This window comes from Pantoea sp. MQR6 (assembly GCF_022761075.1).
In the GTDB taxonomy this organism is placed as follows: domain Bacteria; phylum Pseudomonadota; class Gammaproteobacteria; order Enterobacterales; family Enterobacteriaceae; genus Pantoea; species Pantoea phytostimulans.
On sequence record NZ_JAKYXB010000007.1, the window covers coordinates 56,816 to 114,486 of the forward strand.

Annotated in this window: 51 protein-coding genes (1 of these 51 cut by a window edge); 16 read left to right on the forward strand and 35 right to left on the reverse strand. The window is 52.8% G+C overall.

The features are described from left to right. Positions 1 to 229, reverse strand: partial view of a two-component system response regulator OmpR gene (gene ompR / locus MUG06_RS20435; RefSeq protein WP_001157751.1) — the 5' portion only. The gene continues 491 nt to the left of window position 1, outside the view; only the first 229 of its 720 coding nucleotides appear in the window; its start codon is at positions 227 to 229; its stop codon lies beyond the left edge, outside the window. A gap of 542 nt (positions 230 to 771) precedes the next feature. Between ompR and yjbE the strand changes: the two genes are divergently transcribed. From yjbE to MUG06_RS20455, 4 genes are all read left to right on the forward strand, one after another. Continuing rightward, a complete protein-coding gene (gene yjbE / locus MUG06_RS20440; RefSeq protein ID WP_243079861.1) occupies positions 772 to 1,017 on the forward strand; it encodes an exopolysaccharide production protein YjbE in 246 nt (81 codons plus the stop codon). A 159-nt stretch (positions 1,018 to 1,176) separates the two neighbouring features. Further along, positions 1,177 to 1,650, forward strand: a complete 474-nt coding sequence (gene greB, locus MUG06_RS20445; RefSeq protein WP_243079862.1) for a transcription elongation factor GreB — start codon at positions 1,177 to 1,179, stop codon at positions 1,648 to 1,650. Positions 1,651 to 1,754: 104 nt separating this feature from the next. Continuing rightward, positions 1,755 to 4,079 (forward strand): Tex family protein, encoded by a 2,325-nt coding sequence (locus tag MUG06_RS20450; protein ID WP_243079954.1) that lies wholly within the window; start codon positions 1,755 to 1,757, stop codon positions 4,077 to 4,079. Between the two features lie 310 nt (positions 4,080 to 4,389). Beyond that, positions 4,390 to 6,078 carry an alpha-amylase family glycosyl hydrolase gene (locus MUG06_RS20455; protein WP_243079863.1) on the forward strand — a complete coding sequence of 563 codons (1,689 nt, stop codon included), beginning with the start codon at positions 4,390 to 4,392 and terminating at the stop codon, positions 6,076 to 6,078. On the opposite strand, the gene MUG06_RS20460 is transcribed toward MUG06_RS20455, so the two are convergent. Next, on the reverse strand, positions 6,079 to 6,348 hold the full coding sequence (locus tag MUG06_RS20460) for a DUF1471 domain-containing protein (RefSeq protein ID WP_243079864.1): 270 nt from the start codon (positions 6,346 to 6,348) through the stop codon (positions 6,079 to 6,081). 297 nt (positions 6,349 to 6,645) lie between these two features. Then, positions 6,646 to 7,422, reverse strand: a complete 777-nt coding sequence (gene bioH, locus MUG06_RS20465) for a pimeloyl-ACP methyl ester esterase BioH (protein ID WP_243079865.1) — start codon at positions 7,420 to 7,422, stop codon at positions 6,646 to 6,648. A gap of 34 nt (positions 7,423 to 7,456) precedes the next feature. Here bioH and gntX point away from each other — a divergent pair, with 34 nt between their 5' ends. Continuing rightward, complete coding sequence (gntX, locus tag MUG06_RS20470; RefSeq protein WP_243079866.1) at positions 7,457 to 8,137, forward strand: DNA utilization protein GntX; 681 nt, start codon at positions 7,457 to 7,459, stop codon at positions 8,135 to 8,137. Between the two features lie 58 nt (positions 8,138 to 8,195). Next, complete coding sequence (gene nfuA / locus MUG06_RS20475; protein ID WP_215845378.1) at positions 8,196 to 8,771, forward strand: Fe-S biogenesis protein NfuA; 576 nt, start codon at positions 8,196 to 8,198, stop codon at positions 8,769 to 8,771. Between the two features lie 51 nt (positions 8,772 to 8,822). On the opposite strand, the gene malQ is transcribed toward nfuA, so the two are convergent. The 4 genes from malQ to glpE form a co-directional block, all read right to left on the reverse strand. After that, positions 8,823 to 10,892 (reverse strand): 4-alpha-glucanotransferase, encoded by a 2,070-nt coding sequence (malQ, locus tag MUG06_RS20480; protein ID WP_243079867.1) that lies wholly within the window; start codon positions 10,890 to 10,892, stop codon positions 8,823 to 8,825. A 248-nt stretch (positions 10,893 to 11,140) separates the two neighbouring features. Next, the gene (locus MUG06_RS20485) at positions 11,141 to 11,899 is read right to left on the reverse strand and encodes a DeoR/GlpR family transcriptional regulator (RefSeq protein ID WP_215845376.1); all 759 of its coding nucleotides are present in this window, start codon (positions 11,897 to 11,899) and stop codon (positions 11,141 to 11,143) included. A 41-nt stretch (positions 11,900 to 11,940) separates the two neighbouring features. Continuing rightward, entirely contained in the window at positions 11,941 to 12,771 is an 831-nt protein-coding gene (gene glpG, locus MUG06_RS20490) for a rhomboid family intramembrane serine protease GlpG (protein WP_215845375.1), read from the reverse strand. A gap of 32 nt (positions 12,772 to 12,803) precedes the next feature. Then, complete coding sequence (glpE, locus tag MUG06_RS20495; protein WP_215845374.1) at positions 12,804 to 13,130, reverse strand: thiosulfate sulfurtransferase GlpE; 327 nt, start codon at positions 13,128 to 13,130, stop codon at positions 12,804 to 12,806. A 228-nt stretch (positions 13,131 to 13,358) separates the two neighbouring features. Between glpE and glpD the strand changes: the two genes are divergently transcribed. Then, positions 13,359 to 14,858 (forward strand): glycerol-3-phosphate dehydrogenase, encoded by a 1,500-nt coding sequence (gene glpD, locus MUG06_RS20500; RefSeq protein ID WP_243079868.1) that lies wholly within the window; start codon positions 13,359 to 13,361, stop codon positions 14,856 to 14,858. A 124-nt stretch (positions 14,859 to 14,982) separates the two neighbouring features. On the opposite strand, the gene glgP is transcribed toward glpD, so the two are convergent. From glgP to asd, 6 genes are all read right to left on the reverse strand, one after another. Then, entirely contained in the window at positions 14,983 to 17,430 is a 2,448-nt protein-coding gene (gene glgP, locus MUG06_RS20505) for a glycogen phosphorylase (RefSeq protein ID WP_243079869.1), read from the reverse strand. Positions 17,431 to 17,447: 17 nt separating this feature from the next. Then, a complete protein-coding gene (glgA, locus tag MUG06_RS20510) occupies positions 17,448 to 18,881 on the reverse strand; it encodes a glycogen synthase GlgA (RefSeq protein ID WP_215845372.1) in 1,434 nt (477 codons plus the stop codon). Between the two features lie 61 nt (positions 18,882 to 18,942). Further along, positions 18,943 to 20,235, reverse strand: a complete 1,293-nt coding sequence (gene glgC, locus MUG06_RS20515; RefSeq protein ID WP_215845371.1) for a glucose-1-phosphate adenylyltransferase — start codon at positions 20,233 to 20,235, stop codon at positions 18,943 to 18,945. A gap of 10 nt (positions 20,236 to 20,245) precedes the next feature. Then, the gene (glgX, locus tag MUG06_RS20520) at positions 20,246 to 22,228 is read right to left on the reverse strand and encodes a glycogen debranching protein GlgX (RefSeq protein ID WP_243079870.1); all 1,983 of its coding nucleotides are present in this window, start codon (positions 22,226 to 22,228) and stop codon (positions 20,246 to 20,248) included. Beyond that, on the reverse strand, positions 22,225 to 24,408 hold the full coding sequence (gene glgB, locus MUG06_RS20525; RefSeq protein ID WP_215845369.1) for a 1,4-alpha-glucan branching enzyme: 2,184 nt from the start codon (positions 24,406 to 24,408) through the stop codon (positions 22,225 to 22,227). The genes glgX and glgB overlap by 4 nt, the downstream gene beginning before the upstream one ends. 359 nt (positions 24,409 to 24,767) lie before the next feature. Continuing rightward, the gene (asd, locus tag MUG06_RS20530) at positions 24,768 to 25,877 is read right to left on the reverse strand and encodes an aspartate-semialdehyde dehydrogenase (protein WP_243079871.1); all 1,110 of its coding nucleotides are present in this window, start codon (positions 25,875 to 25,877) and stop codon (positions 24,768 to 24,770) included. 344 nt (positions 25,878 to 26,221) lie between these two features. On the opposite strand from asd, the gene MUG06_RS20535 reads away from it, so the two are divergent. After that, on the forward strand, positions 26,222 to 26,815 hold the full coding sequence (locus MUG06_RS20535; protein WP_215845366.1) for a YhgN family NAAT transporter: 594 nt from the start codon (positions 26,222 to 26,224) through the stop codon (positions 26,813 to 26,815). A gap of 204 nt (positions 26,816 to 27,019) precedes the next feature. On the opposite strand, the gene gntU is transcribed toward MUG06_RS20535, so the two are convergent. The 5 genes from gntU to ggt form a co-directional block, all read right to left on the reverse strand. Continuing rightward, the gene (gene gntU / locus MUG06_RS20540) at positions 27,020 to 28,360 is read right to left on the reverse strand and encodes a gluconate transporter (RefSeq protein ID WP_243079872.1); all 1,341 of its coding nucleotides are present in this window, start codon (positions 28,358 to 28,360) and stop codon (positions 27,020 to 27,022) included. Between the two features lie 3 nt (positions 28,361 to 28,363). Further along, positions 28,364 to 28,900, reverse strand: a complete 537-nt coding sequence (gntK, locus tag MUG06_RS20545; protein WP_215845365.1) for a gluconokinase — start codon at positions 28,898 to 28,900, stop codon at positions 28,364 to 28,366. 138 nt (positions 28,901 to 29,038) lie between these two features. Then, on the reverse strand, positions 29,039 to 30,034 hold the full coding sequence (gene gntR, locus MUG06_RS20550) for a gluconate operon transcriptional repressor GntR (RefSeq protein ID WP_243079873.1): 996 nt from the start codon (positions 30,032 to 30,034) through the stop codon (positions 29,039 to 29,041). A 102-nt stretch (positions 30,035 to 30,136) separates the two neighbouring features. Then, positions 30,137 to 30,832, reverse strand: coding sequence for a pirin family protein (locus MUG06_RS20555; RefSeq protein WP_215845364.1), 696 nt, complete (start codon positions 30,830 to 30,832; stop codon positions 30,137 to 30,139). Between the two features lie 445 nt (positions 30,833 to 31,277). After that, positions 31,278 to 33,029, reverse strand: coding sequence for a gamma-glutamyltransferase (gene ggt, locus MUG06_RS20560; RefSeq protein ID WP_243079874.1), 1,752 nt, complete (start codon positions 33,027 to 33,029; stop codon positions 31,278 to 31,280). Positions 33,030 to 33,230: 201 nt separating this feature from the next. Here ggt and MUG06_RS20565 point away from each other — a divergent pair, with 201 nt between their 5' ends. Then, entirely contained in the window at positions 33,231 to 33,509 is a 279-nt protein-coding gene (locus MUG06_RS20565) for a DUF2756 domain-containing protein (protein WP_243079875.1), read from the forward strand. On the opposite strand, the gene ugpQ is transcribed toward MUG06_RS20565, so the two are convergent. The 10 genes from ugpQ to MUG06_RS20615 all read right to left on the reverse strand — a co-directional run bounded on the left by ugpQ (position 33,506) and on the right by MUG06_RS20615 (position 43,659). Further along, positions 33,506 to 34,249 (reverse strand): glycerophosphodiester phosphodiesterase, encoded by a 744-nt coding sequence (gene ugpQ, locus MUG06_RS20570; RefSeq protein ID WP_243079876.1) that lies wholly within the window; start codon positions 34,247 to 34,249, stop codon positions 33,506 to 33,508. The two genes, MUG06_RS20565 and ugpQ, sit on opposite strands and share 4 nt — an antisense overlap. Next, the gene (locus MUG06_RS20575) at positions 34,246 to 35,319 is read right to left on the reverse strand and encodes a sn-glycerol-3-phosphate import ATP-binding protein UgpC (protein ID WP_243079877.1); all 1,074 of its coding nucleotides are present in this window, start codon (positions 35,317 to 35,319) and stop codon (positions 34,246 to 34,248) included. Before MUG06_RS20575 ends, ugpQ begins: the two co-directional genes overlap by 4 nt. A gap of 3 nt (positions 35,320 to 35,322) precedes the next feature. Beyond that, a complete protein-coding gene (gene ugpE / locus MUG06_RS20580; RefSeq protein ID WP_215845361.1) occupies positions 35,323 to 36,168 on the reverse strand; it encodes a sn-glycerol-3-phosphate ABC transporter permease UgpE in 846 nt (281 codons plus the stop codon). Continuing rightward, the gene (gene ugpA / locus MUG06_RS20585; protein ID WP_215845360.1) at positions 36,165 to 37,052 is read right to left on the reverse strand and encodes a sn-glycerol-3-phosphate ABC transporter permease UgpA; all 888 of its coding nucleotides are present in this window, start codon (positions 37,050 to 37,052) and stop codon (positions 36,165 to 36,167) included. The genes ugpE and ugpA overlap by 4 nt, the downstream gene beginning before the upstream one ends. A 56-nt stretch (positions 37,053 to 37,108) precedes the next feature. Continuing rightward, on the reverse strand, positions 37,109 to 38,395 hold the full coding sequence (gene ugpB / locus MUG06_RS20590) for a sn-glycerol-3-phosphate ABC transporter substrate-binding protein UgpB (RefSeq protein ID WP_243079955.1): 1,287 nt from the start codon (positions 38,393 to 38,395) through the stop codon (positions 37,109 to 37,111). A 362-nt stretch (positions 38,396 to 38,757) separates the two neighbouring features. Next, a complete protein-coding gene (livF, locus tag MUG06_RS20595) occupies positions 38,758 to 39,471 on the reverse strand; it encodes a high-affinity branched-chain amino acid ABC transporter ATP-binding protein LivF (protein ID WP_215845359.1) in 714 nt (237 codons plus the stop codon). Position 39,472: 1 nt separating this feature from the next. Then, on the reverse strand, positions 39,473 to 40,240 hold the full coding sequence (livG, locus tag MUG06_RS20600; RefSeq protein ID WP_215845358.1) for a high-affinity branched-chain amino acid ABC transporter ATP-binding protein LivG: 768 nt from the start codon (positions 40,238 to 40,240) through the stop codon (positions 39,473 to 39,475). Next, complete coding sequence (locus tag MUG06_RS20605) at positions 40,237 to 41,508, reverse strand: high-affinity branched-chain amino acid ABC transporter permease LivM (RefSeq protein WP_215845357.1); 1,272 nt, start codon at positions 41,506 to 41,508, stop codon at positions 40,237 to 40,239. Before MUG06_RS20605 ends, livG begins: the two co-directional genes overlap by 4 nt. Next, positions 41,505 to 42,431, reverse strand: a complete 927-nt coding sequence (gene livH / locus MUG06_RS20610; RefSeq protein ID WP_215845356.1) for a high-affinity branched-chain amino acid ABC transporter permease LivH — start codon at positions 42,429 to 42,431, stop codon at positions 41,505 to 41,507. The genes MUG06_RS20605 and livH overlap by 4 nt, the downstream gene beginning before the upstream one ends. A gap of 115 nt (positions 42,432 to 42,546) precedes the next feature. Further along, positions 42,547 to 43,659, reverse strand: a complete 1,113-nt coding sequence (locus MUG06_RS20615) for a branched-chain amino acid ABC transporter substrate-binding protein (protein WP_215845355.1) — start codon at positions 43,657 to 43,659, stop codon at positions 42,547 to 42,549. Between the two features lie 402 nt (positions 43,660 to 44,061). Here MUG06_RS20615 and panM point away from each other — a divergent pair, with 402 nt between their 5' ends. Beyond that, positions 44,062 to 44,448, forward strand: a complete 387-nt coding sequence (panM, locus tag MUG06_RS20620) for an aspartate 1-decarboxylase autocleavage activator PanM (protein WP_215845354.1) — start codon at positions 44,062 to 44,064, stop codon at positions 44,446 to 44,448. 73 nt (positions 44,449 to 44,521) lie between these two features. Here panM and rpoH read toward each other — a convergent pair whose 3' ends face one another. From rpoH to ftsY, 4 genes are all read right to left on the reverse strand, one after another. Next, complete coding sequence (gene rpoH, locus MUG06_RS20625; protein ID WP_215845353.1) at positions 44,522 to 45,379, reverse strand: RNA polymerase sigma factor RpoH; 858 nt, start codon at positions 45,377 to 45,379, stop codon at positions 44,522 to 44,524. Positions 45,380 to 45,637: 258 nt separating this feature from the next. After that, positions 45,638 to 46,621, reverse strand: coding sequence for a permease-like cell division protein FtsX (ftsX, locus tag MUG06_RS20630; RefSeq protein WP_215845352.1), 984 nt, complete (start codon positions 46,619 to 46,621; stop codon positions 45,638 to 45,640). Further along, a complete protein-coding gene (gene ftsE / locus MUG06_RS20635) occupies positions 46,611 to 47,279 on the reverse strand; it encodes a cell division ATP-binding protein FtsE (protein WP_215845351.1) in 669 nt (222 codons plus the stop codon). Before ftsE ends, ftsX begins: the two co-directional genes overlap by 11 nt. A gap of 5 nt (positions 47,280 to 47,284) precedes the next feature. Continuing rightward, a complete protein-coding gene (gene ftsY / locus MUG06_RS20640; protein ID WP_243079878.1) occupies positions 47,285 to 48,778 on the reverse strand; it encodes a signal recognition particle-docking protein FtsY in 1,494 nt (497 codons plus the stop codon). A 233-nt stretch (positions 48,779 to 49,011) separates the two neighbouring features. Here ftsY and rsmD point away from each other — a divergent pair, with 233 nt between their 5' ends. Together rsmD and MUG06_RS20650 are read left to right on the forward strand one after the other, a co-directional pair. Further along, the gene (rsmD, locus tag MUG06_RS20645; RefSeq protein WP_243079879.1) at positions 49,012 to 49,611 is read left to right on the forward strand and encodes a 16S rRNA (guanine(966)-N(2))-methyltransferase; all 600 of its coding nucleotides are present in this window, start codon (positions 49,012 to 49,014) and stop codon (positions 49,609 to 49,611) included. Then, positions 49,601 to 49,873 carry a DUF1145 family protein gene (locus MUG06_RS20650; protein WP_215848207.1) on the forward strand — a complete coding sequence of 91 codons (273 nt, stop codon included), beginning with the start codon at positions 49,601 to 49,603 and terminating at the stop codon, positions 49,871 to 49,873. The genes rsmD and MUG06_RS20650 overlap by 11 nt, the downstream gene beginning before the upstream one ends. A gap of 26 nt (positions 49,874 to 49,899) precedes the next feature. On the opposite strand, the gene MUG06_RS20655 is transcribed toward MUG06_RS20650, so the two are convergent. After that, the gene (locus MUG06_RS20655; protein ID WP_243079880.1) at positions 49,900 to 50,256 is read right to left on the reverse strand and encodes a DUF2500 domain-containing protein; all 357 of its coding nucleotides are present in this window, start codon (positions 50,254 to 50,256) and stop codon (positions 49,900 to 49,902) included. Positions 50,257 to 50,408: 152 nt separating this feature from the next. On the opposite strand from MUG06_RS20655, the gene MUG06_RS20660 reads away from it, so the two are divergent. After that, on the forward strand, positions 50,409 to 51,038 hold the full coding sequence (locus tag MUG06_RS20660) for a lysoplasmalogenase (protein WP_215845349.1): 630 nt from the start codon (positions 50,409 to 50,411) through the stop codon (positions 51,036 to 51,038). An 88-nt stretch (positions 51,039 to 51,126) separates the two neighbouring features. Beyond that, entirely contained in the window at positions 51,127 to 53,421 is a 2,295-nt protein-coding gene (locus MUG06_RS20665) for a zinc/cadmium/mercury/lead-transporting ATPase (protein WP_243079881.1), read from the forward strand. Between the two features lie 25 nt (positions 53,422 to 53,446). Here MUG06_RS20665 and tusA read toward each other — a convergent pair whose 3' ends face one another. After that, complete coding sequence (tusA, locus tag MUG06_RS20670; RefSeq protein ID WP_215845348.1) at positions 53,447 to 53,698, reverse strand: sulfurtransferase TusA; 252 nt, start codon at positions 53,696 to 53,698, stop codon at positions 53,447 to 53,449. 203 nt (positions 53,699 to 53,901) lie between these two features. On the opposite strand from tusA, the gene MUG06_RS20675 reads away from it, so the two are divergent. Both MUG06_RS20675 and MUG06_RS20680 read left to right on the forward strand, forming a co-directional pair. Then, positions 53,902 to 54,567, forward strand: coding sequence for a 7-cyano-7-deazaguanine/7-aminomethyl-7-deazaguanine transporter (locus MUG06_RS20675; RefSeq protein ID WP_243079882.1), 666 nt, complete (start codon positions 53,902 to 53,904; stop codon positions 54,565 to 54,567). 240 nt (positions 54,568 to 54,807) lie between these two features. Beyond that, positions 54,808 to 55,362 carry a DcrB family lipoprotein gene (locus MUG06_RS20680; protein WP_243079883.1) on the forward strand — a complete coding sequence of 185 codons (555 nt, stop codon included), beginning with the start codon at positions 54,808 to 54,810 and terminating at the stop codon, positions 55,360 to 55,362. Positions 55,363 to 55,426: 64 nt separating this feature from the next. On the opposite strand, the gene iolC is transcribed toward MUG06_RS20680, so the two are convergent. Then, complete coding sequence (gene iolC, locus MUG06_RS20685) at positions 55,427 to 57,340, reverse strand: 5-dehydro-2-deoxygluconokinase (RefSeq protein ID WP_215845346.1); 1,914 nt, start codon at positions 57,338 to 57,340, stop codon at positions 55,427 to 55,429. Positions 57,341 to 57,671: the final 331 nt, after the last annotated feature.

Consider the following 57,671-nt stretch of genomic DNA (forward strand, 5'->3'; position numbering starts at 1 on the left):
TTGGATTACTTTGGCTGCGCAAACGGCGGCAGATCGACAAACCATCTTCGCCCGGCAGCATCAAATCCAGCACCATCAGGTGAAAAGATTCGCGGGTTAACAAACGATCCATCTGTTCGGCGTTAGCGACACTGCGCACCTGAAAGCCCTGCTCGGTGAGATAGCGTTCGAGCAGCGCGCGCAAACGCATATCATCATCCACGACCAGAATTTTGTAGTTCTCTTGCATTTTTGTACTCCCAAAGGCGCTATTGCCTGAGCCGATATTGTTAAAAAAACATGCCTTATAGTGACAGTCATTAATGGTTTATATTCTAGCCGAAATTGTTACAAAGCATATTAAACAGGAGCTTATATTTAAATTTACCGCTTCGCTGGAGCGTAAAAAGCTCGTTTAACAGCGGGTTGAGATGTTTCCAACAATTCCGAAATTTCGCCAAATTTTCTTTGATTCACTGGCGCCATAATGAAGCCGATTTTTATTCGAGCATGAAATTCAGCGAGTTAGCAGATAATTTGACTTAAACGCGAGCTTTCGATCCCTGTGAACTCCATTTAAGCCACTTCTGAAGCAAAATATCAGCATAAAATCCCGCTAATTAGCGCTTATTCACATTTCCCCTCTCGGATTAATTTCAACGCCTTGCCCTTCAAGACCAATATCGGTTAAAGCCCAATAAATCAATCAGTAAAGTCATCTTTTCGCCCTGAATAATTTCACTCAGACTGCATTGGCATCACGCTTTGCGATGTCATTACGGGGATAAAACTATGAAAAAAATCGTATTACTGCTGAGTGCGCTGGCGCTGACCAGTGTTAACCCGGTTTATGCCGCTACGGCAACAGGTGAAGCCGCAGGTGCACAAGCGTCGACCACGGCACAAGGTAACTCAAACGCCATTGGCGTGGGTGCAGTCGCCGCGCTGTTTGGCGTTGCGCTCGCAACCGCGGGCGGCGGCGGTGATGGCCACGGTAATGGCACATCAACCACCACGTCGACTCAGGCCGGAAAATAATTAAACCACGTTTAGAATACCCTTTCTGTGTTAGCCAGTTTCGCCACCGGGGAAGTCAACGTGGGTTTTTAACCTTTAAAAACCCTTTCCCCGACTCTTTTTTGCCAACCTGCATTTGTTTTACACTGCGCTTCTTTAAACACTTTTGGCTGCTGCTGTATGAAAACCCGACTTATTACCCGCGAAGGCTTTAACCAGCTGAAAGCCGAACTCGATTATCTCTGGCGCGAAGAGCGACCCGAAGTTACTAAGAAAGTGACCTGGGCCGCCAGCCTGGGCGATCGCAGCGAAAACGCTGATTATCAATACAACAAAAAACGCCTGCGTGAAATTGATCGTCGAGTCCGTTATCTCACCAAAAGCATTGAGCAGTTACGCATCGTAGATTATTCACCGCAGCAGGATGGCAAAGTCTTTTTTGGCGCGTGGGTAGAAGTTGAGAATGATGCCGGTGAGACGAAACGCTTTCGTATCGTCGGTTACGACGAGATTTTTGGCCGCAAAGATTACATCTCTATCGACTCACCCATGGCGCGCGCGTTGCTGAAAAAAGAGGTCGGCGATGCCGCAACGGTAGAGACGCCAATCGGCCCCGCGCTGTGGTACGTCAACGAAATTAATTATCTGGAATAGCGATTCAGAATATCGCCTAAAGGCGCCCGCATCGCTGGCAATTTCAACCATCAATCCGTATAACTGTCCGCTATTTCTTAACCCTGTAAGCAAGACAGTTGATGATGATGAAAGATACGCTGAGCCACATAATTGCAAGTGAGCTGCAGGCGCGAGCAGAGCAAGTTGATGCCGCCGTTCGCCTGTTGGACGAAGGGAATACCGTGCCGTTTATTGCACGTTATCGTAAAGAGGTGACCGGCGGATTGGATGATACCCAACTGCGCCAGCTGGAAACCCGCCTCAGCTATCTGCGTGAACTGGAAGAGCGCCGCCAGTCGATTCTTAAATCGATTGATGAGCAGGGTAAACTCACCGACGACCTCGCTAAATCCATCAATACCACGCTCAGCAAAACCGAACTCGAAGACCTTTACCTGCCTTATAAACCCAAGCGCCGTACGCGTGGGCAGATAGCGATTGAAGCCGGGCTGACACCGCTGGCTGAGACTTTATGGCAAGATCCTTCTCACGATCCTGAGCAGTTAGCCGCAGGTTACGTTGATGCCGACAAAGGCGTCGCAGATGTTCGTGCTGCGCTGGATGGCGCACGCTACATTTTGATGGAACGCTTCGCTGAAGACGCCACGCTGTTGGCTAAAGTGCGTAATTACCTGTGGAAAAATGCGCATCTGGTCTCACGCGTGGTCGAAGGTAAAGAAGAAGCGGGTGCAAAATTCCGTGACTATTTCGATCATCATGAAGCGCTAAACAGCGTACCTTCACACCGGGCACTGGCGATGCTGCGTGGACGTAATGAAGGCGTATTACAGCTGTCGCTGAATGCCGATCCACAGTTTGACGAAGCCCCACGTGAAAGCCACGGCGAAACGCTAATTGCTGATCACCTAAACCTGCGATTGAATAACGCGCCAGCCGATACCTGGCGCAAAGCGGTGGTGAGCTGGACGTGGCGCATCAAAGTGATGCTGCACCTTGAAACAGAATTGATGGGCACGGTGCGCGAGCGCGCAGAAGACGAAGCCATCAATGTGTTTGCCCGCAACATGCATGACCTGTTGATGGCTGCGCCCGCAGGTATGCGTTCCACCATGGGCCTTGATCCAGGCCTGCGTACGGGTGTGAAAGTGGCGGTTGTTGATGCCACCGGCAAGTTGGTCGCGACTGATACGATTTATCCCCATACTGGCCAGACCGCGAAAGCTGCTGCCGCTGTTGCCGCGCTTTGTGCGAAACATCAGGTTGAACTGGTGGCGATTGGTAATGGTACCGCTTCACGCGAGACCGAACGCTTCTTCCTGGACGTACAAAAACAGTTTCCACACATCACCGCACAGAAAGTGATCGTCAGCGAAGCGGGTGCATCCGTCTATTCCGCATCAGAACTGGCGGCGTTGGAGTTCCCTGATTTAGATGTCTCCATTCGTGGTGCGGTTTCCATCGCTCGCCGTTTGCAAGATCCGCTGGCTGAGTTGGTGAAGATTGATCCGAAATCGATTGGTGTCGGTCAGTATCAACATGACGTCAGCCAAAGCCAGTTAGCGAAAAAGCTGGACGCCGTAGTAGAAGATTGCGTGAACGCCGTAGGCGTTGACCTGAATACGGCTTCGGTGCCGCTGCTCACTCGCGTAGCGGGTTTGACACGCATGATGGCGCAAAACATTGTCAGCTGGCGTGATGAAAATGGCCGTTTCCAAAACCGTCAACAGCTGTTGAAAGTCAGCCGCTTAGGGCCGAAAGCCTTTGAGCAATGTGCCGGATTCTTGCGCATTAACCATGGCGACAATCCGCTTGATGCCTCAACGGTTCATCCGGAAGCCTATCCCGTGGTGGAGCGCATTCTGGCCGCCACTGAGCAAGCGCTGAACGACCTGATGGGAAATCCATCTGGCCTGCGCGACATCAAAGCCGTGGATTTTACCGATGCGCGGTTTGGTCTGCCGACCGTCACTGACATCATTAAAGAGTTGGAAAAACCGGGCCGCGATCCCCGTCCAGAGTTTAAAACAGCGCAGTTTGCTGAGGGCGTTGAAACCCTGAACGATTTGATGCCAGGTATGGTGCTGGAAGGCGCAGTAACCAACGTGACCAACTTTGGCGCTTTCGTTGATATTGGCGTCCATCAGGATGGTTTAGTGCATATCTCTTCGCTTTCCGACAAGTTCGTGGACGATCCTCACAAGGTGGTCAAAGCCGGTGATATCGTTAAAGTGAAAGTGATGGAAGTGGATTTGCAGCGCAAACGTATCGCGCTGACCATGCGTCTTGATGAGCAGCCAGGTGAAAGCAATGCGCGCAGCAGTAACCGCAGCGCACCGCGTGAAAACGCTCGCCCAGCGGCGGCAAAAGGACGCTCACGTCCTGCCAACTCGCCGGCGGGTAATAGCGCAATGGGCGATGCATTAGCGGCGGCTTTCGGTAAGAAGTAGTCGCATCGGAAGCCTTGTTAGATTGACGCCGTTTGTCCCCCATCTCCGCCTTCCCCCGCTTTGCGGGGGAAGGCGACGCTGCTACATGTTGACACCGAATTCGCATGTTGCAGCGTCTTCCTCCCCCATGTATGGGGGAGGACCGAGGTGGGGGACAAACGACCCCGCACAATAAAGGACCGAGGTGGGGACAATTCCACCACCCAATCCAACCCAAATCTCATTGCCGAAGTGGAAAATCCTCGCTAGCACACTACGCTAAAAACACGCCTGTCATAAAAACAACACCTGCTGTGGCACCCAATTTGCGATGGAAACGATCACTGCTTTAATCGATAAGATTTATGCTGACACCTTTCCACAGGCCTCGCGTGAGCGCCTGCTTGCCAATATTGCCGAGGCGCGCGACGCAGTAAAGTTGCCGCGAAAAGCGCATTGGGATGAACAGGATGTGGTGTTAATTACCTACGCCGATCAGTTTCGCGAGCCGGATAAACCTACGCTCAGCAGTTTCTCACACTTTTATCAGCAGCATCTGCAATCCACCTTTCCGCTGGTGCATCTGCTGCCATTTTTTCCTTACTCTTCCGATGATGGTTTTTCAGTGATTGATTATCACCAGGTTAACCCGCTGTGTGGCGAATGGTCGGATGTCGCCACGCTGCATCAGGAAACCCGGTTGATGTTTGATTTCGTCTGCAACCATATGTCGGCGCACAGTGCGTGGTTTAAACACTTCCTGGCGCAGGATCCCGGTTGGGACAACTTCTTTATCAGCATGCCGCCCGCCACCGATCTCAGCGCCGTAACGCGGCCGCGAACGTCACCATTGCTCACACCGTTTGAGATGGCGGATGGCGAAACACGCTACATATGGACCACTTTCAGCGCCGACCAAATCGATCTCAATTTCGCCAATCCCGAAGTATTGATCCGTATGGTGAATGTCCTGCTCGATTATTTGGCGCGCGGTGCCGATTACGTGCGGCTGGACGCGGTGGGCTATATGTGGAAAACACCTGGCACCAACTGCATCCATCTGGAAAAAACGCATCAGCTGGTTAAGCTGTTCCGTGCAATTTCCAATGTGGTCGCGCCAGGCACGGTGATCATCACTGAAACTAACGTGCCGCATAAAGATAACATCAGCTATCTCGGTAACGGCCAAGATGAAGCGCAGATGGTGTATCAATTTTCACTCCCGCCACTGGTGCTGCATGCGATCCATTCTGGCTCAGGTCGTGCGCTGCGTCAGTGGGCTGGCACGCTCGATTTAAGTCATCGCGGTACAACTTTTTTTAACTTTCTGGCTTCGCATGATGGGATTGGTTTGAACCCAGCTCGTGGCATTTTGACGGAGATAGAGATCGTAGCGCTGGTGCGCGATCTGGCACTGGAAGGCGCCTTGGTCTCGTATAAAAACAATGCTGATGGCACCACCAGCCCCTATGAAATCAATGTTACCTATCTCGATGCGTTGAATCGTCAGGAAGATAACGACGAAACTCGCCTCAAGCGCTTCCTGCTGGCACACGCTATTTTACTGGCATTTCCTGGCGTGCCGGCGATTTACATTCAAAGCATGTTGGGGTCGCGAAATGATTATGACGGCGTGCGGGCAGCAGGTCATAACCGCGCCATCAACCGTCAAAAGTATGATTTGCACGAGATCGAATCGGCGCTGGTGGGTGGCGACTGGTTGCGGCAGCAGGTTTATACCCAACTCAGCCAGCTGATTCAGTTGCGCCGACGCCAACCCGCCTTTCATCCCGATAACGCCATGACGCTGTTCGACAGTGAAAATGCTTTACTGGTGCTGAAACGCCATCTGCCTGATAGCGAAGCGGGTTTACTGTGCGTGTTCAATCTCAGCAGTCGAAAAGTAGAAACGCGTTTGCCAGAGGCGCGCACATTGCAGGACGTAATCAGCGGGGAAAAAATAGAAGGCACCCAGCCTTTAACGCTGGATGCCTGGCAGTTTATGTGGCTACGAGGTTAATTATTTATAGACGTCAGCAACGGCGCTGAATTTGCCATGTTCACGACCCGCAATCACCAGATAATAGCGACCACCCTTTTCGTCAGCCATTTTAGAGAGTTCTTTTTTTGCATCCATCGGCGAAGTGGTTTCTGCCGTAGTGGTTACCGTAGCAATTTTCTCAAGATTCATTTTCTGCACATCTTCTTTGGTTACTTCTTTAGCCGCCAGAGCAGAAAACGAAACGGCACTCATCATCACTGAAGCCAAAACCCATTTCATAACCTTCATTTGTTTACCCTCATTCATTATCCATTGTTGAGATGTAAGCAGCCGCAAAATGCGATAAGGCAATATGGAACGGCATAGTCCAATCCATGACTATTCACATATAAATACTCTTCATATTTCGAACCGCAGGCGTGTTGGCTGTTCTCGCTCATCCGAATCACTGACTTTAGTCAGCGCATCGCGATTCACTCTTTTGCCGCCTTCCTGCAATTCGAATTATTTAGGGTATAAGTGCAGCGGCTGTGCTCACGAATGAAGTATTGCCGCTACCTGCGATTTTGCCAGTTTTGTAACACGTTATGTCGGCAAATCTTTGATGAAACACAGGATATGTTGAACGAAAGTGTCGGGATGGGAAATAAAAGGAGCATGGGACGCCTTCTCCATCACGATAGAAGGTGACGCGGGCAGCGCGTCGTCTAGCGGCTGCGCAATACGGCGCGGCACCAGGCCATCCAGCGATCCGTAAAGGCGCAGGAACGGCAAATTAATCTCAGGTAATGCGCTGCGCAGATCCACGTGATGCAGAATCTCCAGTCCACCTTCAAGCACCTCTACCGCAGGCATCGGTTGCGACAATACGATCTCTTTGAGCTGACGTGCGTCGGCGCGTGCGCTTTCACTTCCCAGCGTCTGCAGCGCTAAAAATCGTTCAACAGTGCGTTGAAAATTATGACTCAACTGCTGTTGAAAGCTCTGAAGCGTTTCTGGTTTGATGCCTGGCCATTCATCGTTGGCGGTAAAACAAGGTGAGGAGGCAACGGTAATCAACGCACGTAGCCGCTCCGGCGCAGTTAATGCTAGCTGCGTCGCTACTAAGCCGCCTAATGACCAACCCAGCACCACAGCGCGTGGCGGCAGCAACGGCAGCAGCTGTTGCACCATCTCATCCAACGTTAGCGCGGAAAAACCCTGACTGCGGCCATATCCCGGCAGATCCACCAGATGCAGGCGAAATTGTGCACTGAGCCGCGGAACAATGCTTTGCCACACTTCCGCATTCAGTCCCCAGCCGTGCAGCAGCACAAGATCTGCATCCCCTTCTCCGCAGGTGTGCCAGTAAAGCGACGTCATCAGTTACTATCCCAAAATTGATAAGGAGGTCGCTATGCTACCAATGCCCGCCCTTTGTTGGCTATGCGCATTACCGCTGCGTTTTGCCCATCACGGTATTTGCAGTTGCTGCTTACGCGGTTTACCGAAGCTGCCCATGCTTTGCCCACGATGTGGATTACCCGCTTCTTCCCTGCGTTCACCGTGTGGCCGATGCCTGCGTGAGCCGCCCGCGTGGCAAGCCTTGATATGCGTTACCGGCTATCACGCGCCGCTGAGTCACTGGATACATCAGCTAAAATTTTCTCGCGTTACCGCACTCAAGGTGATGCTGGCGCGGCTGCTTTTGCTAAGCTGGTTGTATGCATACCGCACACGGTTACTCACGCGGCCCGATTTACTGCTGTGCGTGCCGCTGCATCACCGACGTGGCTGGCAGCGTGGTTACAATCAAACTGCCCTGTTAGCTCAACCGCTGGCGCGCTGGCTGGGATGTGAATTTAGCCAAGGCTTGCGGCGTCATTATCAAGGCGCATTGCAGCATCAACTCAGCGCAAAGCAGCGCCGCACCAATTTGCGAGGTGCATTCGGTCTTGAAATTGCGGTACGCGGACGCCATATCGCCCTTATCGACGATGTGATCACCACAGGCAGCACGGTAGAAGAAATTAGCCGTTTTTTACTGGCGCAGGGCGCGGCCAGTGTGCAGGTTTGGTGCCTGTGCCGTACCTTGTAGAGCATCCGTGATGGGCGTATTATAACCAACTAAATTAGTCAACTATTGAGCAATCGACATGATCCGAATTACTGATTCTGCCCAAGAGCACTTTTCAAAACTGCTGTCCAAACAAGAAGACGGCACCCAGATTCGCGTATTCGTGATTAACCCGGGTACGCCAACAGCGGAGTGCGGTGTTTCCTACTGCCCGCCAGATGCCGTTGAATCTACTGATACCGAACTCAAGTTCGAAAAACTTTCTGCCTATGTAGACGAGCTGAGCAAACCTTATTTAGAAGATGCCGAAATTGACTTCGTTACCGATAACCTCGGTTCGCAGTTAACGCTGAAAGCGCCAAACGCCAAAATGCGTAAAGTCTCTGACGATGCGCCGATGATTGAGCGCGTTGAATACCTGCTACAGGCGCAGATCAACCCGCAGCTCGCCGGTCACGGTGGCCAGGTTTCATTGATGGAAATTACTGAAGATGGTTATGCGATTCTGCAATTTGGCGGCGGCTGTAACGGCTGTTCAATGATCGACGTGACGCTGAAAGATGGCATTGAGAAAGAGCTGCTGGCGGCTTTTCCAGAGTTAAAAGGCGTGCGTGATCTGACCGAACACCAGCGTGGCGAACACTCTTATTACTGATCAGATTTAACGATCATTAAGCGCGACAGTTTAGCTGTCGCGCTTTCATTTTCAGTTCGCTTTACGTCGCTGACTCACCGTTTTCAGCAATTTCTGCACCTCTTTATCCGCAAAGATTTCCTCTAACGGCTGCGTCAATTTGCGTCGCCAGTTGGGATATTGCTCAACCGTGCCCGGCACATTGACTGGCGTGGTCATTCCCAACCAATCTTCCGGCTGCAATCCCAGTAATGCACTTTGGGTATCGGCCAAAAATCGATGAATCGCCTGATTAAGCTGCGGCGACATCGCTAATTTATCTGCCTGTTTTGCACTGCGTGCCGGCAGTGATCCGGCTTTATGCAGCGCATTCAGCAGCGCCTGTTTCTGCGCCGTTCGCTGTTCAAGCAGCGGCTGCACCGCGTCAGCGGGATACAAACCTATCTTTTCGCCCAACTGCAAATCACCGGCATCCCAAAAACCGCTTAACGTCGGCAGATCGTGGGTGCTGGCGCTGGAGATCGACTGCCGTGGATATTCCTCGGGTGAGCGATACTCCCCGTCGCGCTGTTGTTCAAACCACAGTACCTTCCAGGAGAAAATACCGCTGTTGCGCAGCAGGCTGATAATCTCTTTCGGCACGGTGCCAAGATCTTCTCCAATCACCATGCAGCGCAAGCGCTGGCTTTCCAGCGCTAAAATGCCCAGCAAATCGTCTACCGGATAGGCGACGTAAGCGCCTTTATCCGCGGTTTCTCCAGCGGGCACCCACCAGAGCCGCAGTAGCGACATGACGTGATCAATACGCAGCGCCCCACAATCGCGCATATTAGCGCGCAGCATATCGATAAACGGCTGATAACCCCGCGCTTTCATCACATGCGGATCCATCGGCGGTAATCCCCAATATTGACCCAGCGGCCCCAGCCGATCGGGAGGCGCGCCGATGGAAGCTTTCAGGCGATAGAGCTCCGGGTCGTGCCAGGTTTCCGCGCTGCCTTCCGCCACGCCAACGGCTAAATCCCGGTACAGCCCAACGCTCATGCCCAATGTTTGACTGACTTGCCAGCATTGGGAAAACTGTTGCTGCGCCAAAAATTGCAGCCATTGCCAGAAAGCGATTTCATCTTCGTTCTGTTCACACCAATGTTGCACGTCAGGAAGCTGGCTGTTGCGCCACCCTTCTGGCCAGGCCGGCCAGCCCCAATGCTGTGCATTGCCTGCACGACGCTCTGCCTGCACACCTTCGTATACCGCCTGATAACGTAGGCTATCTCCGCCTTCACGCACGAAAGCCGCAAAGGCGCGCTTCTCTTCATTTTCTTCATCACGTGGCTGAAATTCTGTCCACGCATGGCGCAGCGCCGTCAGTTTCAGCGCCATCACCGCCTCGTAATCAACCAAATCATTTTCACGAGCTTCAGCCAGCGCACGCTGTGTTTTGGCGCTTTTCCACCACTTTTGTGCCGCCGCGCTCTGCTGGAAATCCACCACTTGCGACACGTCTATATAGATGATGTTCAGCCAGCGTCGTGAAGAAGGACTGTAAGGGCTGGCGAATTCGGGACTGGCGGGATAGAGCGCATGCAGTGGATTCAACCCTACAAAGTCGCCGCCGTTTGCAGCAAGCTGTTGCACCAACTGCTGTAAATCACCGAAATCGCCGATACCCCAGTTTTTAGCTGAGCGCACGGTATATAACTGCACCAGCGCGCCCCAACGCTTTTCACCGTCACGCAGTGCTGGCGGCAGATAACAACGGCGCGGCGTAACGATAATACGCGTTTGCCATTGCTGCTTGCCCTTGCTGAGTGTCAGCTGGTGATAACCCTGTCCGAGCGGCGAAGGCAGGGTAAAAAGTTCACCGCCAACAAGTATTCCCTCAAACTGCTTCCCTGCTTCACTGCGCAGCTGCCAGTGATACTCGCCCCGCCCTTGCGGTGTCAGCTGACGTTTGCGACTACCACTGAATACCGCAACCGGTGGTAAGGGCGTTTTTTTGCCTTTATCGGGGTTATCCATCACCGCCAGCAAAGCGCGTTTGGTTTCATCGCTGATCGCTTCGGGTTGACCTTTGGCATTGATATATTCCAGCGAAATTCCAGCAGCACGCGCTGCCTTATCAAGTGCATTTTCTTTCATCGCCGCTCCTTAGCATTTAGCGTGCTTTGAGTGTTGCCATTGATGGATTAGAGCGGCTTCAAAATGTGCTTTTTCGAGATTTTGCAGCGACATATCACTCCCTTCTGAATCCGTTGGAGGTTACGCGAAACCGGCATGCGCACGAGCTGACCACAACGAGCCAGCGAAGAGTTAAGTAAAGACGCGAGTGCAAAAAAAAGCGACAGTAATCAAAGAAAAACGCCAGCATTATGCTGGCGCTGAGGGGATTAGCAGAGTTCGAGGTGAACTTCGTGTTGTTCAATCACTTTTAATACGCTGGCAGGTGGCGCTTGGTCAGTGTAGAGATAATCGAGCAGGCTCATATTGCCCAAATTAACCATCGCGTTGCGACCGAATTTAGAGTGATCCACCACCAGCATGACGCAGCGTGAGTTCTCAATGATGGCACGCTTGGTACGAACTTCATGATAATCAAACTCCAGCAGCGAGCCATCCATATCAATGCCGCTGATACCGAGAATGCCGTAATCGAGGCGGAACTGCGAAATGAAGTCCAGCGTGGCTTCACCCATGACCGCACCGTCGCGGGTGCGCACTTCGCCACCCGCAATAATCACCCGGAAATCAGGTTTGCCCATTAACAGCATCGCTACGTTAAGGTTGTTGGTCACAACCCGCAAATCGTTATGGTTGAGTAGCGCATGCGCTACCGCTTCCGGCGTGGTACCGATGTCGATAAACAGCGTAGCGCCGTCCGGGATCTGGCTAGCAACACGCTGAGCAATACGCGCTTTTTCTTCCGACAACATCATTTTACGATCTTGCCAGGCGGTATTTTCAGAGCTGGAGGGCAGCGCCGCGCCACCATGATGGCGTTGAATTTTGTTTTGATCGGCAAGGTCGTTCAAATCGCGACGAATGGTTTGCGGGCTCACTTCGAAGTGATCTACCAGCTCTTCGGTACTGACATAACCCTGGCGCCGAACCAGATCGATAATGGCGTCATGACGTTGCGTCTGCTTCACATTGCTCTCCTGTTTTCGGCCGGTGGCCGCTGTTCTTTTTATTACGCCTGACGGCGCTTCGTTTTGCGCGTATCAACAAAAGCCATGGCTAATCCCACCACTAAACCGGCAACGTGCGCCGCGTTGGCAATGGCCAGACCCAATGCGCCAAACCAGCCAATCACTAGCCAGACAAGGGCGAATCCAATCAAACCTCGTTCGAGGTAAATACCGCTGTCGGGATCGCGTTCGCCGCGTAGCCAGCAATATCCCATCAAGGCGTAAACCACACCCGACAAACCACCAAACCAGATACCGCTGAATTTAGCCTGCATCCAGCCACTAAGCAGGGCGGAAATCAGCAGGATGACAAACAGCTTACCGCTGCCTAGCCGTTTTTCGACGGCGCCGCCGAGATACCACCACCACATCAGGTTGAACAAAATGTGCAGCAGCGAAAAATGCAAAAAGGCGTGGCTGAACCAGCGCCACACTTCCAGATATTGATCCGGGCCATCTGGCCAGGCGAGCCAGTACATTACGGTACGGTCGCCAACGATCTGCATCAGAATAAACACCGCAATACAGACCACCATTCCAGTAAGCGTTAGCGGCCCCGCTCGCTCGCGGATATTCGCCCAGAAGTTAGTGCGCTCATAGCGCAAACCGCTGTCGGTTTTGCCGCTGTGCCAGCTGGCTGCTCGATACCGTGGATGATTCGGATCGTGCACAAACTGTTGAAGTTCGTTTTCGACCATCGACAGTTTGCTTTCATCATCCAACATGATGACGTAATGGCTTTCGTGCTCAATACGCAGCGTAACGCCGCGCGTTGCCATGTAATCGACGAACGCCTGCGCCATGCGCGGCTGATTGAATTGGGTAATGCGCATGATACGTAACTCTCCATGTGACGATGTGCTGTTTAAACGCTGCCGTTAGCGACCTGCATCGGGAAAGCAGCACGCCAGGCATCAAAACCGCCATCAATGCTATAAGCCGCCGCAAATCCCTGACTCAACAAATATTGTGCTGCGCTTTTGCTGCTGTTGCCGTGATAACACATCACCAACACCGGTAATGTTTGATCGGCATCCGCAATAAAGGCGTTGAGGTTGCTGTTTGACAGGTGCAAGGCTCCCGCAGCGTGGCCAAGCGCGAAACTTTGTGGATCGCGTATATCCACCAGCAGCGCGCCCTGCTCCAGCTGCGCCTGTGCCTGCTGAACATCAATACATTCGAAGGTTTCCATGGTGTCTCTCATTACTGCGTCACAATTAGCGCCTAGTGTAACCCGAGAATTAGCGCCAATAACCTGACAAACACTGCGGACTTGTATTTTTTTCACGTTCAGAATGTTAGCTATATCACGCAAAAATGTTTTTACCGGGTTAAAAGCTGGCATCAATGTTGGTTTACGATTATTATTATGCTCGAAAACGAACATTAATGAACTATTCCGAACATCGGAGGAGATGACGTGGAAACCAAAGACCTGATCGTGATCGGCGGCGGCATCAACGGTGCCGGCATTGCAGCGGATGCTGCAGGACGCGGACTGTCGGTGCTGATGCTGGAGGCGCGGGATCTGGCTTGCGCGACCTCTTCTGCCAGTTCAAAACTGATTCACGGTGGCCTGCGCTACCTTGAGCACTACGAGTTTCGCTTAGTGAGCGAAGCGCTGGCTGAGCGTGAAGTGCTGTTAAAAATGGCGCCACACATTGCGTTTCCAATGCGCTTTCGTCTGCCGCATCGCCCGCACCTGCGTCCAGCATGGATGATTCGTACCGGCCTGTTTATGTACGATCACCTCGGTAAGCGCACCAGCTTACCCAGCAGCAAAAGCCTGCGTTTTGGCGCGGATTCCGCCCTGAAGCCTGAGATCACGCGCGGATTCGAATATTCCGACTGCTGGGTTGATGATGCGCGCATGGTTGTCCTGAATGCGCAGGAAGTGGTGAAGCACGGCGGTGAAGTTAAAACGCGTACTCGTGTGACGCGTGCCTGGCGTGAAGGCGGTTTGTGGATGGTAGAAGCTGAAGATGTCGACAGCGGAAAAACCTTCACCTGGCGCGCTAAAGGATTAGTGAACGCGGCGGGTCCGTGGGTGAAACAGTTCTTTGACGACGGCCTGAAGCTAAAATCGCCTTACGGCATTCGCTTAATCAAAGGCAGCCACATTGTGGTGCCGCGCGTTCATACTGAGAAACAGGCTTATATCCTGCAGAACGAAGATAACCGCATTGTGTTTGTCATTCCGTGGATGGATGAGTTCTCGATTGTCGGCACTACCGACGTCGAATACAAAGGCGATCCGAAAAGCGTCAAGATCGATGATAACGAGATCGATTATCTGTTGAAGGTGTACAACGGTCACTTCAAAAAACAGCTGGTTGCTGACGATATCGTTTGGACTTATTCCGGTGTGCGTCCGTTATGTGATGATGAATCTGATTCACCGCAGGCCATCACCCGCGACTATACGCTGGACGTGCGTGATGAAAATGGCCAGGCGCCGTTGCTGTCAGTGTTTGGTGGCAAGCTGACCACCTATCGCAAACTGGCGGAGCATGCGCTGGAAAAACTGACCAAGTATTTCCCGAATGCGGGTCCAGCCTGGACCAAAACCTGCGTATTGCCAGGCGGTAACATCGCGGGAACGCGTGAAGATTATGCAGCTAGCCTGCGTCGTCGTTATCCGTTTATCAGTGAAAACATGGCGCGTCATTATTCACGTACCTATGGCAGCAATACTGAAGTTTTGTTAGAAGGCGCGAAAAGCCGGGAAGATTTAGGTGAGAACTTTGGTCATGAGTTCTATGAAGCAGAGCTGCGTTATTTAGTGCAGAACGAATGGGTTCGCGAACTGGATGATGCAATCTGGCGCCGCACCAAGCAAGGCATGTGGCTGACCAAAGAGCAGCAGGCGCGTGTGGCTGAGTGGCTGGCGGCTAAACCGGCGTTGTCGCTGGCTTCATGATAATGTGAGTCGTCCACTCTTCGGTTAGCCGAAGAGTATTCAGACGATAAAAAAACGCAGAGGACGCTTTTTGTTCTCTGCGTTTTGCATTTTACGCTTCTGGATTCTCATCCACGCGGCAAGATTACAACCTTACCGGCGCAATGTGCCAAATCTCATCCGCATATTCCTGAATCGTTCTGTCCGACGAGAAGTAACCCATCCCAGCAATATTTAACGCGGCGCGACGTTGCCATTCATCCGGCTGACGATACAGCGCATCCACTTTGTCCTGCGTATCCACATAGCTACGATAATCGGCCAGGAGTTGATAGTGGTCGCCGAAATTCACCAACGAGTCGAACAGATTACGATAGCGACCCGGATCGGAAGGGCTAAATACGCCCGAGGCAATTTGGGTCAGCACCTGATGCAGCTCCGCATCCTCTTCATAATATTTACGCGGGTTATAACCTCCCCGGCGCAACGCTTCGACCTGCGGTGTAGTGTTACCGAAAATAAAGATATTCTCTTCACCAACATGGTCGAGCATTTCAACATTGGCGCCATCCAGCGTCCCAATGGTCAGCGCGCCGTTGAGTGCGAACTTCATGTTACTGGTGCCCGAGGCTTCTGTTCCTGCGGTAGAGATCTGCTCAGAGAGATCGGCGGCGGGAATAATGATCTGCGCCAGACTCACGCTGTAGTTGGGAATAAACACCACTTTCAGCTTGTTCTTTACCTGCGGATCGTTGTTGATCACTTTCGCGACATCGTTGATCAAATGGATAATGTGCTTCGCGACGTAATAGGCCGACGCGGCTTTACCGGCGAAGATATTGACGCGCGGCACCCAATCTCCATCCGGCTCAGCTTTAATTCGGTTGTAACGGGTAATCACGTGCAACACGTTGAGCAACTGACGTTTGTATTCGTGAATACGCTTGATCTGCACATCAAACAGCGCATTAGGATCGAGCACCACATCAAGATTTTTGGCAACCCAATCCGCTAAGCGACGCTTGTTCTGGTATTTGGCATCAGCCACTTTTTTGATAAAGGCCGGGTAATCAATCTGCGCTTTCAACTCATTTAACTGGCTCAGTTCGGTACGCCAGTTACGACCAATCTCGTCATCTAACACGTCAGACAGCGCTGGGTTAGCCAACGCCAGCCAGCGACGCGGCGTTACACCATTGGTTTTATTGCAGAAACGCCCAGGGAATAGACGCGAGAAATCAGCAAACAGCGACTGCACCATCAGATTAGAGTGCAATTCCGAGACGCCGTTAACTTTATGGCTCACCACCACCGCCAGCCACGCCATACGAATTCGTCGGCCATCTTTTTCATCGATAATGGAGATGCGCGACAGCAATTCCCAGTCATCTGGGTAATAGTCCTGAATGGTTTTCAGGAAGTAATCGTTGATCTCAAAGATGATGCCAAGATGGCGCGGCAGAATTTTGCCGATCATGTCCACTGGCCAGGTTTCCAGCGCTTCCGTCATCAACGTATGGTTGGTGTAGGAGAAGACCTGACAAATCACTTCAAACGCGTTGTCCCACGTGAACTTGTGCTCATCAATTAACAGGCGCATCAGTTCAGGAATCGCTAACACGGGATGCGTGTCATTGAGGTGAATGGCGATTTTATCCGCGAGATTGTCCCACGTTTGATGCATGCGCCAGTGACGATTAAGAATATCCTGCACCGTTGCCGACACCAGGAAATACTCCTGACGTAAACGCAGCTCACGCCCAGAATAGGTTGAATCATCGGGATAGAGCACGCGCGAGACGTTTTCTGAATGGTTCTTATCTTCAACTGCCGCAAAGTAATCACCCTGATTGAACTTGCCCAGGTTGATTTCATTGCTGGCCTGCGCTCCCCACAATCGCAGCGTGTTGGTCGCGTCGGTGTCAAAACCAGGAATGATTTGATCGTAAGCCATCGCCAGGATCTCTTCCGTTTCCAGCCAGCGCACCTTGGTGCCCTCATGCTGAATACGTCCACCGAAACGCACTTTGTATCGGGTGTTGAAACGTTGAAATTCCCACGGATTACCATATTCCAGCCAGTAATCGGGCGACTCTTTCTGCTCGCCATCCACAATGTTCTGTTTGAACATGCCGTAATCGTAGCGAATGCCATAACCGCGGCCTGGCATGCCCAAAGTGGCGAGAGAATCGAGGAAGCAAGCAGCCAAACGGCCTAACCCGCCATTACCTAAGCCCGGATCGTTCTCCTCTTCCATGAGTTCAGCCAGATCGAGACCCATTTCGTCTAATGCCTGGCTAAGATCGTCATAAATGCCCATCGACAACAGCGCATTCCCCAACGTGCGGCCCATCAGAAACTCCATCGACAGGTAATAAACCTGGCGCACATCCTGCGATAGCTGAGCACGGCTGGAACGCAGCCAGCGTTCAACCATGCGATCGCGTACCGCCAGCAGCGCGGCGTTGAGCCACTCATGCTTATTGGCAATGGAAGGATCTTTACCAATGGTGAACATCAGCTTATAGGCAATCGAGTGCTTTAAAGCATCAACCGTCAACGTCGGTGAGGCGTAAGTGAAAGGTGCATTCATATCCAGTATCCCATCCGTTACAACAAACGTTGGTAAAGGTCGCGGTAGGCTTGCGCTGCCACCTGCCAGCTAAAATCCATTCCCATCGCCTGACGCTGGACATAACGCCAGAGCGAGGGACGGGACCACAGTACAAAAGCGCGTCTAATCGCCCGTAACAGTGACCAGGCGTTACTGTCTTCAAAACTAAAACCGCTGGCGATGCCGTCTGCCAGGTTTTCCAGAGAACTGTCGTTAACCGTATCCGCCAAACCACCGGTTCTTCTTACCAGCGGCAAGGTGCCATATTTCAATCCATAAAGTTGCGTGAGTCCGCAGGGTTCGAAACGGCTTGGCACCATGATGACGTCTGCACCGCCAACAATGCGGTGGGAGAAGGCTTCGTGATAACCAATTTGTACCCCTACGCTGCCAGGATGCTCCGCTGCCGCCGCTAAAAAGCCCTGCTGCAATTCCGCATCGCCCTGGCCAAGCAGCACCAGCTGTCCACCCTGCGCCAGCAGGCCGGGCAACGCTTCGAGCACTAAATCTAGCCCTTTCTGCCGCGTCAGGCGGCTGATGACGGCAAACACCGGGGCTTTTTCATCCACTTTCAACCCCATCGCGACCTGCAACTGGCGCTTGTTTTCTGCTTTGGCTTCCAGCGTGTCGCGGTTGTAGCGGGCACTGAGCAGTAGATCGTGCGCCGGATCCCAAATGGAGGGATCCACGCCATTTAAGATGCCACTCAACCGCCCTTCGAGCATGCGCTGCGCCAGCAAGGTTTCCATGCCGTAACCAAACTCTGCCGAGGTAATCTCATGCGCATAAGTTGGACTCACTGCCGTAATATGATCGGCATAAAACAGCCCAGCTTTAAGAAAAGAAATTTGGCCAAAAAATTCAAGGCCGTGCATGTTGAAAAACGACTGCGGCAGCTGAATCTCAGCCATGTGATGCGCAGAGAACAAGCCTTGATACGCCAGGTTGTGCACCGTAAACACCGATTTTGCCGGACGCCCGCGCGCTTCCATGTAGGCGCAGGTGAGTCCCGCATGCCAGTCGTGCGCATGCACAATGTCAGGACGCCAGTAAGGATCAAGCCCACACGCCAGCTCGCACCCCATCCAACCCAGTAGCGCAAAACGCATATAGTTATCGACATAGGCGAACTGCGATTCGTCGTGATACGGACTTCCCGGTCGGTTATAAAGTCCGGGCGCATCGATTAAATAAATACCCACACCATCGAACTGTCCAAAAAGTAAGCTTACAGGACCCGCAAAGGTCTGTAGCTCGGCAACGACTTGTGTATCAGGAATGCCTTTACGCAATGCAGGAAACGCGGGAAGCAGCACCCGCGTATCCGTTCCACCTGCAATTTGTGCTTGAGGTAATGCCCCGACTACATCAGCCAACCCGCCAGTTTTTAGCAGCGGAAAAAGTTCTGAACAGACATGTAAAACCTGCATCCTCGACCTCATTAAGTTATCAGACACGATCCGCGTGCCGATTGCGTGTGCCGCTTATCGCTTACTGCCCCGCAGTAGCCAATTTGGCCAACATGGCGCGGGTAACCAGTACGATGCCCTCTTCCGAACGGTGAAACCGGCGACTGTCTTCATCTGGATTTTCACCAATCACCATCCCTTCTGGCAGCACGCAGGCGCGGTCAATCACACAGCGGCGCAGACGACAGGATCGGCTCACTACCACATCAGGCAGCAGCACGGTGGAATCGATATTGCAAAAAGAATTAACGCGCACGCGTGGGAAAAGCACGGAGTTCACCACCACTGAGCCGGAGATAATGCAGCCGCCGGAGACCAACGAATTCATGGTCATGCCGTGGCTACCGGATCGATCCTGCACAAACTTGGCAGGCGGCAGCGGTTCCATATGCGTGCGTATTGGCCAGGTAGAGTCATACATATCCAACTCAGGTGTTACCGAAGCCAGGTCGAGGTTGGCACGCCAGTAAGCTTCCAGCGTCCCCACATCGCGCCAATAAGGCGGCGCGTTGTCATCGTTTTGCACACAGGAGAGCACAAACGAATGGGCATAACCTTCGCCGCTCGCCACGATTTTTGGCAAAATATCCTTACCAAAATCGTGATTCGAATTAGGTTCCTGTAAGTCTTCTTCTAGCAGTTGATAAAGATAATCTGCGTTAAAAACGTAGACGCCCATGCTGGCCAATGCCTTGGTGTCATCACCCGGCATGGTCGGCGGTTTTGGCGGTTTCTCAACAAAATCCACCACCATATTCTCTTCATCTACCGCCATCACGCCGAATGCCGTCGCTTCATGCACCGGCACCGGTAAACAGGCGATGGTGCATTTCGCCTCTTTGCCCACGTGATCCAACAGCATGCGCGAGTAATCCATTTTATAAATGTGGTCCCCGGCAAGAATCACGATGTATTGCGCCTGATAGCGACGAATGACGTCAAGATTTTGGGTCACAGCATCGGCGGTGCCGCGATACCATTGGTCGGTGGCTAAACGCTGCTGCGCTGGCAGCAAATCCACAAACTCATTCATCTCTTCGTTGAAGATCGACCAGCCACGCTGAATATGCTGGGTTAGCGTATGCGACTGGTATTGAGTGATAACGCCAATGCGGCGGATGCCGGAGTTGACGCAGTTGGAAAGCGCAAAGTCGATGATGCGAAACTTGCCACCGAAATGCACTGCGGGTTTGGCACGTTTTGCCGTCAGATCGACCAGGCGCGTACCGCGTCCTCCCGCGAGGATCAGGGCCACCGTTTGTGAAGGGAGTTGGCGGGCCAACATCAGGTGTTCTGTTCTATCTAATTTAACCATGTCTGACTCCTTATGATTGCTTTTGGAACACGCACACACCGTGTGCGGGACCATGCCAGACAGTTAACAAAATGGGGTTATCGTCCCCGGCGAAAGGAGGAAGGGCACGCCATTCTCCGTCTGGTAAGGCGATATCACTCACCGATTCCGTGGCGTTTATTGTTATTAACCAGCGGCCGGAGAGCAGGATCTGCAATCTATGCGCCCCCTGCGTCCATTCTTCGTGCTGCAGTGGTTTGCCGCTGGCATTGAGCCACTGCACATTGTCGTCACCCGGCTGCCACCAGCGATCCTTGGTCAGCGCGGGAATGCGCTGGCGCAGATGGATCAATGCAGCGGTGAAATCGACCAAGCCGTTATCGCCTTCCTGCCAGTCAAGCCAACTAAGCGCGTTGTCCTGACAATAAGCGTTGTTGTTTCCGTGTTGGCTGTTGCCACGCTCATCGCCAGCCAACAGCATAGGTGTGCCTTGCGACAGCAGCAGCGTGGTGAGTAAGCCATGCACGCTGAGGCGTCGGCGCTCAATGACATCGAAGCTAACGCTAAGCCCTTCTTTGCCGTGATTGTGGCTAAAGTTACTGCCATGACCGTCGCGGTTGTCTTCGCCGTTGGCTTCGTTATGTTTATTGTTGAAGCTCACCAGATCGCACAGCGTAAAACCGTCATGGGCGGTAATGAGATTAATCGTGGCATGAGGTTGCCTTGCCTCACGCTGATAAAGATCGCTGGAAGCCGCAAAGCGCCGGACAAAATCACTGTTGCTCATTTCGCCGCGTAGCCAATAGCGGCGCGCAGTATCACGAAACTGATCGTTCCATTCAGCAAAGGGCTGCGGATAGTTACCCACCTGATAACCGTGGGGACCGATATCCCAAGGCTCGGCAATCAATTTGCACGTCGACAGCAGCGGGCAAGCGCGTATCGCCTCGAATAGCGGCGCATCGCGCTGGTAATCGGGTGTGCGGCCCATTACCGTAGCGAGGTCAAAACGGAAACCATCAACGTGGCAAACGCGTACCCAATAGCGCAGCGCTTCCAGCGTCCATTCCATTACCCGCGGATGATTAAGGTTGACTGTGTTGCCACAGCCGGTCCAGTTTTCGTAATCGCCCTGCTCGTTGAGCCAGTAATAGCTGGCATTGTCGATACCACGCATCGAGATCGTTGGGCCCGCCTCGTGCAGTTCTGCGGTGTGGTTAAACACCACGTCCAGCAGCACTTCAATACCTGCGGCGTGCAGATTTTTCACCGCCTGTTGGAACTCCTGCAAAGGCGTTGCACCATCCTGCCCAGCGGCGTAACGTGGGTCGACAGCCCAAAGTGCAAACGGGTTGTAGCCCCAATAATTGCTTAATCCAAGCCGCAGCAAACGCGGCTCGCTGGCAAAGTGGGCAATCGGCAGCAGTTCGATGGCGGTGATGCCAAGGTGGCTGAGATAATCCACCATAACAGGATGGCCTAGCGCCGCGTAAGTCCCGCGCAGCGTTTCCGGAATATCCGGGTGCTGGAGGGTTAACCCACGCACGTGAGCTTCATAAATAACCGTTTTTCCCCACGGCGTGCGCGGTGCAATATCATCTTCCCAGTCGAAATCTTCCGCCACCACCAGCGACTTAGGCGCTATCGCCGCGTTATCCAAGGGATCGGGTTCAACTTCACCACTTTGAAAACGCGGATCACCCGGTACATCGCCCACCACCTCGCGGGCACAAGGATCCACCAACAGCTTGGCCGGATTAAAGCGATGCCCTTTTTGCGGTGCCCAAGGGCCATGAACGCGATAGCCATAGCGCTGGCCTGGTTTAAGCGCAGGAAAATAGCCGTGCCAGATATCTTCAGTGCGGCCCGGCAAGTCAAAACGGTGTTCAACGCCATGATCATCAAACAGACAAAGTTCGACGCGTTCGGCATGCTGTGAAAACAGGGTAAAGTTAACCCCTTTACCATCGTAAACAGCACCTAACGGTTCAGGCTGACCGGGTTTTAATGTCATTCGGCCTCCCGCACCAACCACACAGTGGCAAGCGGTGGCAGACTCAGACTCAGCGATTGTGGTCGTCCATGGCTTTCAATCTGATCGGTATGCACTAAATGGTTACGTACATCGCTGCCATGATATTCGTGCTGGTCGGTGTTAAGCACCTCGCGCCAGTTGCCCGCTTGATTCACACCAAAACGGTAACCGGGACGCGTAACTGGCGTGAAGTTACTCGCAACAATCATCTCGTTACCTTCACGATCGCGGCGGATAAACACAAATACCGAATTTTCAGCGTCATCAACCACTAGCCACTCAAAGCCTGCCGGATCGTAGTCAAGCTGATAGAGCTGCGTGTAGTGGCGATAAGTGAAGTTAAGGTCGCGCACCAGGCGATGTACGCCGTGGTGCCAGTTGTCTTCGCCTTCCAGCAGATGCCAGTCGAGGCTGGTATCGTGATTCCACTCTCTGCCTTGGGCAAATTCATTGCCCATGAACTGCAGCTTTTTACCGGGAAACGCCCACATCCAGCCGTAATAAGCCCGCAGATTGGCAAATTTTTGCCATGCATCGCCCGGCATGCGATCCAGAATAGAGCGCTTGCCATGCACCACTTCATCGTGCGACAGCGGCAACACAAAGTTTTCGGTGTAGTTGTACATCATGCCGAAACTCATCAGATTGTGATGAAAACGACGATGCACCGGATCGAGTTTCATGTAGTCCAGCGTGTCGTGCATCCAACCGAGATTCCATTTGAACCAGAAGCCCAATCCGCCACTTTCCGGTGGGCGTGAAACGCCAGGGAAATCGGTGGACTCTTCCGCCATGGTGATCGTGCCTTCTGCCGCATGGCCCAAAGTACGGTTGGTGTAACGTAAGAAGGTAATGGCTTCGAGGTTTTCACGGCCACCGAAATGATTGGGAACCCATTCACCTTCAGCTCGGCTGTAATCGCGGTAAATCATTGATGCCACCGCATCTACGCGCAATCCATCAATGCCAAACCGCTCCAGCCAGTACAGCGCGTTGCCGGAGAGGTAATTACTGACTTCACGGCGACCGAAGTTATAAATCAGCGTGTTCCAGTCCTGATGATAGCCTTCACGCGGATCGCTGTGCTCATAGAGTTCGGTGCCGTCAAATTTCGCTAAACCAAAATCATCGCTAGGGAAATGGCCCGGCACCCAATCCAGCAGCACGTTCAGGCCCGCCTCATGAGCGCTGGCGATGAAGTCACGGAATTCATCGCGCGCACCAAAGCGACGCGTTGGTGCGTACATACCCAGCGGCTGATACCCCCAACTTCCATCAAACGGATGTTCGTTAATCGGCAGCAATTCAAGGTGGGTAAAACCCATCTCTTTGACGTAGGGAATCAGCTGCTCAGAGAGCTCTTTATAACTCAGCCAGAAATTGTTGTCGGTGTGACGACGCCAGGAGCCCAGATGCACTTCATAGATTGAGATAGGCTGGTCGAAAGCATTGGCGGCTTTGCGCTCGGCACTCATCTCCACTTTGTTGGGCAGGCCACAAATCATTGACGCGGTTTCTGGACGCATCTGCGCTTCAAAGGCAAAGGGATCAGCTTTGATGCGCAACTTGTCGTTGGCATCGATGATTTCAAATTTGTAGAGCTGACCGTTAAACGCGCCGGGAACAAACAGTTCCCAGATGCCCATCTCCTGACGCAGGCGCATCGGGTGACGACGTCCATCCCAGAAGTTGAAATCGCCTACCACCGAAACGCGGCGTGCATTCGGCGCCCAGACGCAAAAGCGCGTACCGTTAACGCCATCTATCACCGCGCCGTGTGCGCCTAAGGTTTCATAAGGACGTAAATGCGTCCCTTCCGCCAGCAACCACGCATCCATCTCTTCCAGCAGCGGGCCAAAGCGATAAGCATCATCCAGTAAATTTTGCTGGCCGTGCCAGTTTACCGCCAGCTGATAGCGAAACGGCTTTTTACGACGCGGAATCACGCCGCTAAAAAAGCCACGCGAATCGACACATTTCAGTTGGGCCAGTTTACGCCCGGTGTTGGTTTCAATAACCCAGACTTCCGAGGCTTCGGGTAGCAAGGCTCGCACTTCAAGTCCTTGCTCAGTCTGGTGCATCCCTAATAACGAAAAGGGATCGGCGTAATTACCCGCAAACAGGGCATTGATCGCCTGGCGATCGGGAAGCTCTGACATGACTTTCTTCCTGTGATATTTGGCAGGCGAAATGGATGCGACTTGTCTCGCGCAACAGATGCACTGCTCTTCATTGAGCCATGAGTACGACGGCAAGGGAGATAAGCCAGTCCGTGGGAAAGAGTCTTTGCCGTGTACAACAACCATTCAGTTCAAAAATCAAAACAGTTTACTAGCGGCACATCATTGTTAAATCATAGCTTGGCGAGAGAAGTTGCCAGGGAAGAAACCAAAAAAATTATTAACTAACAGACAAAAAGGGGAAGCGGATCACTTCCGGGAGGCAAGCTAATTGACTTATTACAGGATAAAAAGAGAAAAGGCCGAAGTTTTTCGGCCTTTGAAAGAGGTTTTCAGAATTAGTCGACCAGCAGGCGCAGCATACGACGCAGCGGCTCAGCAGCGCCCCACAACAGTTGATCGCCAACCGTAAAGGCGGAAAGGTATTCCGGCCCCATATTGAGCTTGCGCAAGCGACCCACTGGCGTAGTCAGCGTGCCGGTGACAGCGGCAGGCGTGAGTTCACGCATCGTTAATTCACGATCGTTTGGCACGACTTTTACCCATTCATTGTGCGAAGCCAGCAGTTGTTCAATGTCGGCCAGCGGCAGGTCTTTTTTCAGCTTCAGGGTAAATGCCTGACTGTGGCAGCGCAGCGCGCCGACGCGCACGCACAAGCCATCGACTGGAATAGTGTGCTGCGTGCCCAGAATCTTGTTGGTTTCGGCCTGGCCTTTCCACTCTTCGCGGCTCTGGCCATTGTCCAACTGCTTGTCGATCCATGGAATCAGGCTGCCCGCCAGCGGCACGCCGAAGTTATCGGTTGGCAGCGTGCCGGAGCGAGTGAAGTCAGTCACGCTACGTTCGATATCAAGAATCGCTGAGGCGGGATTCTGCAGCGATTTCGCTACGTGATCGTGCAACATGCCCATTTGAGTCAGCAGTTCGCGCATGTGACGCGCACCGCCACCTGATGCAGCTTGATATGTCGCCACCGAGGCCCACTCAACCAGATTTTGCGCAAACAGACCGCCGAGCGACATTAGCATCAGGCTTACGGTACAGTTCCCGCCGACAAAGGTATTGAGACCACTGTCAATGCCCTGACGAATAACCTGTTGGTTTACCGGATCGAGGATGATGATGGCATCCTCTTTCATACGCAGCGTGGACGCCGCATCAATCCAGTAACCTTTCCAGCCGCTGGCGCGCAGCTTAGGATAAACTTCACTGGTATAGTCGCCGCCCTGGCAAGTAATAATGATATCCAGCGCCTTTAGTGCATCGATATCAAACGCATCCTGCAGCGTGCCATGGTGTTTACCGCCAAACTCTGGCGCCGCCTGGCCATGCTGCGAGGTGGAGAAGAAGACCGGATTGATGACATCAAAATCGCGTTCTTCGATCATGCGGGACATCAGCACAGAGCCGACCATACCGCGCCAACCAACTAAACCTACATTCTTCATGTTGTGTCCGTCTCAGGCGGTGTTAACGACCTGACTTTTATCGATGGGAAGAGCGGAATGCCACTTTCACTCCACTCTGCGTAATAATGAGAATTACCGTTACCCTACAGACTTCGCGTTGCAGGAAGGCGGCAAGCTGATTCAGCCCCAAGCGCTTACTCTGGTAAGTGACTGGGGTGAAGTCGTGTAGCCAACGCACCGGCGGCGTGAAGTCTGTAGGGTATATGACGACCAACTCTACAAAATGCAGCACATCTGGCAAGTGAATTAATTCGATGGCGCTAACTTTTTCAGCAGCGCACCTAATAACAGTAATTTATCGACAATAAGATGATGTAAAACGAATGACTGAAATGATCTCTGCGACAATATTATTGTTGCTAATTATGGATCCGCTGGGCAATTTACCGATTTTTATGTCGGTTTTGAAGCATCTGGAACCCAAGCGGCGGCGTATTGTGTTGATCCGCGAAATGCTGATCGCCCTGGCAATTATGTTGCTGTTTCTGTTTGCGGGTGAACGCATCCTGGCGTTTTTGAATCTGCGTACGGAAACCGTTTCAATTTCGGGTGGCGTGATCCTGTTCCTGATCGCAATAAAAATGATTTTCCCTTCTCCTGAAAGCAGCAGTACCGGTTTGTCTGCGGGAGAAGAACCTTTTCTGGTACCGCTGGCGATTCCGCTGGTTGCAGGCCCTTCACTGCTGGCAACCTTGATGCTGTTATCGCATCAATATCCCCATCAAATGTCGTATCTGGTAGGCGCGCTGCTGATCGCCTGGGGCGCTACGGTGGTAATCCTGCTGCTGTCAGGCCTGTTTCTGCGGTTACTGGGTGATAAAGGTGTGAATGCGCTGGAACGTCTGATGGGGTTAATTCTGATCATGCTGGCCACGCAGATGTTTTTGGATGGGATTCGGGTTTATTTAAAGTTGTAGTTTGGGTAGATCCTGCTTACTGCGCGTTATTGGCCTCTGCGCGCTGTCCCCCACCTCAGTCCTCCCCCATAAATGGGGGAGGAAGATGCTGCTTTATGTTAGTGATGAGACGGCATGTGGCAGCGTCTCCTTCCCCCGCGATGGGGGGGAAGGCCGGGATGGGGGACAAACGACCTCGCACTTGAGAGGACAAACGATGCCTCATTACGACAACAACGTAAACGCGATCATACCGACAATGGCACCGACCGTGCCGAGGATGGTTTCCATCAACGTCCACGTTTTCAATGTTTCCGCTTCGCTGGCACCGGTAAAGCGCCCGAACAGCCAGAAACCCGCATCATTCACGTGACTGATAATGATCGACCCGCCGCCAATACAAATCGACAACGCAGCCAGCTGCGCGCCACTGTAATGCAGCGGCTCAATCACCGGCATGATCAACCCCACCGTGGTTAAGCACGCGACGGTCGCCGAACCTTGAATCACACGTACCGCGCCAGAGAGAATAAAACAGGCCAGCGCGATCGGCAGACCAGCTCCGGTCAGCGCATTGCCCAACACCGGGCCCACGCCAGAATCGACCAGTACCTGCTTAAATACACCGCCCGCACCAATCACCAGCAGAATAATCCCCGCCGGTTGCAGCGCACTGCCGCATACCTGCATCACCTTCTCTTTGTCCATGCCCTGACGATAAGCCAGACCATAAATCGCCACCAGGCAAGCCAGTAAAATCGCAATAAACGGATGGCCAATAAACTCCAGCCATTGATACAGCGAAGTGCCTTCGGTGGTAAAGCGCGCGCCAATGGTTTTCAGGCCAACCAACACCAGCGGAAACAAAATCAGCGACAGGCTAAAACCAAAGGATGGTAGCTTGTTTTCATCAACATCAGGTTGATGATCTTCCGGCGGCGAACTGAAGGTCACGTGATTACCGATGAAGTTGCCGAACAGCGGACCAGCAATCAACATGCCCGGAATGGCGGCGCACAGGCCCAGCAAAATCATCCAGCCGAAATCGGCGTGCATCTGTGAAGCCAGCAACATTGGCGCAGGTCCCGGCAGTAGAAAAGCCGCCGCCGCCGCAACGCCCGCAAACAGCGGGATCACCAGTTTCACCAGATTACCTTGAGTGCGACGTGCCACCGCGAAAGCGATGCTGATCAGCAACACCACTGCGACTTCAAAAAACAGCGGCAGCGCACAGATCAATCCTGCGATACCCATCGCGTAGTGCGCACGGCTTTCGCCAAATGCTTTCAACATGCGAATGGCGATTTGGTCAACTGCGCCAGTTTCATGCAAAATTTTGCCGAACATTGCGCCCAACGCCACGACAATAGCCAAAAAACCGAGCGTACCGCCCATCCCTTTCTGCATGGTTTCAGCGATTTGATCCAGCGGCATGCCGGAAAACAAACCCGCCCCCACAGAGACAATCATCAAAGCAACAAAAGCATGCATGCGGGCTTTCATCACCAAAAACAGCAGCAGCAGGACTGAGCCTGCTGCCGTCAAAACGAGTGTTGCGGTATTCATTGCCTAGCCTTGATTGATTGCTTCCTTGATGGTCGCAACCGTAGCCGCTACAACCTCGTCGAGTGAATGATCAATATTCACTGATAGTACGTCCGGCTCGTCACTGCCCGGCTCTTCCAGCGTGGCGAACTGCGTCACCAGCATTTGCGGCTTGAAGAAGTGGCCTTTGCGCGCTTTCAGGCGTGACTCGATGGTGTCGAAATCCCCTTTCAGGTAGACAAAACTCAGGTTGGCATTGCCCTGACGCAGGATGTCACGGTAACGCTTTTTCAGCGCGGAGCAGACAATAATGGAGATCTCTTGGGTGCGCTGCATCGCAAACGCTGCATCATTAAGGGCTTGTAGCCACGGCTGGCGATCGTTGTCATCCAGCGGATGACCCTCTGCCATTTTCATGATGTTGGCACGCGGATGGAGAAAATCACCGTCGAGAAAGGCGGTATTCAGTTGATGCGAAACCTGGTTGGCGACGGCAGATTTGCCGCTGCCTGAAACGCCCATCAGGATAAAGACGTGATGCGACGGGGAGTGCGTTGTCATTTTTCTTCTCCGGCAGGTGGAATTGCCAATGTTACCGATAACAATGTCATTTCTCATTGTCTTGACCGCTTAACAGCCTGGCAACCCTTTTACCCGGAAAAGCACAAAAGTGTGAACTGACTCAAAGATTCGACAGAATCAGATGCTGCCGCCTTCCGCTATTTCAAAACCCACATCCAGCGGCTGGCTTACACTGTGATCGCCCGCAATACGCGCCAGTAACAGCGCGGCAGCTTCACGTCCCATACGGTCGCGTGGCGTCAGCACTGTCGCTAAAGGCGGCGTCACCACTAGCGCAATATCATGTCCGTGGAATCCAGCAATCGCCATTTGTGTCGGTACGTGTAATCCCTGACGCTGGCACTCAAACATCGCACCAACCGCCAGGTCATCATTGGTACAAAACAGGCTGTCTGTTTCAGGGTAAAGACGTTGCGCTTCACATAACAACTCACCACCGGCACTGAACGAAGAGGCATCTTCCATCATCACGCTGTGCGGCGTGAGGCCTGCTTCCTGCATCGCTTTTTCGTAGCCACGCTGCTTTTGCAACGTACGTTCATCAAGGCGAGCACCTAAATAGACGGTGTGTCGATGGCCTTTATTCAGGATAGCCTGTGTCATCTGACGTGCCGCTTCGACATTGTCAAAACCCACCGCCATATCCAGGCAAGGCGTTACGCTGTCCATTACTTCTATGACCGGGATCCCCGCCACTTCAAGCATACGCAGCGTGCCCGGCGTATGGCTGCGTTCCGTCAGGATCACCCCATCAATATTCCAGCCCAACAGCGATCGTAGCTGTAACTCCTCTTTTTGCGGGTTATAGCCAAAGTGCGCCACCAGCGTCTGGTAGCCCGCTTCATCGGTAACGGCTTCGATACCACGCAGTACATCGGCAAATACCTGATTGGTCAGCGAAGGCAGCAGCACGCCGATGGCGCGACTGGTGGCGTTAGAAAGCATATCGGGGGCGCGATTGGGGATATAACCGAGCTCATCCAGCGCCACGGCGATCTTCTCGCCCAGCGCAGCGGAGACCTGCTGGGGATTGCGCAGGTAGCGGCTGACGGTCATTTTAGTAATGCCGACGCGATCGGCAACGTCCTGTAATACCGGTCTTTTTTTCTTCATCGTAAGCGCCTGGAGTCAGCTGAAAGCTAATTTACGATGAGTCTAACATTAAATTGTCATGGAATTGCCAATGGGGCGCGACGATGCGCGCCCCTTAACGTTTTAGACTGGCGGCAGATCAAACAGCAGCACTTCGGCAGCGCTGTCCGCTTCAATTGTCAGTGTATTTTCATCCCAAATAGCGAACGCATCGCTGGTTCCAGCGGGCTGACCATTGACCTTTACATCGCCCTTCACCACTTGGATCCAGACGCGGCGACCCGCTTCAATCTCCACGCTGTCGCTATCCCCGGCGGCAAACAGCCAACGCGATAGCGTCATATCCTGATAAACCTTCAACGAGCCGTCACGCGCATCCGGTGTCAGGACAAATTGGCGACCTTTTATATCCGGGAACCGGCGCTGATCGTAGCGCGGTTCAATGCCGGTGCGCTCAGGGATAATCCAGATCTGATACAGATGCAGCGCATCCGTTTTGCTGGCGTTGTATTCCGAATGACGCACACCGGTACCGGCGCTCATGATCTGGAATTCACCGGTGGGAATCTGCTCTTTATTGCCCATGCTGTCCTGGTGCTCAACGGTGCCGGACAACACATAAGTCAGAATTTCCATGTCTCTGTGCGGATGAGTGCCAAAACCCTGCCCTCCATCGATCACATCTTCGTTGATCACGCGCAGCGCCGAGAAGCCCATAAAGTTGGCATCGTAATAGTCGGCAAAGGAGAAAGTGTGCCAGCTATCCAGCCAACCGTGATTGGCATGGCCGCGTTCTTCAGCTTTACGTAAATAGATCATGTTCAAATCTCCTCAATGTTTTATGTAGTCTGTGCCTGAGGGGAAAAGATTGATAGCTGAAAAACTTCATTCCTCTGTTCAAAAAAAATGATGAAGATGGCGTCCCGTAGACGCGCATTTTGTACCATACCGTCATTGGGGCTGGCTGGTGGGAACGAAGGTAAGAAACCGCTTATACGCAGTAAAAAAAAAGCCAGCACCCGGGCTGGCTAAATAATACTGGAAGCAATGTGAGCAATGTCGTGCTTTCTAAGGACGCCGTTGGAGTCCCGAGAACGCATGGCAATAATAATCATTATCATTCGCGTCTGTAAAGTGTTTTTGAGAATAATTTTCATTTAATTAATTCAAAAAACCCTTGATGTTAAAAGGGATTATTCGAATCCAAACGAAAACCTTTCAGTTATTCCCCCTAAAAAAGGCACCTAACCAGTGCCTTAAAGACTTAATAACCCGCGCTGAGATCGTCCACGCTGCGCGGATCGGATGCGCCATATAATGTGCCATCTGGCCCAATCATAATGCTCTGGGTGCTGCCCATAGCGGGCAGAACTTTTACGTGCTGACCTTTATTCTCCAGCAGGCGCAGCGTATCCGGGCTAAAGCCTTTTTCAACGCGTAGCTGATCCGGCAACCATTGATGATGGAAGCGCGGCGCGTTAGTCGCTTCTGCCACATTCATACCAAAATCGATACTGTTCACCACCATTTGCAGCACAGTTGTGATGATTCGACTACCGCCTGGACTGCCAGTAACCAGCCAGGTTTTACCCTCTTTCGCCACAATGGTCGGAGACATCGATGAGAGCGGACGTTTCGCCGGTTGTACAGCATTCGCTTCTCCGCCAACCAATCCGTAAACGTTTGGCGTGCCGGGTTTGGCAGAGAAATCATCCATTTCGTTGTTCATCAGGATGCCGCTGTTGCCCGCCACAATGCCGCTGCCGAAATAGGTGTTGAGCGTGTACGTTACCGCGACCGCGTTGCCGTTCTTGTCCACCACCGAGAAATGGGTGGTCTGATTGCTTTCATAAGGCGCGAGTTTGCCGGGTTTGATCTCACTGGAAGGACGCGCTTTTGCCACATCAATCTGCTGCGCCAGCGATTTCGCATAGGCTTTGCTGGTCAATGCCTGCCAAGGAACTCTGACGAAATCTGGGTCGCCAAGATATTCAGAGCGGTCAGCGTAAGCGTATTTCTCCGCTTCAGCCATTACCTGCATTGCATCGGCGCTGCCAAAGCCCATCTTCGCTAAATCAAAGTTTTCCAAAATATTGAGGATTTGAACGATGTGAATGCCACCGGAAGAAGGAGGCGGCATCGAAAAGACCTCATAACCGCGATAGGTGCCGCTGACGGGCTTGCGCTCAACCGCGCGGTAGGCCGCTAAATCCGCTTTGTTGATCAGACCACCGTGCTGCGCCATTTCCCCGGCAATTTCGTCGGCAATATTGCCTTTGTAAAATGCGTCCGGTCCCTGCTGCGCAATTAACGCTAAGCTGTGCGCCAGATTCTTCTGCACCAGACGATCGCCCTTCTGCCACGGCGTACCGTCCGGCTTGTAGAAAATAGCTTTGCTGTTGGCATGGGTGATCAAGACTTCTTTGCCGTAGGTTTTCAGATCATCAGCCAGCGCATCGTTAACCACAAAGCCGTCGCGCGCCAGTTTAATGGCCGGTGCCAGCAAGGTGCTCAGTGGCAATGTGCCATATTTCTGCGCGGCTAAGGCAAAACCGGCCACGGTGCCTGGCGTGCCAGACGCGAGATGAGAAGTCAGTGAAAGCTTGCTGTCAGCGTTGCCTTGCTTGTCGAGGAACATATCGCGTGAAGCGTGGCCCGGCGCCATTTCACGAAAATCGATGGCAGTGGTGCGGCCTGATGCAGTGCGCAGCAGCATAAAACCTCCGCCACCCAGGTTGCCCGCCTGCGGATGCGTCACGGCTAAGGCGAATCCCACGGCAACGGCTGCATCAACGGCATTGCCGCCCTGACGCAGAATATCAACACCGACGTTTGTCGCCATCGCATCCACTGAGGCCACCATGCCGTGCTGCGCTTTTACCGGGTGAAAGGTGTCACTGTCGACGCCATACGAAACCGGCGGAGTCGAATTAGGGACCGCACTGGCCCCACTCACCACCACGAAACTCATTAACAACGACCAGCCGAGCTGGCGCACCTTGCCTTGAATTTTCATCCTGCCACCATCCTCTGTTATTTACATTTTTTTATCATTTCTTCAAGTGATTACAAATACAGCAAATTATTGAGGGTTAAGTCAAATTCGGCACACTCTTAAATGTGGAGTTTGTGATATCTAATAAACTAGAAGAGGCAATCTAAAGGTTGATTTCAGCCTATTGCACACAGCAGCGATCGCGCTTACGGAGGATTTTTTATGAAGAGATGGCTAATTGTTTTTGCGGCGCTCTTGCCGTTAACCAGCATGGCGAACACGCTGAACAGCACTAATGATCCGAACAAACCGGGCTACAATCCGAGCCAGCAGCGGATGCAGTCGCAGATGCAGAACCAGCAGCAACAGCAAAAAAGGAAGTTGCAGCAGGATCAGCAGCAGCAAAATCAGGACGTGCAGCGCAAAATGCAGGAACAGCGTGACAGTGCCCAGCAGCGTGTGATTAGAACGCAGCCGGGCCAGCAACAGAATCAGAACTAGGTAAAATCGGGGCCAATGATGTCGATGCGATCGGTACAGATGGCATCGACGCCCCACTTCAGCAACGCCCGCGCCCGCTCTGGGTTATTTACGGTATAAGCCAAAATGCGTAAGCCTGCTGCTTTGAGTTCAGCAACGCGAGCTGCACTCAACACCTTGTGATTAAGGTGTATCGACACGCAATCCAGCGCGGTGGTCTTCTCCTGCCACTGTTTATCCCAACTGTGCAACAACAATCCGCGCGGCAGCTCAGGTTCAACCTGCATGGCGGCTTCCAGCGCTTCATAAGAGAAAGAGGAGAGCAACGGTGCGGTTTGACCTTGCCACAGTTGCGCCGCAGCCTGTGCGATAGCGCGACCGGTTTCAACTTCGCTGTTAGTTGTAGGTTTGATTTCGATATTCGCCATCATCTGATGCTGACGGCAGCGCGCAGCGACGTCGGCCAACAGCGCCAGCGGCTCACCGTTAAAGTCACGGCTAAACCAGCTGCCCGCATCGAGTTTCGCCAGCTTGTCCCAGGACAACTCTCCGGCGATGCCCCAACCGTTACTGGTTCGATCAAGCGTGTCATCGTGCAGCAGAAAAATTTGCGCATCGTTCGACAGTTTGGCATCGAACTCAATCATCAAATGACCATATTTCGCACCGATATCAATCGCCGCTAAGGTGTTTTCCGGTGCCAGTTTACCGCCACCGCGATGCGCGACGATGTGCGGGTAAGGCCAGTTTTTTTGACTCATTCCAGACGCTTTCCATGGGTTGAATCGAAGAAGTGTAACGCATCTGCTGGCAGATGCAGCCACAGCGTGCTGCCCACCTTGGGACGTTCGCTGTAGGACAAGCGCACCACTAAACGTGACTCGCCAATACGCCCATGTACCAGGTTGTCCGCGCCCAGCATCTCCAGCGTTTCGACCACCATCGGAATGCCTGCCTGCTCGCGGCTGCTGATCTGAATGTGTTCCGGGCGAATGCCGAGTACCATTGGCCGGTTTGCCCATTTCGCTTTATTTATGCCAAGCGGCAGCGCGCAGGAGGCATTAAGGGTGAAACGCGTGCCGTCGCTGTTGATGTCTCCTTTCAGCAGATTCATGGCCGGCGAACCGATAAACGCGGCAACGAATTGGCTGGCGGGCCGTTCATAGACATCAACCGGCGTGCCGATCTGCTCGACAATGCCTTTGTTCATCACCATCACTCTTTGCGCCAGCGTCATCGCTTCCACTTGATCGTGCGTGACATACAGGCTGGTGGTTTTCAGGCGGCGATGCAACTGTTGCAGTTCCAACCGCATCTGCACACGCAGCCGTGCATCTAAATTGGACAGCGGTTCATCAAACAAAAATACCGCCGGTTCGCGCACAATCGCCCGGCCCATCGCAACGCGCTGGCGCTGCCCGCCAGAAAGCTCACGCGGACGGCGGCTTAAAAGTGGATCCAGCTCAAGACTGCGTGCGGCATCCAGTACGCGCTGGCGGATCTGCTCTTTTCCCATGCCGCGAATCTTTAAGCCATACGCCATGTTCTCTTCTACCGACATGTGCGGATAGAGCGCGTAATTCTGAAACACCATCGCAATACCGCGATCTTTCGGTTCTTCGTGGGTGACACGTTTGCCATCGATATAAATATCGCCTGAGCTGACGCGCTCCAGCCCAGCGACCATGCGCAGTAGGGTTGATTTGCCGCAGCCGGACGGCCCCACCATTACCATAAATTCGCCCTCATTCACCGTGACATTCAGCGGTTGAATGACCTGATTTTTTCCATCGTAGGATTTTGTCACCGCCTGAAGCGTTACACCTGCCATCTCTTATTTCTCACTCTCAACCAGGCCACGCACAAAGGCGCGCTGCATGACGAATACCACCACCACCGGTGGGATCAGGGTTAATAGCATTGCTGCCATGACTTCGTTCCACTGCGTAGGCGAACCGCTGCTGGAGATCATGCTTTTTATCCCGGCTACCGCGGTTCCCAGGCTGGCGTCGTTGATCACCAGCAACGGCCAAAGATATTGGTTCCAGCCGTAGATAAAGGTGATGACGAACAGCGCTGCCAGATTGGTTTTGGAGAGCGGCAGTACGATGTCCCAGAAAAAGCGCATCGGGCTGGCGCCATCAATGCGTGCCGCTTCAACCAGCTCATCGGGCAATGACATAAAAAACTGGCGAAACAGGAATGTCGCGGTAGCAGATGCCATCAGCGGCAGCGTTAAACCGCTGTAGCTGTCGAGCATGTTCAGATCCGCGATCACCTGCACAGTGGGGAAAATACGCACTTCAACCGGCAACATCAGGGTGATGAAAATCAGCCAGAAGAACAGCGTGCGCAGCGGAAAGCGAAACCACACCAGCGCAAAAGCGGAGAGGATCGACACCACGATTTTGCCGAAGGTGATGCCGAGCGCCATGATCATGCTGTTGAGCAGCATCATGCCAAAAGCCGGGCCGTTACCGTTGACGCCCTGTGTCCAGATGCGCGAGACGTTCTCCCATAAATGCGTGCCGGGAATTAGCGTCATTGGCACCTGATAAACCGCTTCGTTATCCAGCGTGGCGGCCACGAAAGCGACATACAGCGGAAACAGAATGGTCAGCACGCCAAGCACCAAAACGATGTGGCTAAAGATATCCAGCCCGCGTCGATTTTCAATCATTGGTATTGCACCTTACGCTCCACAAAGCGGAACTGAATCACCGTTAAGCCAATCACCAGCAGCATCAGCACCACGGATTGCGCCGCCGAGGACGACAGATCCAGGCCAGTAAATCCTTCGCGATAAATTTTGTAGATCAGCGTGGTAGTGGCCTGAACCGGACCGCCGCCGGTGGCAGCATCGATCACCGGGAAGGTATCGAAGAAGGCGTAAATCAGATTCACGACCAGCAGGAAGAAACTCACTGGTGTTATCAGCGGCAGCGATAAATTAAAGAAGCGGCGCACCGGACCTGCGCCATCGATTGCCGCCGCTTCCACCAGCGACTTAGGGATAGATTGCAGTGCAGCGAAGAAAAACAGGAAGTTATAGCTCATCTGCTGCCAGATAGAGGCCAGCACAATCAGGAACATCGCCTGTCCGCTGTTTTGCGCGTAGTTCCAGTTATAACCGACATGGTTCAGCAAGTAGCTGAACAGGCCAAGCCCAGGATTAAACAGGAACATCCACAATACCGCTGCGACAACCGGCGCGACGGCATAGGGCAGCAGCAGCAGCATTTGATAGAGCTTGCGCAGGCGAATGACGTAATCCACCAGCGCTGCCAGCAGCAGCGAAAAGGTCATGCCGCACACCGTGACCAATCCACTGAATTTTATCGTGGTCCAAAACGACGCCAGGTAATACGCATCAGCGAACAGGCGCTTGAAATTATCTAAACCGACAAAAGTGCTGGAGAGGCCAAAAGGATCGAGGTTTTGTAGCGAATACCACAGCGCTTCTCCGGCAGGCCAGAGAAAGAAAATAGCCGTAATCAGCAATTGCGGCAGCACCAGAAGATAGGGCAACGCGCTGGTGCGAAATACCGGACGAGATGAAGACATAGCGTGCTCTGCGTAAAGGAGAACAAGGGCCAGGATAAGCTGGCCCTGAAGGGCAATTACTTAACTTGCTGTTCGAAACGACGCAGCAGATCGTTGCCACGTTTCACGGCGTTATCCAGCGCGTTTTGTGGTGACTGCTTGCCGGTCCAGACGCCTTCCAGCTCCTCGTCAATCACGGTACGGATCTGCGGCATGTTGCCCAGACGCATACCTTGGGTAAACGGCAATGGCGGTTTGTTCAGCATCTGACGAGTGGCGATATCGGCACCTGGATTTTTGTCATAAAAACCCTGCTGCTTGCTCAGTGTATAAGCCGCGGTGGTAATAGGCAGATAACCGGTTTTCTGATGCCATTCGGCTGCAATTTCTGGCTGCGCGAGGAACTGCATGAATTCCGCAACGCCTTTATAAGTGCCTGCATCTTTGCCCTTCATCACCCACAAACTCGCCCCGCCGATGATGGCATTTTGCGGCGCGTTCGCGACCGTTTCGTCATACGGCATCATGCCTACGCCGAAATTGAATTTCGCATAATGGCGGATGTCGGCCAGCGAGCCGGAAGAAGCGGTGGTGATAGCGCAATCGCCGTTATAAAACTTGGCGGTGGATTCGTCTTTACGACCAAAGTAGGTGAAGTCACCTTTTTTGTTCATCTCTTCCAGCATCTGGATATGACGAACCTGGACCGGTTTGTTGAACTCCAGCACCGCGTCAGTGCCATCGAAACCGTTGTTTTTGGTTGCAACCGGCAACGCGTGCCAGGCGCTGAAGTTTTCAATTTGGATCCAGCCTTGCCAACCGCTGGCGTAGCCACAGCTCATGCCCGCTTTACGCAGCGCATCGGCGCTTTTCGCCAGTTCTTGCCAGGTTTTTGGCGGTTGATCGGGATTCAAACCCGCTTTTTTAAACGCATCTTTGTTGTAGTAAAGCACCGGCGTAGAGCTGTTAAACGGTTGTGAGATCAGATGGCCGCTTGAGTCACTGTAATAGCCGGAAACGGTAGGAACGAACTGTTTTTCATCAAACGCGATGCCTGCATCCTGGAAGAGCTGATGCACGGGCACAATGGCTTTCGATGCCATCATGGTGGCAGTGCCGACTTCATAAACCTGCAAAATCGCCGGCGCTTTGCCGGTACGCACCGCCGCAATGCCAGCGGCCAGGCTCTGCTCGTAGTTACCTTTGTAGGTCGGAACAATTTTGTAATCGGGGTGCGCCTGGTTAAAACGCTGCGCCAAAGAGTCAACTTCTTTACCCAATTCGCCCTCCATTGAGTGCCAGAAAGGAATTTCAGTGGCGGCGAGCGCATTGCCGCTGAGCGTCAGGCCCAGCACCGCACTCATCAGGCTACGACGAAAAGTAAACACGGACATATTGTTTTCCTGTGCAGGTAAGTACGCGCAAGATCGCGCATTTTTTTGTTCGCGACGTAACATGACACGGGAAAATGACGAATAAATAACGGCTTAATGACAGAGAGGTTACAGTGGAGTTTCAGGATTTAAGCAGAGTGAAGTGGATCGAAGCGTTTTTTGATGGTGCGCGCTGTCCCCCATCCCGGCCTTCCCCCGCAAAGCAGGGGAAGGAGACGCTGCCACATGCCGCTTCCTCACTAACATAGAGCAGCGTCTTCCTCCCCCATTTATGGGGGAGGATTGAGGTGGGGGGCAAACGACCTCGTACTTGAATTAGAGCAACAGGAAAACTAGGCGCCTAAATAAGCACTGCGTACCGCTTCATTGGATAACAACGCAGCGCCGGTATCTTCCAGCACCACATGGCCGTTTTCCAACACGTAACCCCGATCGGCCAGTTTCAATGCCTGATTCGCATTCTGCTCCACAAGGAAAATGGTCATCCCTTCGCTACGCAGCTGCTCAATGGTATCGAAAATTTGCTGAATAATAATCGGGGCCAGACCGAGTGAAGGCTCATCCAGCAGTAACAGACGCGGCTGGCTCATCAATGCACGACCAATCGCTAACATCTGCTGTTCGCCACCGGACATAGTTCCTGCGCGCTGTAATCTGCGCTCATCCAGACGCGGAAACAGCGCATAAACGCGCTTGATGCGCTCCTGATACTGCTGACGGCTGGCAAAAAAACCACCCATCGCCAGATTTTCTTCCACCGTCATGCGTGAAAAGACGCGACGCCCTTCCGGCACAATCGCAATCGCTTCACGCATGATGCGTGCAGTTTGCCAGTCGGTTATGGCTTTACCGTCAAAGGTGATGGAACCCTGCGTGGCGCGAGGTTCGCCACACAACGTGCCGAGCAGCGTGGTTTTACCTGCGCCGTTCGCGCCAATCAAGGTGACGATTTCGCCTTGGTTGATATACAGGCTGACATTGTGCAGCGCCTGGATTTTGCCGTAATGCGCGCTGACGTTCTCAATGGTTAGCATCGTGTTGGCCATGTTACGCCTCTCCTAAATAGGCACGGATCACATCCGGGTTATTGCGAATCTCTTCCGGCGTGCCGTTGGCTAATGGCGTTCCTTGGTTCACCACGTAAATACGATCGGAAATACCCATCACCAGCTTCATATCGTGTTCAATCAACAACACGGAAACCTTGTGATCACCGCGCAGTTCAGCAATCAACTCATCCAGTTCGTGGGTTTCTTTGGGGTTCAAACCCGCCGCGGGTTCATCCAGCATCAGAATTTCTGGGCGTGTCACCATGCAGCGGGCGATTTCCAGACGACGCTGCTGACCATACGCCAGGTTGCCCGCCTGCCGGTTTGCCATTTCCAGCAAGCCCACGCGATCCAGCCAGGTTGCGGCGCGATCCAACGCTTCACTTTCGCTGCGGCGAAACGCTGGCGTTTTCAATAATCCAGAGAACACGCCACTTTTTAGGTGCTGATGCTGCGCCACTAACAGGTTTTCAATCACCGTCATTTCGCGGAACAGACGCACATGTTGGAAGGTGCGAACGATGCCCATGCGCGCAATCTTTTGGCCCGGCAACCCTTCAAGATGCTGATCGCGCAACTTGATGCTGCCGCCGGTGGGTTTGTAGAAACCGGTCAGGCAGTTAAAAACGGTGGTTTTGCCGGCGCCATTTGGGCCAATCAAAGAAACGATCTCTTGCGGACGCAGTTCCAGCGCCACGTTATTCACGGCTAACAGGCCGCCGAAGCGCATCATCAGGCCTTCAACGGCTAACAAAGGCTGACTCATGCCTGCTCTCCTTTTTTACCCTGCTTGAGTTTCAGGTGTGGACGCTTCATCGGCAGCAGACCTTGCGGGCGCCAAATCATCATTAGCACCATTAATCCACCCAGCACCAACATGCTGTATTCATTGAGATCGCGCATAAGTTCACGCGAAACCACCAACAGAATGGCGGCGAGAATCACGGCAAACTGCGAACCCATGCCGCCCAACACCACAATCGCCAGTACAAAGGCGGATTCAACAAAGGTAAAGGATTCGGGGCTAACAAAGCCCTGTCGTGCTGCAAACAGGCTACCGGCAAACCCGGCAAAGGCGGCGCTGATGGTAAAAGCGGTGAGCTTGATGCGCGTTGGGCTGAGGCCCAGCGAGCGGCAGGCAATTTCATCTTCACGCAGCGCTTCCCACGCACGGCCCAGCGGCATGCGCAGCAGACGATTGATCACAAACAGCGTGAGCACCACCAGCAGTAGCGCAACCAAATAGAGGAAAATGATGCGGTCGCTGGGATCGTATTTCAGGCCAAAGACGTTATGGAAGGTATCCCAGCCGCCATCACGCGGGGTACGGTTAAACTCCAGCCCGAAAAAGGTGGGTTTGGGGATCTGGCTGATGCCGTTTGGACCACCGGTGATGTCGGTGTTATTGAGCAGTAAAATACGCACAATTTCGCCAAAGCCAAGCGTCACAATCGCCAAATAGTCGCCACGCAAGCGCAGCACCGGGAAACCCAGCAGTAGACCAAACATCGCTGCCACAATGCCCGCCAGCGGCAGACATTCCCAGAAACCTAAACCGAAATAGTGATTAAGCAGCGCGAAAGTGTAAGCGCCAATCGCATAGAAACCGCCGTAGCCCAATACTAACAGGCCAGAAAGGCCAACCACTACGTTGAGGCCAAGGCCAAGCATGATGTAAATCAACGTCATGGTGGCGATATCGACGGTACCGCGTGAGACCAAAAACGGCCAGGCAACAGCGGCCAGGATCATGATCCCCATCACCAGTTTCTGCTTTGGCGTGGAACCATCAATGCCGGGTAATACGAACGCGGGCAACGAAACTTTCTTCATGCCGCTCTGCCACACTGGGCGCATCAGCTGGAATAAGAATACCACCACGCAGGCAACAGCGATCCATTCCCACCGCAGACTACCGGCGTTCTGTACTATCAAATTCGTGCCATCCAGGTTCAGGCGCAACCCCATGAAAAAGGTGGCGAGAACCAGCAGCATCAACGAGGAGATAAGTGCATTAACGAAGGAAGACTTCATACTTTTTCGACCTCCGGACGCCCCAGAATTCCGGTCGGCATCACCAACAGCACCACAATCAGCAAGGCAAACGAAACCACATCTTTGTATTCAGTGCTGAGGTAGGCCGATGTCAGTGCTTCAGCAATACCCAATACTAATCCGCCAATCATCGCGCCGGGAATGCTGCCAATGCCGCCTAAAACCGCCGCGGTAAACGCTTTCATCCCCGCCATAAAGCCGATAAAGGGGTTGATTGAACCGTAGAACTGGCCTAACAGCACACCTGCAACTGCCGCCATCGCCGCACCGATCACAAAGGTCAGCGAAATCACGCGGTCAGTGTTGATCCCCAACAGGCTGGCCATTTTCAGGTCTTCAGCGCAGGCGCGACAGGCGCGGCCCATGCGGGAATAGCGGATAAACGTGGTCAACGCCAGCATCGCCAGGAAGGTCACAATCCAAATAACAATTTGCATGGTTGAAATGGTGGCGGCAAAGCCGTTGCTTTCGCCTACCGTCCATTGCCCGGTAATCAAGCTTGGCAGCGCGAGGTCGCGGGAACCTTGCGTCAGGCTGACGTAGTTTTGCAGAAAGATCGACATACCGATCGCGGAGATCAGTGCGATCAATCGCTTAGAAGAGCGCACCGGCTTATATGCCACGCGCTCAATGCTCCAGCCGTAAGCGCTGGAAATGATCACCGCCATCACGAAACCGGCGGCAATCATTAGCCACGTAGTGTCGATGCCCATCATCATCAGGGCGGCAATCACGATGAAGGAGACATAGCTACCGATCATGTAGACCTCGCCGTGGGCGAAGTTAATCATGCCGATAATGCCGTAAACCATGGTGTAACCGATGGCGATCAGCGCGTAGGTGCTGCCAAGGGTAACACCGTTGAACATTTGCTGAAGGAAATAGAGGAATTGCTCGGACATAGAATGTACCTTAAAAAAAACGTCCGTGAACTGAATGCGTTAGCGTGAATCTTTGACAGCCAGGCGGAAAGTAAAGCCGTGTTGATAAAGGCGGCATTAAAGCCGCCCCTAAAACTTATTTCACCGCAGTAGACGTACCGTCGGCATGCCACTTGAACACACCAAATTCGAAGCCTTTCAGGTCGCCCTTCTCATCCCAGCTCAGGTCGCCCATCACGGTCGGCACGGCTGCGCCCTCTTTCAGGTTCTTCACAATATCTTCTGGCTCTGCGCTCTTGCTGCGCTCCATACCAGCCACCAGCGATTGCAATGCCGCGTAGGTGGTCCAGACGAAGGGGCCGGTTGGATCGAGCTTTTTGGCTTTCAGCGCATCAACAATGGTTTTGTTGGTTGGCACTTGATCGTAACGCTTCGGTAACGTCACCAGCATGCCTTCAGAGGCAGCACCAGCAATGTTCGACAGCGAGGCATTGCCCACGCCTTCTGGTCCCATAAACTGGGTTTTCAGGCCCGCTGCACGCGCCTGGCGTACGATCTGGCCCATTTCTGGGTAGTAACCGCCGAAGTAGACGAAATCGACGTTATCTTTTTTCAGGCGGGCTACCAGCGTAGAAAAATCTTTATCGCCTGCGGTGATACCTTCAAACATCACAATGTTAGCGCCTGCGTCTTTCAGACTTTTTTGTACCGAACGCGCTAGGCCTTCGCCATATTGCTGTTTGTCATGAACGATAGCGATACGCTGTGGTTTGATCTCGCTCATCGCATATTTTGCCGCCGTAGGGCCTTGGTCAGAATCGAGGCCGGTGGTACGCATAATCAGCTTGTATCCGCGAGAGGTTAAGTCTGGCGCGGTAGCGGCTGGCGTAATCATCAGTACGCCTTCGTCTTCATAGATGTCAGAAGCGGGCTGAGTTGAAGAGGAGCAAAGATGGCCAATCACATAGCGGATGCCATCGTTAATCACTTTGTTCGCCACGGCGACCGCTTGTTTTGGGTCACAGGCATCGTCATATTTTACCGCAACCAGCTTGTCACCGTTGATGCCGCCTTTCGCGTTGATGTCTTCAATGGCCTGCGTTGCGCCTGCGAACTGCATATCGCCATATTGTGCAACCGGACCTGACATCGCACCAACGATGGCCACTTTAATGTCTTTTGCCAGCGCAGCATGGCTCATCGCCAGTGCAACGCATCCTGCCAGTAACGCGCGACCTTTCATCTTCATCCGAACTACCCCATCTGTTATGTCGTGTTTGTTGTGAGTTGCTTTATTTTCTGCCAGATAAAGTTGAAAACTGATTAAACAATAATGAGTTAGCACGCTTTTCTGGCATTTATTGGTAATAAGGCTTTATTTTTCAGCTCATTAAACAGGATGTTTCTTCGGTAAATCAACTGACATATTCAGTAACGGCAGGGTTACGCAGCATAATCTACTGGATGCAATGGCCGTATTTTCACCATTTCTCCAGCGCATTATGCTGGTTTATGCCTCAGGTTTACTTGTTTACAACTATCATTCTGGCATCCAGGCCAACTTTTGACCTGTTTTATTCAGGAAAATCTGTTGGCGCTGTGGTTGTATAATTTCGCTACACTTCCTCTTTTAAACCAACAGGTGTTTGCCATGAAACTCACTATCCTGCGCTTAACAGCGTTTACAACGCAGGACCGCATCGACTTAGGCAAAGTTTGGCCTGAACTGGACATAGAAAAGTTAGAGCAGTCGCTGAGCGAGAATCATCGGCTGTATGCGGCGCGTTTTAATGACCGCTTGTTAGCTGCGCTGCAACTGGAAATTTCGGGGATACACGGAAAGGTACATCGCTTAAGGGTGCGGGATGCCACGCGGCGTCGCGGCGTTGGGCAATATCTGCTGGAAGAGACCATGGCGCAGAATCCGTCGCTGGCGGATTGGTGGATTGCGGATGATGGCAGTGATGATCAAAGAATTCGTGCGGCGTTTATGCAGGCCTGTGGATTCAGGGCGCAAACCGACGGCTGGGTGAAGTGAGTTTCAGGCTATAAACCACAGGCAACAAAAAGGGCGACATGTTGTCGCCCTCTTTCATTAACGCTTCGCGTTATTACGCTTCGATCGCCATACGCAGTTTTTTCATGGCATTCTTCTCGAGCTGTCGCACACGTTCTGCTGACACGCCGTACTGATCGGCTAACTCTTGCAGCGTGGTTTTGTTGTCTTCATCTAACCAACGTGCACGGATAATGTGCTGGCTGCGTTCGTCGAGGCCTTCCATCGCATAGCTCAGCTTGTCTGCCGCATGCGAATCCCAGTTATCCTCTTCGATGCCGTCCGCGAAGTCTGAGGTTTTATCCTGCAGATACAACACGGGTGCCATGGATTTACCTTCACCGCTTTCATCGTCTGCGGACATATCGAAGGTCATATCCTGTGCGGCCATACGTGATTCCATTTCACGCACGTCTTTACTGCTTACGCCCAGTTCACGCGCAACCATTTCAACTTCATCCTGGTTAAACCAGCCCAGACGCTGCTTGGTTTTACGCAGGTTAAAGAACAACTTACGTTGTGCTTTCGTGGTAGCGACTTTCACGATACGCCAGTTACGCAGCACGTATTCGTGAATCTCGGCTTTAATCCAGTGCACGGCAAAAGAAACCAGACGCACACCCACTTCAGGGTTGAAGCGACGCACGGCTTTCATTAAGCCGATGTTGCCCTCCTGAATCAGGTCCGCTTGCGGCAGGCCGTAACCGGAATAATTACGAGCGATATGAACTACAAAGCGTAGGTGAGACAGGATCAGCGTCTTTGCCGCATCCAGATCGCCCTGGTAATGCAGCCGTTCAGCCAACGCTTTTTCCTCTTCTGCCGACAGCATCGGCCAGACATTGGCAGCCCGAATGTATGATTCCAGGTTACCAAGAGGAGCAATAGCTAAAGTTTGCATTTCTTTGGTCATTCAAACCCTCACAAATCAAGTGGAATAGCTGCACAGTTCTTTGAACCGTCGTCCTTGAGCAGACGCTACAGTATGTCAACGCCGCTAAAAGTTCGAAAGCAATCTGTGCTACTTATTGGATGATAAAGTTATCCACAAGTTCAATATTAGCGGTGCATATTTTACACACAGATGACAAGAAGGAAAGCGGGGAAAAGATCCTCTGCTTTCCCTTGTCGATAGCAGAGGACCATTATAGCAAAAAAATGTTGCAGGCGTTTACTGGGGCGTAAAACGACGTAAATGTTGAACTGTCGCCAGCCAGGCGGCGATCCAACCAATGATCGCGGCAATCAGTAATAGCAGCAACGCTTCATCCCAGGAAAAACCTTCCAGCAAGAATGTGGTGCCAAACACCGATGCAACGTTAGCCACTACCGATTGTAGCCTTAACACCAATACTTCCGACAGGATCAAGGATAATACCGCGCCGCTTAGGCCTAACAATGCGCCGCCGTATAAAAACGGACGCAGAATAAAGCCGTCGGTGGCGCCAATCAGTTTCTGCACATTGATGGTGTCGCGCCGGGCAAAGATGCTGAGCCGCACGCTGTTGCCTATCACCAGGAACACCGCGATGATCATCAGGATGCCAATCATCGACGCAATTTGACCGACTAATCCTGTTAATGCCGCTAACCTGGCAAACCAGCTGTCATCCATACGCACTTCATCCACGCCCTGCACTTTCGCCACGCTGTCGCGCAGATTTTGCATAGTGTCTGAATTTTGGAAATTAAGTTTCGGCGTGATGATAGCCACTGCCGGCAGCGGATTTTGCTCCAGCATATCCATTGCACCACCAAACCCAGACCAGTTGCGGAACTCGTTCAACGCTTCTTCGCGGGTCAGATAATTGACGTTATCCACACCATCGACTTGCTTAAGCTGTGCCACCACGTTTTCTGCTGCTGTATCATCCAACGTTTTGGAGAGATAAACCGTCAACTGCGGCGCGGGATACCATTGCGTCGCGGCCTGACTCACGTTTTTCCACACCATGTAGCAGACGCTGGGCAAGGTAAGCGAAATCGCAATGACCATCACCGTTAACAGCGTTGCCAGCGGTTGACGCCACATATCTGACAGCGTGCCGCGCAGGGCATAACGCCACTGTTCCTGCCAGCCGCCTTTCAGCGCTTTGCTTTTTGACGGCTGCTTCGCTTTTGGCGCCGCTGGGCGTTTATTGCGTTTATTGACCATCGTGGCCTCCATGCAAACGTCCCTGATTCAGCGTCATCACACGATACTGACGACGCGCAATCAAGCCGCTGTCGTGCGTTGCCATCAACACCGTTACGCCAACGCGATTAAACTCCTCGAACAGCCGAAGAATATCTTCCGACAGTGCATCGTCAAGGTTACCGGTGGGCTCATCCGCCAGCAATACAGCGGGTTTGTTAACCACTGCGCGCGCAATACCAACGCGCTGCTGTTCACCACCAGAAAGCTGAATCGGAAAACTTTTCGCTTTGTCGAGTAAGCCGACTTTATCCAGTGCCGCTGACACGCGACGACGAATATCTTCGCCGCTGGCACCCGAAATGATCAGCGGAATCGCCACGTTTTCATAAACGGAACGATCCATCAGCAGATGATGATCCTGGAAAATCATGCCGATTTGGCGACGCAGGAATGGCACCTCGCTGTTGCGCAGACGAGAAATATCATGACCGCTAAACCAAATTTGTCCGGCGCTTGGACGTTCAATGCCGCATATCAACTTCAGCAACGTACTTTTACCGGCACCAGAATGGCCGGTCAGGAACGCCATTTCGCCGGGACGCAGATGAAAATCCACGCCCTGCAACGCCTGACGTCCACCGAGATATGCCTTACTCACCTCTTGAAAGCGAATCATCCCAATTAGTCCTCTCGGGCAAACAGTGCCTCAATAAAATCTTCAGCCTTGAACGGCCGTAAATCCTCAATGCCTTCCCCAACACCGATATAGCGAATCGGAATACTGAACTGATCGGCTATCGAGAAGATCACGCCGCCTTTGGCCGTACCGTCCAGCTTGGTGAGGGTAATACCGGTTAAACCCACCGCTTCATGGAACAGTTTGGCTTGGCTAACGGCGTTCTGCCCAGTGCTGGCGTCCAGCGTCAGCATCACTTCGTGCGGCGCAGAATCATCCAGCTTCTTCATGACGCGAGTGATTTTCTTTAGTTCTTCCATGAGATGCGCTTTATTCTGCAAGCGACCCGCAGTATCGGCAATCAACACATCTACGCCGCGTGATTTGGCAGCCTGAATCGCGTCAAAAATCACCGAGGCGGAATCAGCGCCGGTATGCTGAGCAATAACAGGAATGTTGTTGCGTTGGCCCCAAACCTGAAGCTGTTCAACAGCAGCGGCACGGAAGGTGTCACCCGCCGCCAGCATCACTGATTTGCCTTCGGCCTGATACTGGCGCGCCATCTTACCGATGGTGGTGGTTTTACCCACGCCGTTCACGCCAACCATCAGGATGACGAAAGGTGTTTGACCGGTCACATCCAGCGGCGCATCAACTTTAGCAAGAATATCGGCCATTTCAGTTTTCAGCAGACCGTATAGCGCTTCAGCGTCACGCAGCTGTTTGCGGTTTGCCTGTTGCGTCAGATTGGTGATGATGCGACGCGTGGTTTCCACGCCGACATCAGCGATCAGCAGTTGCTCTTCCAGTTCTTCAAACAGCTCGTCATCAATTTTCTTGCCGCGGAACAGACTGATAAAGCCCGAGCCAAGATTCTGACGGGTTTTAACCAGGCTACGCTTCAGGCGCGCAAAGAAGCCCTCTTTAGTAGGACGTTCCTGCTCGTGGGAAATGATGGGTGCGGCCGCTAACGGCAGATCGCTGACGGTATCTTCCGGCTCAACGACTTCCGCCTCTTCGATGATGCCTGCATCGGCGAGTGCCAGCGCTTCCAGCTCTTCGTCGCTGAGTGGCGTGTCGTCTTCGACGTCTTCCACGTCGATGTCGACAACTTCAGCCACGTCTGGTTCTGGCTCAAGTTCAACTTCTGGCTCAACTTCAAGCAGCGCTTCAGGATCGGCTTTCACCGCTTCTGGTGTCGCCAAAACGTCGGGTTCAGCGACGATCAGTTGAGGTTCTGGTTCAGATTCAGTTTCGAGTTCAGGTTCAATTTCCGCTTCGCGTTGCTGTTCGGCCACCGCTTCGGTAATGGCGACAGTCTCTTCCGCGTCCGCTTCGGCCTCGTTGAGCGCCTGGGATGGATGTTCCGGCTGCTGAACCTCAGCTTCAGCAGGCTGTTGTTCCTGCTCCTGCTCTGGCGTCTCAACCGGTTTTTGCGTTTCTTCCTCTTTGCCAAATCCTAGCCAGGAAAAAAAGCCACGTTTTTTCTCTTTTGCCATTGTGTGACTACACTCCTCGATGGCTTTATCCCGGTCGCACACTGTTCCCAGGTGTAAAATCAGTAGTGGTATTAAACGCCAGACCGGCGCAAAACCGCAGAATTATGCATGACTTCAGCAACTCAGTAGTCTAACACTTTCCAGCCAGCTCACCACAGCACCCTTTTTTAACGTTTCTTCTCATCGTTTCGCCCGTTAAACTACGCAACAAATTATGACGAGTTGTGAGCAAGATGATAAAAAATCCCCGCAATACGGGCGGTGCCGGGCAGATCCGCATTATTGGCGGTCAATGGCGCGGACGTAAATTGCCGGTGCCAGACAGCGCCGGTCTGCGCCCCACCACCGATCGCGTGCGTGAAACGCTGTTCAACTGGCTGGCGCCCGTGATTCAACAGGCTAATTGCCTGGACTGTTTTGCCGGCAGCGGCGCATTGGGCCTTGAAGCGCTGTCGCGCTATGCAGGTGCGGCAACACTGCTGGAGCTAGAACGTCCGGTCGCGCAGCAGTTGGAAAAAAACCTGCAAACGCTGCGTGCCACTCACGGCAAGGTGATTCAAACCAACGCGTTGACCTGGCTCGATCAGCCCGGCCAGCCTTTTGATGTGGTGTTTATCGATCCGCCGTTTCGTAAAGGCTTGCTGGAGCAAACATTACTGCTGCTGGAGCAAAACGGTTGGCTGGCAGAAGAGGCGCTGATTTACGTCGAAAGCGAAGTAGAAAATGGCACGCCGCCAGTACCGGCGAACTGGGATTTGCACCGCGAAAAAATTGCAGGTCAGGTAGCTTATCGTTTATATCAACGTCAACAGGAGACGCATGATGTTACTTAATTTAGGACGCCTGTTGATGCTGTGCGTTTGGGGATTTCTACTGTTCAACGTGATACATCCGTATCCGAAGCCGTTGACCTATTTCATTAACGTCGCACTGTTTTTCATGATTATGATGCACGGCTTGCAGTTGGTGTTACTGCGCGCAACGCAAACCAAAGATGCGCCGCCCATTGACCGCTTAACGCAGGCAAAAGTTTTCCTGTTTGGCGTGTTTGAACTGGTGGCCTGGCAGAAGAAGCACTTTCCACGTAAAAAGTGACGGTAAGCGGGCACAATGCCCGCTTTTTAATGCACAGGCGTAAAACTCACAAAACGCGAACCCTGCATTTTTAGCTCGCCTTTCGATCCTTTATCCATTTGATGATAATCATCTTCTTTTACCTGCACTTTTATATCACTCGCCCCGTTCAGTGGGTGAAACCAGGCTTCGTAACGCATCTCTTCACCAGCAATCACTTCTCGCTGACGTGAGCGGCGATTGGGTGCTGGGAATTCGCGTTTAGTCTTCACTTCAACCGTCAGACTGCGGATCGGTGAAACATCATTCACGGCAGCTTCACGCCGTTGCTTAATGAACTGACGGGTCGCCAACACGGCGATAATGGCCAGGACGATAAAAAAGAGTAGCGGTGGTTTGCTCATATTTTCGCTCGTTCTTAATCGGTTACAGGAGAGATTTATTGCGCGGCAAGCATACAACCAGAGTTGCCTGATTGTCACATTGCTGAGGCGTAACCTAAACTGAGATCGACATTTTGGGAACATTCACCATTTTTGGTTAAAAGGGAGAAACAATGCTCTGGTCTTTCCTCGCTGTACTTTTCTCCGGTTGGCTGTATGTCGATGCCTCATATCGTGGTCCACAATGGCAACGCTGGCTGTTTAAACCGGTTACGCTTCTGCTGCTGGTTGGCCTGGCATGGCAAGCACCTACGCTTAACACCACCGATTATCTGATCCTTGCCGGGTTAATCGCTACCTTGGTTGGCGATGCCCTTACACTGCTGCCGCGTCAGAAAATGCTCTATGCGCTGGGTGCGTTCTTTCTTTCGCATCTGCTTTATACGCTGAGTTTTGCCGCTAACATGACGATGAGCTTCTTCTGGCCGATTCCCCTTACGCTGCTGATTATTGGCGTGGTGGTGATTGGTGTTCTTTGGAACAAGCTGGCCGATTTGCGGTGGCCAATCTGTACCTTTATTGGCATGACATTGGTCATGACCTGGATGGCGACCGAGCAATATTTCTTCCGTCCAACCGATTACAGCTTTTCGATCATGGTCGGTGCCGGCCTGTTGCTGTTAGCCAATATTATTTGGTTTATCTCTCATTATCGCCGCCGTTTCAGCGCCGATAGCGCCATCATCGCAGCCTGCTATTTCGCCGGTCACTTCATGATTGTGCGTTCACTGTGGCTCTACTGAAGAAAAAATGACCAAAGGCTTGACTCTGGAGTTGACTCCAGAGTGTAGGATATCAGAGCGGGCACTTCCGCCCGCTTCTGGAGGTCATATGCATCAACATCAATCCTGTGGCTGCGGTAAATCCCGCACCATGCATGCTGCATCAAAGCCCCTTTGCAACCTAAGCCACATTCGCCCGACAACACTTTCTATTAGCGCTGCCACGCCGATTTCATCAGATACGCCTGCCTGCTGTTCTGGCGATAGCCCTTCCGGCCCCGCAAGCGAAGCTGAAGAGGAAAGCGACCGGCGAGTCGCCAGAACGCAGCAAAGTACGCAACAATTCAGCTGGCGCGTAAGCGGCATGGATTGTCCCAGCTGTGCCCGCACGATTGAAACCGCCGTTCGCCATTTACCTGACGTTGCCGCCGCCCGCATCCTTTTTTCCAGTGAAAAACTGGTGGTCGATGCCTATCGTGATGTGCAAATTACCGTTGAAAATGCAGTAAAAAAAGCCGGTTTCACACTGTCATCATCTCAAACCCAGACGTCTCCCCCTTCGCACTGGCAAGCCAATCGCAGTTTCATTCTGCTTGGTGTGCTGATGGTTGTCAGCGCGTTAGTTAGCCACTTTGACGCCGTTTGGGGCGATCGCCTGTTTGTTATTACCACACTGATTGGGCTAGGCCCAGTAGCATACAGCGCCTGGCTTCGACTGCGCAGCGGCTCTGCCTTTACGATTGAAATGTTAATGACACTGGCCTCTGCGGGCGCATTAATCATTGGCGCGCATATAGAGGCTGCCATGGTACTGCTGCTGTTCCAGCTGGGTGAACGCCTGGAAGCCTATGCTGCCTCACGCGCGCGCAGCGGCGTCACCAGCCTGATGGCACTGCGCCCAGAATTCGCCATGCGTATTCAAGGCAGCACGCGCTCGCAGATTGCACTGGATGCGTTGCAACCCGGCGATGTGATTGAAGTTGCTGCGGGCGGGCGTTTACCGGTCGATGCGCGTTTGTTAAGCGGTAGCGCCAGCTTTGATGAAAGCGCATTAACCGGAGAATCATTGCCGGTCTCGCACGAAAGCGGCGAAAAAATTATGGCGGGTGCCACCAGCGTAGATCGGCTGGTGACATTGGAAGTCACGTCGAAACCCGGCGAAAGTGCCATTGACCGCATTCTGCAACTGATCGAAGAAGCCGAAAGCCATCGCGCGCCCGTGGAGCGTTTTATCGACTCTTTCAGCCGCATTTATACGCCCGCCATTATGTTGTTATCGCTACTGGTGATGGTGCTACCGCCGCTGCTGGGCTACGGCGACTGGCAACCCTGGATTTATAAAGGGCTTACGTTATTGCTGATTGGCTGTCCTTGCGCGCTGGTGATCTCAACGCCCGCCGCCATTACTTCCGGGTTAGCCGCTGCCGCTCGTCAGGGCGCGTTGATCAAAGGTGGCGCAGCGCTGGAACGGCTGAGTTCGCTACACATGCTGGCGTTTGATAAAACCGGTACGCTGACCGCCGGGAAACCGCAGGTTACGCGCATCTTACCGTTTATCGGGATCAGCGAAGCACAGCTGTTAACACTCAGCGCCGCCGTGGAGCAAGGTTCCACGCATCCGCTGGCGACAGCGATTATTGCGGCTGCACAGGCACGTGATCTGCAGATTCCGCAGGCCAACTCACAACAGGCACTCGCGGGAAGTGGTATCGCCGCACAGGTCGCAGGCCAACGAATAGAATTACTTGCCCCGGCACGCGTGACGACACTGACGCCAGCGCAGCAGACGTTGATTGCCGAGCAGGAGGCGCACGGTCAGACGCTGGTGATTGTGCTGCGTGATGGCGAAGCGTTGGGTGCACTGGCGTTGCAGGATCAGCTGCGTAGCGATGCGATAGCAGCCATAGCCGCGTTGAAAAAACTCGGCATTAAGAGCCTGATGTTAACCGGTGACAATCCGCGTGCCGCAGCGAGCATTGCTCAGCAGCTTGGCATCGATTACCGCGCCAGCCTGCTGCCCGCCGATAAAGTCGAGGCGGTTCGTCAGCTCAGTCAATACTCTTCATTGGCGATGGTCGGCGATGGCATCAACGACGCGCCTGCCATGAAAGCCGCAACGTTAGGCATCGCCATGGGCAGCGGCACAGACGTCGCACTGGAGGCTGCCGACGCCGCATTAACCCGTAACCAACTGACGAATCTGGCACCCATGATTGCATTAGCCCGTCGAACACGCAGCATCATCCGCCAAAACATCGCGCTGGCGCTGGGGCTGAAAGCGCTGTTTCTGGTGACAACGCTGATGGGATTAACCGGATTATGGCTGGCGGTTTTAGCCGATTCTGGCGCTACCGCGCTGGTCACGGCAAACGCCTTGCGGCTTCTGCATTCACGAACGCGGTAAAATCGACGGCGGTTATCTGCCGCCGTTAACCTTCCAACCCTTTTTGCAGCAGAAACTGGTAAGGCAAGGTTTCCGTCTGCTGGGCTAAAAGCCGATGTTCCATAAAGCGGCAGAAGCCTGGAATATCACGTGTCGTCGCCGGATCATCGGCAATGATCAGCAGCGTTTCTCCATCCTGCAAATTGCGGACGGTTTTACGCACCATCATTACCGGCTCAGGACAGCGCAGGCCGCGCGCATCGAGCTGATGGTCGGCAGAAGTAAAAGCATCGCTCATAATGGACTCAGTTTTGATGTGGGTCGGCTATTCTAGCGCGTCAATAAACCGACGCAAGACGATAACGATTGCGTTAAAATTAGCCATTGCATAAATAGCACAACGCGGTAAGATGCCGCCGCTTTTTCATCCGTTTAATCGCAGGATATTGCTGGCAATCTTCTGCAATGGGTTCCCTCACCCCAACACTAAAAAGGCTTATTATGATCGCATTCTCATCGCGTCAGCGCATGCACGCGCTGTTTTGGTTGTCGTTGTTTCATTTGTTGGTGATCACCTCCAGCAATTATCTGGTGCAATTGCCGGTTTCCATTTTTGGCTTTCACACCACATGGGGCGCTTTCAGCTTCCCGTTTATCTTTCTTGCTACCGATCTCACCGTGCGCATTTTTGGCGCGGCGCTGGCACGCCGCATTATTTTGGCGGTGATGATCCCTGCGCTGTTTATCTCTTACGCTGTTTCTAGCCTCTACTATCAAGGCGAATGGCAAGGCTGGCACGCGCTGGAAGAGGTAAATCTTTTCGTCGCCCGCATCGCCTGCGCCAGCTTTATGGCTTACGCGCTGGGCCAAATCCTTGATGTGCATGTGTTTAATCGCCTGCGTCGCTTGCCACAGTGGTGGATTGCGCCCGGCTGCGCGATGTTCCTCGGTAATATCAGCGACACGCTAGCCTTCTTTTCTATCGCCTTCTATCAAAGTCCCGATCCGTTTATGGCGCAGCATTGGGTTGAGATCGCTTTAGTAGATTACACTTTTAAAGTGTTGATCTGCATGGTGTTCTTCCTGCCCGCTTACGGTGTCCTGTTGAATGCCACATTAAAACGCCTGACCGAGCACGCCAACAATGCACACGTTAATTTCGGCTAAACGGAAATAGAGCTTTTTGCCACGACAGGCTAAGATTTCCTGACAATCATCGGGTTGCGTTTGCAACCTGATTACTGTTGTATACCCGTCATACTTCAAGCTGCAGGTGCGTTGGCAACGCGCGTTCACCCAGTCACTTACCCGAGTAAGCTCTCTGGGATTCACACGCTTGCCGCCTTCCTGCAACGCGAAGGGTGTAAGGTATATAAACGGCTGTCTGGAAAGATAAAAGGGATTCTGATGCGTAACCTAGTGAAATATGCGGGAATGGGTTTACTGGTTTTAGGCTTAGCCGCCTGTGACCAGAAAAAAGACGAAGCGGCGAACGACAACGGTGTGAGCGCCAGCCAATCCAGTCAAAACGTCACGCTGATGGATGGCAAGCTGAGCTTCTCGCTGCCGCCAGGCATGTCTGATAAGAGCGGCAAACTGGGCAATCAAACCACCAACATGCATGTTTATGCTGACGAAACAGGTGCACGCGCCATTATTGTTATTGCGGGTGACGAAACCACCGATGGTCTGGATGTGCTGTCGCAACGTATGGAGCAGCAGCAACGTAACCGCGATCCGCAGTTGCAGGTGGTATCGAACAAATCCGTTACCCTGAAAGACCAACCAGCACAGCAGTTGGATACGGTAATTTCTGCCAACAATCAGACCTCATGGTCCTCCGTGATTCTGGCAAAAGTGGACGGTAAGCTGATGACGATGCAGATTACGCTGCCAGGCGATAATCAGCAGCAAGCGCAAAGCGATGCCGACAATATCGTGAAGAGCGTAACGCTGAAGTGATTTGATGGGGAGTTCCGACTCACCGAAGGGCTTATCGGGCGCGATATCGCGCCCGATCCTCTCTTTAACCTCGCGCTTCGCGCCAGTAACCAATGAGGCGCAAATAATTACCTTTCACCGTATCAATCAGCGCCTGATCGTCCAGCTCACCTTGCAGCCACATGCGTGAAGGCTGACCAAAAATGGTCCGTCCGACAGCAAAGCCTTTCACCCACGGTGCCTTAGCGGCGGCGGCAAAGCCTGCTTTCAGCTTTTCTTCTGGCGCATCAAGTCCCAGTAACAGAATGCCGCGGCAGTATGGGTCTTGCTGCTCAATCAAGCCGCTTATCGCCTGCCAGGTTTCTGCTGACATCGGTGGCAGTTTCCACCAGTCTGGCTGAACGCCCAGGCTGTAGAAATGGCTCAGCATCTCCAGATAATAGGCTTCTTTATGGTCCGGGTTGCTCTCTGGCAAAATCACTTCCAGCAGCAGCTCATGCCCGCTTTTGTTACAACCTTTCCACACGTCAAGGATCAGATCATCCTGCTCTTTGCGCAGTTCGGCGCTGTCATGCGGATGATAAAACACCAGACATTTCACCACGTGTTCAGTAGGCCAGTCGATAAGCTGAGAACCGATGTTTCCATGCTCAAGACGTAGCGGCCGTGAACTTGGCAGTTCAATCGGACGGCCAATCCACCAGTTTTTTCCGGTAATCGCATTCAGCGCTTTCTGCCCATATGTGGTGTCGGCCAAAATGCCGCTCTTGTTCTCCAGGCCCGCTTCTTGCGCCGCTTCTTCTGCTGCTCTTAACAGCAGGACTTTTAACTGCGGAATTTTGCTTTCATCAACACCGGCTTCACGCGCCATATCCGCGAGCTGCTTGCGATGGTCAAAGGCAAAAACATTCAGTTCTGGCCATTGCTGCTTACGTGTTGTAACGCGGTGCAGATGGTTCAGTCGGCTGTCGAGATCGGGGCGTTTAACGTCTTTGTCACGGCTGAGGAAATCATCCAGCTCCGCTTTGGTCGGCATGGCTGGCGCACAACCGTGACGTGACACCACCAGCGCGCCGCAGGCATTGGCGTAGCGGCAAGCTTGCTCCCAACCTTCATCATTCAACCAGCCGCGCAGCAGGCCAGACATAAAGGCATCGCCTGCGCCCAGTACATTTAGCACGTCTACGCGTACGCCAGTTTGCAGTTTGGTTTGTTCCCAGCTGTCAGGAATATCGCCTTCAAACACCACGCATCCCATTGGACCGCGCTTACAAACCAGCGTCGCCTGACTCGCCTGACGCACATTTTTCAATGCGGTTAACGTGTCAGTGCTGCCACCAGCGATATGAAACTCTTCTTCGGTTCCAACAATCAAATCGAAGTAATGCACTACTTCTTGTAGCTGCTGCGTGACCTGAGCCGATTCGATGAAACGCGTTTCACCGTCACCCAACGAGGTCAAACCCCATAAAACCGGGCGATAATCGATATCCAGCGCGGTACGTAGGCCATTGCGCTTGGCAATATCCAGCGCTTTCAGTACCGCTTCACGCGTTTGCGGATGCGATAAATGGGTTCCCGTAACCGCCACGGCGCGAGAAGCAGTGATAAATTCCTCTTTAATGTCTTCTGGCACCAGGCCCATATCGGCGCAGTTATCACGGTAGAAAATCAGCGGAAAGGTCTCTTCATCTTTAATGCCAAGGATCACCATGCCGGTAAGACGTTTCTCATCGGTAATCAATCCCTCGGTATTACAGCCCACGCGCTGTAACTCTTCACGCAGGAAGCGGCCATTATGCTCATCACCCACCCGCGCCAGCATGGCGGATTTCAAACCCTGAATGGCCGTACCGTAAGCCACGTTCCCTGAAGAACCGCCAAGGTATTTAGCAAACGAGGTGGCATCCTCCAGGCGAGCGCCAATTTGCTGACCATAAAAATCGACGGCGATGCGTCCGATACAAATCACATCAAGCCGCTTCTGTTGTGTACTCATACCTGTGGTTTCCTTCTGTGATAAGCAGACACTGTCGGCGAAAAGCCCGATAACGCGCGCTTTGCTTCCGGGGTCTCAAGGTGCCTGATTGGCTATTTCCGAAGTATGGGGAATAAAAATTCCAAATTCAATATGAAATGAAATATCCATCGCGATTTTGTGAACCAGGTAAAACTCTGGAAAGCTATCAATACTGGAAAGATTCAACCCCGCCAGTACCCGCTGTTGCAGGGTTGTGAGACAGATCGCAGGAAAAGCCTGATAAAAAGGGGAATCTACTGAAATGAAATGAAATTTTTCATATGGCAGTGAAGCCTACCGGGCGTTCCAC

What these genes read in the sequence shown, in the direction of transcription:
- bioH (WP_243079865.1), bottom strand. Translation starts at nt 7,422, where the DNA reads ATGACGTCGCTTTACTGGCACACCTGCGGAGAAGGGGATGCAGATCTT.
- glgC (WP_215845371.1), bottom strand. Translation starts at nt 20,235, where the DNA reads ATGGTTAAATTAGATAGAACAGAACACCTGATGTTGGCCCGCCAACTC.
- MUG06_RS20575 (WP_243079877.1), bottom strand. Translation starts at nt 35,319, where the DNA reads ATGGCAGGTGTAACGCTTCAGGCGGTGACAAAATCCTACGATGGAAAA.
- panM (WP_215845354.1), top strand. Translation starts at nt 44,062, where the DNA reads ATGAAACTCACTATCCTGCGCTTAACAGCGTTTACAACGCAGGACCGC.
- glgB (WP_215845369.1), bottom strand. Translation starts at nt 24,408, where the DNA reads ATGTCAGAGCTTCCCGATCGCCAGGCGATCAATGCCCTGTTTGCGGGT.
- yjbE (WP_243079861.1), top strand. Translation starts at nt 772, where the DNA reads ATGAAAAAAATCGTATTACTGCTGAGTGCGCTGGCGCTGACCAGTGTT.
- rsmD (WP_243079879.1), top strand. Translation starts at nt 49,012, where the DNA reads ATGATAAAAAATCCCCGCAATACGGGCGGTGCCGGGCAGATCCGCATT.
- MUG06_RS20450 (WP_243079954.1), top strand. Translation starts at nt 1,755, where the DNA reads ATGATGAAAGATACGCTGAGCCACATAATTGCAAGTGAGCTGCAGGCG.
- ugpB (WP_243079955.1), bottom strand. Translation starts at nt 38,395, where the DNA reads ATGAGTGCGGTGCTGGGCCTGACGCTCAGCGGCAATGCGCTCGCCGCC.
- MUG06_RS20460 (WP_243079864.1), bottom strand. Translation starts at nt 6,348, where the DNA reads ATGAAGGTTATGAAATGGGTTTTGGCTTCAGTGATGATGAGTGCCGTT.
- gntU (WP_243079872.1), bottom strand. Translation starts at nt 28,360, where the DNA reads ATGAATACCGCAACACTCGTTTTGACGGCAGCAGGCTCAGTCCTGCTG.
- rpoH (WP_215845353.1), bottom strand. Translation starts at nt 45,379, where the DNA reads ATGACCAAAGAAATGCAAACTTTAGCTATTGCTCCTCTTGGTAACCTG.
- glgP (WP_243079869.1), bottom strand. Translation starts at nt 17,430, where the DNA reads ATGAATGCACCTTTCACTTACGCCTCACCGACGTTGACGGTTGATGCT.
- MUG06_RS20535 (WP_215845366.1), top strand. Translation starts at nt 26,222, where the DNA reads ATGACTGAAATGATCTCTGCGACAATATTATTGTTGCTAATTATGGAT.
- MUG06_RS20655 (WP_243079880.1), bottom strand. Translation starts at nt 50,256, where the DNA reads ATGAGCAAACCACCGCTACTCTTTTTTATCGTCCTGGCCATTATCGCC.
- ftsY (WP_243079878.1), bottom strand. Translation starts at nt 48,778, where the DNA reads ATGGCAAAAGAGAAAAAACGTGGCTTTTTTTCCTGGCTAGGATTTGGC.
- greB (WP_243079862.1), top strand. Translation starts at nt 1,177, where the DNA reads ATGAAAACCCGACTTATTACCCGCGAAGGCTTTAACCAGCTGAAAGCC.
- MUG06_RS20565 (WP_243079875.1), top strand. Translation starts at nt 33,231, where the DNA reads ATGAAGAGATGGCTAATTGTTTTTGCGGCGCTCTTGCCGTTAACCAGC.
- ugpE (WP_215845361.1), bottom strand. Translation starts at nt 36,168, where the DNA reads ATGATTGAAAATCGACGCGGGCTGGATATCTTTAGCCACATCGTTTTG.
- iolC (WP_215845346.1), bottom strand. Translation starts at nt 57,340, where the DNA reads ATGAGTACACAACAGAAGCGGCTTGATGTGATTTGTATCGGACGCATC.
- glpE (WP_215845374.1), bottom strand. Translation starts at nt 13,130, where the DNA reads ATGGAAACCTTCGAATGTATTGATGTTCAGCAGGCACAGGCGCAGCTG.
- ugpA (WP_215845360.1), bottom strand. Translation starts at nt 37,052, where the DNA reads ATGTCTTCATCTCGTCCGGTATTTCGCACCAGCGCGTTGCCCTATCTT.
- MUG06_RS20680 (WP_243079883.1), top strand. Translation starts at nt 54,808, where the DNA reads ATGCGTAACCTAGTGAAATATGCGGGAATGGGTTTACTGGTTTTAGGC.
- gntR (WP_243079873.1), bottom strand. Translation starts at nt 30,034, where the DNA reads ATGAAGAAAAAAAGACCGGTATTACAGGACGTTGCCGATCGCGTCGGC.
- livH (WP_215845356.1), bottom strand. Translation starts at nt 42,431, where the DNA reads ATGTCCGAGCAATTCCTCTATTTCCTTCAGCAAATGTTCAACGGTGTT.
- livG (WP_215845358.1), bottom strand. Translation starts at nt 40,240, where the DNA reads ATGAGTCAGCCTTTGTTAGCCGTTGAAGGCCTGATGATGCGCTTCGGC.
- ggt (WP_243079874.1), bottom strand. Translation starts at nt 33,029, where the DNA reads ATGAAAATTCAAGGCAAGGTGCGCCAGCTCGGCTGGTCGTTGTTAATG.
- livF (WP_215845359.1), bottom strand. Translation starts at nt 39,471, where the DNA reads ATGGCCAACACGATGCTAACCATTGAGAACGTCAGCGCGCATTACGGC.
- glgX (WP_243079870.1), bottom strand. Translation starts at nt 22,228, where the DNA reads ATGACATTAAAACCCGGTCAGCCTGAACCGTTAGGTGCTGTTTACGAT.
- tusA (WP_215845348.1), bottom strand. Translation starts at nt 53,698, where the DNA reads ATGAGCGATGCTTTTACTTCTGCCGACCATCAGCTCGATGCGCGCGGC.
- glgA (WP_215845372.1), bottom strand. Translation starts at nt 18,881, where the DNA reads ATGCAGGTTTTACATGTCTGTTCAGAACTTTTTCCGCTGCTAAAAACT.
- gntX (WP_243079866.1), top strand. Translation starts at nt 7,457, where the DNA reads ATGCTACCAATGCCCGCCCTTTGTTGGCTATGCGCATTACCGCTGCGT.
- ftsX (WP_215845352.1), bottom strand. Translation starts at nt 46,621, where the DNA reads ATGGTCAATAAACGCAATAAACGCCCAGCGGCGCCAAAAGCGAAGCAG.
- nfuA (WP_215845378.1), top strand. Translation starts at nt 8,196, where the DNA reads ATGATCCGAATTACTGATTCTGCCCAAGAGCACTTTTCAAAACTGCTG.
- gntK (WP_215845365.1), bottom strand. Translation starts at nt 28,900, where the DNA reads ATGACAACGCACTCCCCGTCGCATCACGTCTTTATCCTGATGGGCGTT.
- MUG06_RS20555 (WP_215845364.1), bottom strand. Translation starts at nt 30,832, where the DNA reads ATGATCTATTTACGTAAAGCTGAAGAACGCGGCCATGCCAATCACGGT.
- MUG06_RS20660 (WP_215845349.1), top strand. Translation starts at nt 50,409, where the DNA reads ATGCTCTGGTCTTTCCTCGCTGTACTTTTCTCCGGTTGGCTGTATGTC.
- MUG06_RS20650 (WP_215848207.1), top strand. Translation starts at nt 49,601, where the DNA reads ATGTTACTTAATTTAGGACGCCTGTTGATGCTGTGCGTTTGGGGATTT.
- ugpQ (WP_243079876.1), bottom strand. Translation starts at nt 34,249, where the DNA reads ATGAGTCAAAAAAACTGGCCTTACCCGCACATCGTCGCGCATCGCGGT.
- MUG06_RS20675 (WP_243079882.1), top strand. Translation starts at nt 53,902, where the DNA reads ATGATCGCATTCTCATCGCGTCAGCGCATGCACGCGCTGTTTTGGTTG.
- MUG06_RS20605 (WP_215845357.1), bottom strand. Translation starts at nt 41,508, where the DNA reads ATGAAGTCTTCCTTCGTTAATGCACTTATCTCCTCGTTGATGCTGCTG.
- MUG06_RS20615 (WP_215845355.1), bottom strand. Translation starts at nt 43,659, where the DNA reads ATGAAGATGAAAGGTCGCGCGTTACTGGCAGGATGCGTTGCACTGGCG.
- MUG06_RS20665 (WP_243079881.1), top strand. Translation starts at nt 51,127, where the DNA reads ATGCATCAACATCAATCCTGTGGCTGCGGTAAATCCCGCACCATGCAT.
- malQ (WP_243079867.1), bottom strand. Translation starts at nt 10,892, where the DNA reads ATGAAAGAAAATGCACTTGATAAGGCAGCGCGTGCTGCTGGAATTTCG.
- ftsE (WP_215845351.1), bottom strand. Translation starts at nt 47,279, where the DNA reads ATGATTCGCTTTCAAGAGGTGAGTAAGGCATATCTCGGTGGACGTCAG.
- asd (WP_243079871.1), bottom strand. Translation starts at nt 25,877, where the DNA reads ATGAAGAATGTAGGTTTAGTTGGTTGGCGCGGTATGGTCGGCTCTGTG.
- MUG06_RS20455 (WP_243079863.1), top strand. Translation starts at nt 4,390, where the DNA reads ATGGAAACGATCACTGCTTTAATCGATAAGATTTATGCTGACACCTTT.
- glpG (WP_215845375.1), bottom strand. Translation starts at nt 12,771, where the DNA reads ATGCGCATTACCCAATTCAATCAGCCGCGCATGGCGCAGGCGTTCGTC.